Origin of the sequence: Methyloceanibacter stevinii (assembly GCF_001723355.1) — a bacterium.
Classification (GTDB): Bacteria; Pseudomonadota; Alphaproteobacteria; order Rhizobiales; family Methyloligellaceae; genus Methyloceanibacter; species Methyloceanibacter stevinii.
This window is the reverse complement of sequence record NZ_LPWE01000001.1, coordinates 56,396-111,999: the sequence shown is the minus strand read 5'-3', so window position 1 is coordinate 111,999 and position 55,604 is coordinate 56,396. Positions and strand designations below refer to the sequence as shown.

Below are 55,604 nucleotides of genomic sequence, written 5' to 3'. Positions count from 1 at the left end.
TCTTTCCCAGCAAAACTGGCAAACCATGCGGCTACTCGCCCAGTGCCTCGGACGGCCGGTCGGCTCGACCGGTTCGGGGCCTCTCCCGGCGCGCCCGTTTACCGGAAGGGTGCTTGAAATTTTGCACTGCGGTGCCTTCCTCACTACATTCCGGCGAAGGGTACGACACCAAAACACGGAAAATGACGGAAACACTCACAAAAGACCAAATCCTGGCCGCGCTGAAAGGCGTCAAAGGTCCTGATCTGTCTGACAATATTGTCGCACTCGGTCTTGTGTCCGAGGTCGTCATCAACAAGGGCAAGGTCTATTTCGCGATTTCGGTGGACCCGGCACGGGCGCCCGAACTCGAAGGCTTGCGGCAGGCCGCCGCGACCGTCGTCGAAGGGCTGCCAGGCGTCACGAGCGCCATGGTGACATTGACCGCCGATCGCGAGCCGGGCAGCGCGGATACGAGCCCGGTCTCGACGCCGCGCCGTGCGCCTCAAGCCGCACCAACCCCGAAATCCGAGCCGGCCCCGGCAGCTGCGAAAGCGCCCGGCGCCTCTCAGCCGCCGCGCCAAGGTGGAGGCGGCATTCCCGGCATTCGAAAGATCATCGCCGTTGCCTCCGGCAAGGGCGGTGTCGGCAAATCGACGACAGCCGTCAACATCGCGCTAGCGTTCAAGGACCAGGGACTGAAGGTCGGCATTCTCGATGCGGACATTTATGGCCCCTCGATGCCGCGCCTGTTGGGGCTTAGCGGTCAGCCGCAGCAATTGGCCGGCAACAAGCTCGACCCGATGCGGCGCCACGGCGTCAAGGTCATGTCCATGGGCTTCCTGGTCGACGAAGAGACGCCGATGATTTGGCGCGGCCCCATGGTGATTTCGGCCATTTCCCAGATGCTCAAGGACGTTGCCTGGGGCGAGCTCGATGTCCTTGTGGTCGACATGCCACCCGGCACGGGCGATGCCCAGCTCACCATGGCGCAGCAGGTTCCGCTCGCCGGCGCCGTTATCGTATCCACGCCGCAGGACCTGGCGCTGATCGATGCGCGCAAGGGCCTCAACATGTTCACGAAGGTCAACGTGCCCGTCCTCGGCATCGTCGAGAACATGTCCACCTTCATCTGCCCCCATTGCGGTGGCCGGTCCGACATTTTCGGCCATGGTGGCGCCAAAGAGGAAGCCGAAAAGCTTGGCGTCCCCTTCCTGGGCGAGGTCCCGCTGACTATGGCGGTGCGGGAAACATCCGACAGCGGAGAGCCGGTCGTCGCGAGCGATCCCGACAGCGAAGTTTCCAAGGCGTACCGGGACATCGCCCGGACGGCCTGGGCCGAGATTGAACGCGCGTCGAGCGATGCCCGGCCCGCACCGAAGATCGTAATGGAGACCTAGCCGCAACGGCTGCGCCGTAAGGTTCAACACGGGGGAAGCCGCTATTGGCGCGCTTGGCCCTATTTGGCGCGAGCGCACCGGAACAGGCGCCGCGCTGCAAAAGGAATAATTACGTATGTGCGGCATTGCGGGATCGATCGACCTAGCAGGCAAGCGACTACCCGACCGGGGCATGCTGCAACGGATGGCGGACGCTCTCGTCCATCGCGGGCCCGAGGATGAGGGATTCCTGTCCGTGCCTGGCGTGGGTCTGGCGCAGCGCCGTTTGAGCATCGTCGGTCTCGAGGACGGACGGCAGCCGATCTACAATGAAGACCGCACCGTCGCCGTGATCTGTAACGGCGAGTTCTTCGAATACCCGGAACGCCGCGCCGATCTCGAAGCGAAAGGGCACGTTTTTCGGACCCATAGCGACAGCGAGATCCTGGTCCATCTCTATGAGGAGCACGGCGAGGACCTGTTCCCCTACTTAAAGGGTCAGTTTGCCTTCGCGATCGTGGATCTCGCGCGCGGTGTTGTCCTGCTCGGCCGGGACCGTGTCGGCATCTGCCCGTTATTCTGGTCGCGTCAGGGCGACACGATCTATTTCGCTTCCGAGATCAAGGCGCTGATCGCCTCCGGCGCCGTCCGGCCGGAAGCCGATCCCCGCGGGCTGGACCATCTCTTCACTTTTTTTGCGATGGGTTCGAGCCGCACCGCGTTTAAGGGCGTTCAGTCGCTTGAGCCCGGGCATTATCTTCGGATCGACTTGCCGAATGGCGTGGGCGTGGCGAGCCCCGTCGAGCGCAAGTACTGGGACTTCGATTTCCCGGATTGGGGTGAGGAATTGGACGGAGACGTGGGCCAGCTCACCGATTCCTTCCAGTCGGTGTTCGAACGCGCGGTCGATATACGGCTGCGTGCCGATGTGCCCGTCGTCGGCTATCTGAGCGGCGGCGTGGATTCGGCCTTCGTCATGGCGACGGCCGCACGTGTTGCCGGCCGTCCCTTGCCGAGCTTCACACTTCGCATCCCCAAGAAAGGCCTCGACGAGGTCGATGAGGCGATGGAGGCCGCCGAGGCAATCGGCGCGCATCCGACCGTGGTGCATGCCTGCTCCAACCTCATCATGGACTCTTACGAGGCCTTGACCCGCGCGGCCGAGTGCCCCGTTCTCGACACGTCTTGCGCCGCGCTCTTGGCGTTGTCGCGCGAAGTCCGCTCCCAAGGCTATAAGGTCGTCTTGACGGGCGAGGGCGCCGACGAGGGCTTCGCCGGTTACATCTGGTTCAAGATGCGCGAGATGGCGCGCCTCCTCGACTATGGCGACGCCTTTACGCCGACCTCGGTGCTCAGCCGGGCGATCCGCAAGATCGGTGCGAAGCAGAATTCCGACGAACTCAAGCAGATCGACGCGCTCGTCGGCGGTCCGCACGCCCAGTCGGTCATGTACAGCCTCGTGTCCACGTCGCGGGACCGCTATTTCAGCACTGGTTTCAAGGAAGAACTCGGCGGTCACGTCGCGTACGAGGACTTTGATCTGGACCTGGAGCGCATGGCGCGCTGGCATCCGCTCAACCGCTCGCTCTATTTCGGCTACAAGGTCCATCTCGCGGGCCTGCTTCTCACCCAGAAGGGCGACCGTATCGCCATGGCCAACAGCGTGGAGACCCGCTACCCCTTCCTGGACGAGGACGTCATCGGCTTCATGTCGCAACTCAGCCCGCGTTGGAAACTGCGCCGGCGCATGCGCGATAAGTTCCTGCTGAGGCAGGCCGCGGAGCGAATCTTGCCGAAGAACATCGCGCAGCGTCGCAAGCACATGTTCCAGGCGCCGCTGGCGGACAGTTTTCTCGTGAACGCACCGGAATTCGTGCGCGAATTGATCAGCGAGGAAAGCCTGAAACGGACGGGCTATTTCGATGTCGATCAGGTGCGGCGGGATTGTGCCATGGTGGCCGAGGAGGGATCGAGCCGCAGTCTCGGCAGGTTCTACAGCCTCGGTCTCGGCGGCGTCGTCGCCACACAGCTCTGGCACCATGTCTATCTTGGCGGCGGCCTATGCAGCCTGCCTGCCTATACACCGGCCGAGCCGCAGGAAGAGGTGCCGCTCGAGGCGGCTGTCTCCGCGTAACAGCATCTTATCGCGATATTGGAATGGCCGCCGGTCTCTGACGTCCTGGCCGCTAGGTCGTGCCTACTAGGCAGCGCTGTGACGCTTTGGAAGCGGCGCAACCTTGGCGGTTGCCTTGAGAGCGCCCTGGGCATGAACCTCGGCGGTCTCGGGCCGGCCGTAGAGGAAGCCCTGAACTTGCGGGCAGCCGAAGCGACGCAGCATGCGGGCTTGCTCGGGCGTCTCGACGCCTTCTGCCGTGACGGCGATCCTGAGTGACTTGCCGAGAGCAACAACAGATTTCACGATGGCGCGCATGGCCGGATCGCGAGTCATGTTGCGGACGAACTGCTGGTCGATCTTGATTTTCGAGAACGGGAAGCGCGCGAGATAGCTCAGGCTCGAATAGCCGGTGCCGAAATCGTCCATGGCGATCCTGACGCCGATTGACCGGAGGCGGTTCAGCTTGGCTAGAACCTCTTCGGTGTCGTTGATCAGGAGGCTTTCCGTGATCTCCAGTTCCAGTCTGCTCGCAGGCAATCCTGTTTGATGGAGGACATCGGCCACCGTCTCGGTGATGTCACCGACGCGGAACTGCGCCGGAGAGAGATTTACCGCGACCGTGAGGTGCTCGGGCCATTTGGTTGCGTCGGCGCAGGCTTGCCGCAGCACCCACTCTCCGATCGGAACAATGAGTCCGGTTTCTTCGGCAATCGGAATGAAATGCCCTGGTGAAATGAGCCCATGGTCCGGGTGGCGCCAACGGATCAGCGCTTCCGAGCCGCATGGCATCTCGGTCTTCAGGTCGTACTGGGGCTGGTAGACGATCTCGAACTCGTTGCGTCTCAGCGCGTGCCGCAGATCCTGTTCGATCGTATGACGCCGCTGAAGGGCTTGGTCCATGCTCTCTTCGTAGAAGCAGACGCGCTGCCCGCCATCGGCCTTCGCCCGGGAGAGCGCGATTGCCGCATGCCGCAGCAGAACATCGGAGGTATCGCCATCGGCGGGCGCCAGCGCAATGCCGACGCTAGTCGCCAGGACGACCTCGCGATTGCTGACGTGGAACGGCTGAGCCAGAGCAGTGCCCAAGCGATGCATGAAGGCCATTACATCGCTGAGCGCCGCGATATCGGTCAGGACGATCGCGAACTCGTCACCGTCGACCCGCGCAACGATATCGGTGTCCCGCGCGAGATGCTGAATACGGCTTCCGAAGTCGTGGAGGACGCGGTCGCCGCCGTGGCCCTCCAAGGACTCGTTGAGTTCCTGGAAACGGTCGATATCGAGCTGATAAGCGCCAAGTGCCGATGACCGGATTTCGTCCGCTCCAGGGCATTGTCGAGAAGGTCCGTGAGCGTAGCCCTGTTCGCAAGACCGGTCAGCGTGTCGTGCTCTTGCAAGTACCGGACTTCTTCGCTGGCGCGCCGCTGCGCGCGGCCGCGGCTCCAAGCCACGATAAGCGGGATGGCGATGCCGGCGCTGACGAGGCCGAGAATGACGAGCGCGACGACGCCGAAATAGTTGGAGAGGACACCGGCCTGCTCGGTCTGGTCCAGATAGACCTCCAAGGAGCCATGCACCTTTCCGCGAAGGTTGATGGGAATGTGCAGGCGCGCAAAGTGCGACGGCTTGGAGAGTTCTTCTCCCCCGTATAGACCGATCGTGGCGCCATTCATTTTGGGGTTGATGGCCGCGGCAACCGCCGACCGGTCCAGCCGAAGGTCGGCAAGGCCGCTCGTGTAGAGCACGTCGCCTTTGGAGTTATACAACTCGTAGCGCAGGACGCGCCGTCCGTATCCGGCCTCCGAGAAGACTTCCGCCAACTGCGCGGCACCGCCAGGGACCGTCAGCGCCTGCAGCATGACCTGAGGATCGGACAAGACCGCCTCACGGATTCGGTCCTCGGCGGAGAAGGCCTCGCGTTCCAGTTCGAGCAGGCCAATGCGATTCGGCGCCACCAGCGCGGCCAGCGCAATCGCGACGGCGAACGAGGTCAACCCCAGCCAGTGCCAATATTCTTTTAGCAGTTCTTGTAGGCGCATGATGCCACTGCGACGGAAGCCGTTCGTTTTGCTGTGTTCAACTTACGGCAAAATTTGGCCTCAGGAGGTTAAGAAACGACGTAAGCGGAGGGAACTAAAGTCTTTTTGTCGCGCGAGTGACGAGATTCTGAGCAGAATCGGGGTGCCGCGGACGCAAAATCCGCAGTTTTCCGGGGATGAAAGGCCTTCTTAAGCGCGTTCGCGGTTAGCCGCCGGTCGCTGACATGAATCGAGGCAAAGAGGGGGCGGAGTCGCGATCGATGATAAAATCGTGCCCCTTCGGCTTGCGGGCGATGGCTTCCTCGATGGCCGCGTGCAGCAAATCGTCGTCACGGCTGACACGCATTGGCGACCTGAGATCGGCCGCATCCTCCTGGCCGAGGCACATATAGAGCGTGCCCGTGCACGTCAATCTGACCCTGTTGCAGGACTCGCAGAAATTGTGGGTCATCGGCGTGATGAAACCGAGACGGCCGCCCGTTTCACGAACGCGGACATAGCGGGCCGGGCCGCCTGTCCTGTCGGGAAGATCGTCCAGGGTGAAGTGCTGGGCCAAACGGGTCCGCACGAGGGACAGCGGCAAATATTGGTCTGTCCGGTCGGTGCCGATCTCTCCGAGGGGCATGGTCTCGATCAAGGTCAGGTCGAAGCCCCGGCCATGAGCCCACCGCACCATGTCTTCGATCTCGTCCTCGTTGACGTCACGCAAGGCCACGGCATTGATCTTGACCTTGATGCCGGCGCGCGCGGCGCGGTCGATGCCGCGCATGACCTGGTGGAAGTCGCCCCAGCGCGTCAGGAAGCGGAACTTGGCCGGGTCGAGCGTGTCGAGAGAAATATTGATCCGCTCGACGCCGTGTTCGGCCAATTGGTCGGCAAAACGGTAGAGTTGGCTGCCGTTCGTGGTGAGCGTCAGTTCGTCGAGCCCGCTACCCAGGCGCCGCGATAGAGATTCGATGAGGCTCATGACATTGCGCCGTACCAGCGGTTCTCCGCCGGTGAGCCGCAATTTCCGCACACCACGTGCGATGAATGCGCTGGCGAGCCGATCGATCTCTTCGAGCGTCAACAGATCCTTGCGCGGCAGAAAGGTCATGTCCTCCGCCATGCAATAGGTACACCTGAAATCGCAGCGATCGGTCACCGAGACGCGCAAGTAGCTGATGGCGCGGCCAAACGGGTCGACCAGGTTGGTCTCAACATCACTCATAAGGGCGTCTCTTCGAGCCTGTTCCTCGCAAGTCGGCACGTTGGTTCGTGCCTCGTGTTTCGTCAGGGCGTGTGCCATGAGACACGTTACGCCTTGCGGCCCCTAACTTCCGCCTCGATGGGGCAGGATCATCTAGAGTATATTGAATTCGCAGCCTTTCAATAGCGCCCAGGTCCGTCGGAGAGCGACCTTGACCGGGCACGTATCAGCAAGGGAGTCCGGCCATGGACGAGGATCGGTTCAACATGTCGATGCGACGTTTCTTGAAGGAAGTCGGCGTCACGTCGCAGCAGGCGATCGAGGCTCTTGTCCGCGACTCTGGGTTGCAAGGGGAAGGCAAACTCAAGATGAAGATGGTTCTGACGGCCGACAGCACGTCCCTCAACCACGTGGTCGAAGGTGAAATCGATCTTGGTTGAGATGATCTTGGCTGACGAAAACCGGCTGACATGAGTTGGGTGATGCGATGTATGCTCCGGATGGCGGCTCGGCAAACTGGCCGACCGAGTTGAAACTCGACAAAGACAAGTGCGTGCTCACCGTTTCCTTCGACGACGGGGCGCGGTTCGCGCTGCCTGCCGAACTCCTACGGGTGCTCAGTCCGAGCGCCGAGGTCCAGGGTCATAGCCCCGAGCAGCGGGTGACGGTGCCGGGCAAGCAGAATGTCCGTATCGTGCAGTTGGAGCCGGTCGGAACCTACGCCGTGCGGATCACCTTCGACGACGGCCACAACACCGGGCTCTATATGTGGGAGTATCTGCGCGACCTCGGCGAGAACCAGGAGGCGCGCTTTAGGGACTATCTGAACGAGCTCGCCGACAAGGGCCTCTCGCGCTGAGCCGACATCGCCACCATGGCGCCCCGGGTGCCGCCTCAGCTCTTCTCCTTGTCGAGCAGGGCGCGCTTGCGCTCCTGTCCCCAACGATAGCCCGATAGCGAGCCGTCACGGCGCAGGATGCGGTGGCACGGGATTGCCACGGCGAGCTTGTTGGCCGCGCAGGCGCCCGCCACGGCGCGAACCGCACCGGGAGATCCGATCGCGGCGGCGAGTTCGCTATAGGATCGCGTCTCGCCGGCCGGGATCTTGCGCAGCGTCTCCCACACGCGCCGCTGGAATGCGGTGCCGCGAATATCGAGCGGGATAGCGCTTTGGCTTTCGGGCCTATCGACCAGGGCGACAATTGACGCCGCCGTCGCGGCGAAGGACGCGTCCGCTTCGTTTAGGATCGCCTGAGGGAAGAGCGCGCGCAGCTCGCCGGCAAGGCCGTCGGCACTATCGCCCAGCAATATGGCGCACACACCCTTCGTACTTGCCGCGACGAGGACATGGCCGAGGGAACAAGGCATCGTTGCGAATGTCAGTTGTTCGGAGGCGCCGCCTTTACGGAACGAGTCCGGCGCCATGCCGAGGGCGGCGGAGGCGCCGGAGTAGAAGCGTCCCGACGAACTGAACCCGGCTTCATAAAGTGCCTCTGTCACCGTCGCGCCCCGGGACAAGGCATCCCGCACGCGATCGTTCCGCAACGCGGCCGCCGTAGCCTTCGGCGTGATCCCGAGCGCGGATCTGAACTGACGATGAAAATGGTGGGTGCTCGAGCCCACGGCGCGCGCGAGATCCGCAAGGGGGATCGGGACTTCGGACTCCTCCATGAGACGGCAGGCTTTTTCGACCCTTAGAGCCCAGGCAGGGGCCGCGGCCGCTTCGGCGGGCTTGCAGCGCATGCAGGGGCGGTAGCCGGCGCGCTCTGCCGCCGAGCAACTCACGAAAAAGGAGACATTGGCCCGGTTCGGCTTGCGAGCCGGACAGGACGGCAGGCAGTAGATCCCCGTGGTCTTGACCGCGTAGTAGACGGCGCCGTCCAACCGGCTGTTGCGCGTCTGGACTGCTTGCCACGCGCTGTCGTCGTCGAGGTGTCGGAAGTTGGTGGCTGGGTTGGGAGACATTGTTCCGAGGGTCGGTGTGCCGGGGGCGATCTGCCACGATTGGAGGACGTGATATCGTGGGGATTGTGCCACTTGGATTGCTCGTGCGCACTCCGATCCTTGCCGGCGAACTCGACAGCATCGCCCCGGGGCAAATTTTGGGGCACACAAACGGCACGCAAGAAGTCGTGGTGGCAATCCCGTGCAGTGTGACCAATATAGAATGCGAAGGGATCGATCGCGGCGCCGTATCGCCCGTCGCGATGGCGGAGGCGTCCAACGCAGCTTTTCTTGGGGTTGGAGCGGCAGAATGTCGCGAAAAAGTGATAATTCGGGCGCACACAGGCGAATCACGATGCGGCGTAGGCCGTCAGCATCGAGACGAACGCGTGCCACCAGGAGACCGCATTGACCGATCACGCCGAACATGACGCGCGGGTGCCCCGGCAGCGCCGCGTTTGGCGTGCGCGTCAGGTCGCCAAGCGCGGTCTTCACGCCCTGACGGCGAAGCTGTGGTCGTCCTTCTGGCTGATCGTCATTGTGGCCGTGATCATGGCGAGCCTCGTGGCGCTGGGCGATCTGTCTGTCGGATTGGCCCTGGCGTCCTTCGGCGGTTTCGTCGCGGCCGTGCTGCTGCTTCCTCATCAGAACACCGACCAGGAAGAAGAAGCCGGCTTTGCCCCGGCGCCCGTCGCCGACCGCAACCGCTCGCCCATGTCGGCGGTGGTCGATGCGCTGCCGGACCCGGGCATCCTTCTGAGCCCAACGGGCCAAGTCGTCTTCTTCAACGCCCCGGCGAAGGGGGTCTTCTCATCCTTGCGCGAAGGGAGCCATATTTCCTCACTGATCCGCGCACCCGAGTTCCTCGATGCCGTCAGCGCGGCGCCGCAGACCGGCCAGGCGGTTTCGGTCGTTTACGCCGAGCGCGTGCCGGTCGGCCGCCGCATGGAAGCCACGGTGGCGCCGCTGGGACGGAAGGCTGGACCGGAAAGCGATATCCTGGTTCTCCTGCGGGACTTCACCGAGGGCGACCGCATCAATCAGATGCGGACGGACTTTATCGCCAACGCCAGCCATGAAATGCGCACGCCGCTCGCCTCGTTGCGCGGGTTTATCGAGACGCTGCAGAGCACGGCCAAGGAAGACGAGGCGGCCCGCGAACGCTTCCTGCCGATCATGGCGGAGCAGGCTGCGCGTATGACCCGGCTAATCGACGCCCTGCTGTCGTTGAGCCGGCTCGAAATGAATGCGCACGTCCCGCCGAGCGACCTGGTCGATTTGAACGACGTTTTGGGCCATGCCCGCGATACGCTGGAGCCGATCGCGGCGGACAGTCATATGACGCTGGAGGTCGAGCGTTTTGCGAAGCCGGCGATCGTGCGTGGCGATCGCGACGAACTCCTCCAGGTGCTTCAGAACCTCGTGCAGAACGCGCTGAAATACGGCCGTCCAAACGGCAGTGTGCGGATCGAAGCCAAGCACATTCCCTCGCTCAGCCAGCATGCGAGAGGACGTTTTGCGATATCGGTGATCGACGATGGGCCGGGCATCTCGGCCGAACATCTGCCCCGCCTGACGGAACGCTTCTATCGGGTCGATGTCGATTCGAGTCGCGAGAAGGGCGGGACCGGCCTGGGTCTTGCTATCGTGAAGCATATCCTCAATAGGCATCGCGGCGAATTGGCGATCGCCTCAAAGCCGAAGCAAGGCTCGACCTTCACGGTCATGCTTAACGAGTCGCAACCGGCGGGCGACCGGGCGTCGTTGTCCACAGCCTCAAAATAGAAAATCTATTATAGAACAGCAAGTTATGCTGTCATAATAGAGAATCATCAGCGTCATAAAACAATGGTCGAGGGCCTTTAGCGTGCCCATGAGCTGGCGGCGTAGGGCACGCCGGCTGAGGCGCTTGTTCGAGCGCCGTTATCCAAGCCAAGGGAGTTCTATTGTGAACAGGTTTGCTATCGCAGCGTCGACGCTCGCCGTCGCCGCTCTCTGCACGGGCGGCCCCGCGCTGGCCCGTGATCAGGTTCAGATCGCAGGTTCCTCGACCGTTCTGCCGTATGCGCAGATCGTTGCCGAGGATTTCGGTAAGACCTACTCCAAGTTTAAGGCGCCGGTCGTCGAGTCCGGTGGTTCCTCTGCTGGCCTGAAGCAGTTCTGCAAGGGCGTCGGCGAGGGCACGATCGACATCGCGAATGCTTCGCGCCCGATCAAGGACAAGGAAATCGAGGCTTGTGCCGAAGCTGGTGTGAAGAACATCATGCCGGTTCGCTTCGGTTATGACGGCATCGTCTTCGCGACCGACGCCAAGTCGGGCGCTTGGGCTCTCGAGCCGAAGGACGTCTACCTCGCTCTGGCCGAGGAGATCCCGGTCGACGGCAAGATGACGGCCAACCCGAACAAGACCTGGAAGGACGTGAACGACAAGCTTCCGGATTGGAAGATCGTCGCGTACATCCCGGGCGAGAAGCACGGCACTCGTGAAGTCTTCGAAGAGAAGGTTCTCGCGATCGGTTGTGAGGCCGTTGGCGGCATGAAGGCGCTTGAAGAAGCCGGCATGGACGAGAAGGCCGCTGAAAAGGCTTGCGTGAAGGTCCGCAAGGACGGCGGCGCGATCGACATCGATGGCGACTACACCGAGACGCTGGCCCGCATTCAGTCCAATCCGGAAGGCGTCGGCGTCTTCGGTCTGTCGTTCTACGAGAACAACACCGACAAGCTGAACGTCGCCACCATGAGCGGCATTTCGCCGTCCGTGGAGACGATCTCCTCCGGCGAGTACCCGGTTTCCCGCCCGCTGTTCTTCTACGTCAAGAAGGACCACATCGGCGTGATCCCCGGTCTGAAGGAGTATGTCGAGTTCTTCACCAGCGAGAAGATGATCGGCCCGGACGGCCCGCTGGCCGACTATGGTCTCGTCCCGCTGCCTGAGAACGAGCTCGAGGCTCTTCAGGAAGAAGTCAAGGAGGGCAAGGTCCTCAGCATGTAATGCTGACGATCTCGTCTGATTAAAGCCAAGTTGGGGGAGCGGCGCGCGAAGAGTGCCGCTCCCCCGGCCGGCCCTCGAACCGGGGCCACCAAGACTGAGAATTGCCGACCGAGGGGGGTCGCCGGGTGTCCACTTTCACGATACTTGCCATACTGATAGGCGCAGGCGTCCTCGCCTATTTCATCGGCCGCATGCGCAGCATCCAGGTCTGCGGCGGTGAGCAGCATAAGCTCCACTCGCGTCCGTCCTATAACGGCTACTACCTCGCGATCCTGACTGCCCTTCCGGCGATTATCCTGTTCGCCGGCTGGAGTATCGCGGAACGACCCGTCACCCGATACATCGCCATGCAGGAGCTCGGGCCCAAAGTGCTGCAGGGCACCGATGCCGAGCAGGCTCTCACCATGAGCGTGGTCGATACGATCGCAGAGGGCCTGCCGCAGCTCACCTCAGAAGAGTTTGAGGTGCTGCGCAAGGCCCGGTACGGTTTCGTCACCACCTCCGATGCGCGGGACGTGTTGTCCCGGCACAGCGTCGTTCTGGGATCCGATCCTGAGCGTTCGGTGTTGGCCGCCGCCGATGAGCTGGCATCGGCGCGCGCGACCAGCCGGCTCATCATGCCAATCGCCTGTTTCGCTCTCGCGGCGCTTGGCTTTGCCTGGGGCTACTCGCGCATCCGTCCGGAATTGCGCGCCCGCAACATCACCGAGGCAGTGATGCGCTCAGGGCTATTCCTGGCATCGACCGTCGCGGTGCTCACGACCGTCGGCATCGTCCTGTCGGTGCTGTTCGAAACCATCCACTTCTTCCAGTTCGTCTCGCCGTTCGACTTCTTGTTCGGAACGGTCTGGGATCCGCGTTTCGCGACAGTCGGCAAGGCCGAAGGTCAGTTCGGCCTCCTCCCGCTTCTGTGGGGTACGCTGTTCATCTCGGCGGTCGCGCTCTTGGTCGCCGTGCCGGTCGGCCTCTTCGCCGCGATCTACATGTCCGAATATGCCGGATCCAAGGTGCGCGCCTTCGCCAAGCCCGTTCTTGAGATCCTCGCCGGCATCCCGACGATCGTGTACGGCTTTTTCGCTCTGTCGGTCTTCGGTCCGCTGCTTCGCGACCTTGGTTTCAACATCGGACTCGAAGTCTCCGCCTCCAGCGTGCTGACCGCCGGCATCGTCATGGGCGTCATGATCATTCCGTTCGTGTCGTCGCTTTCCGACGACATCATCACGCCGGTGCCGCAGTCGCTGCGCGAAGGCTCCTACGGCCTCGGCGCGACCCAGTCGGAGACGATCAAGAAGGTCATCTTGCCGGCGGCGCTCCCGGGTATTGTCGGCGCCGTGCTGCTCGCGGCCTCCCGCGCCATCGGCGAGACCATGATCGTGGTGTTGGCTGCCGGTATCGCCGCAAATCTCACGCTCAACCCGCTCGAGCCGGTCACGACGATCACCGTGAAGATCGTCAGCCAGCTCACCGGCGACCTTGAGTTCAACAGCCCGCAGACCCTCGTGGCGTTCGCCTTGGGCCTCACGCTGTTCATCATCACCTTGGCGCTCAACGTCTACGCCCTCTACATCGTGCGCAAATATCGGGAGCAGTACGAATAATGACCGACCAGACCGCCTCCCTCGCGTCCTTTACGGGCGACGAAGCTCGGAAGAAGCTGCGCAAGCGGCATCGGGCAGAGCGCCGCTTCCGGATGTACGGGGTTGCCGCGATCCTTTTCGCGCTTGCCTTCCTCGTCTTCCTGTTTACGTCGATCTTCAGCCAAGGCTGGTCCGCGTTCCTGCAGACCTCCATCAAGCTTCCGGTCGAGTTCAGCCAGGACGTGATCAATCCCTCTGGCAATCCCGATGCTGAAGAGGAAATCTTCCGCGCCAACTACGTGAAGCTCGCGCGCACGGCGCTCTATAAAGAGCTTGGTGTCGATCCCGAGGTTCGCAAGGAGCGCCGCGCCGCCAATGAGCTCTTGTCCCGCGGCGTCGACGTCCAACTCCGCGACATGGTCCTGCGCGATCCGTCGATTGTCGGCAAGACCGAGGATGTCTGGCTCCTTGCAAGCGACAATGCCGACGCTCTGCTGAAGGGCTCTATTGACCGCGAGACGCCGAGCGATCGCCGTGCGGTGAGCGATCAGCAGGTCGCCTGGATCGACCAGCTGGTCGACAACGGCGATATGAAGAAGCGCTTCAACACGGGCCTCTTCCTAAACGGCGCCTCGAGCAGCCCAGAGACCGCCGGTCTCGGTGTGGCGCTCATCGGCTCCTTCTTCATGATGCTTACGGTGGTCTTGCTGGCCGTACCCTTGGGCGTGTGCGCGGCGCTCTATCTCGAGGAGTATGCTCCCAAGGCAAGATCGCCGGACACGATCGAGGTGAACATCAACAACCTCGCGGCGGTGCCGTCCATCGTGTTCGGACTCCTTGGCCTCGCGGTCTTCATCAACTTCTTCGGACTGCCACGGTCGGCGTCCCTCGTCGGCGGTCTCGTGCTGACACTCATGACGCTCCCGACCATCATCATCACGACGCGAGCCGCCATCCGCGCGGTGCCGCCGTCGATCCGCGAGGCGGCTCTCGGCGTCGGAGCGTCCAAGATGCAGTTGATCGGACACCACGTCCTGCCGTTGTCCTTGCCGGGCATTCTGACCGGGACAATTATCGGTCTCGTGCAAGCGCTGGGTGAAACCGCCCCGCTCCTGATGATCGGCATGGTCGCCTTCGTGGTGGAATATCCGACGACTCCGCTCGAGCCCGCCACAGGCCTGCCGGTGCAGATCTATATGTGGGCATCGTCGGCGGAACGTGGTTTCGTGGAACGCACCGCCGGTGCGACCATGGTATTGCTGGCCTTCCTGATCGTGATGAACAGTTTGGCTGTGTATTTACGCAACAGGTTCGAACGCAAATGGTAAAGGGGACCGAAGCTATGGAGGCGAAGGTGGAAGACAGGCCTGCTACGACGGTCGAGCAGCCCGCCGAGCCGAAGGAGACGGGCGACGCCGCTTCTTCCGCACTTGGCGAGCTGAAGATGAAGGCGACGGACGTCAACCTGTGGTATGGCGACAAGCAGGCGCTGTTCGACGTCAACCTCGAGATCTTCAGTCAGTCGGTGACGGCCCTGATCGGTCCCTCCGGTTGCGGCAAATCCACGTTCCTGCGCTGCCTCAACCGCATGAACGATGTGATCGATATCTGTAAGGTAAAGGGTGATATTCGCCTCGACGGCGAAGACATCTATGCCCCCGAGGTCGATCCGGTGCAGCTTCGCGCCCGCGTCGGCATGGTGTTCCAGAAGCCGAACCCGTTCCCCAAGTCCATCTACGAGAACGTGGCCTACGCGCCGCGTTTGCACGGCCTTTGTGCCACCAAGGCTCAAATGGATGAGGTCGTCGAGACCAGCCTCATCAAGGCGGGCCTTTGGGAAGAAGTGAAGGATCGGCTCGATGCGCCGGGTACCGGCCTTTCGGGCGGTCAGCAGCAGCGTCTCTGCATCGCCCGGGCCATCTCGGTGAACCCGGAAGTCCTTTTGATGGACGAGCCTTGCTCTGCGCTCGATCCCATTGCGACGGCGACCATCGAAACACTCATGGATGAGCTCAAAGAGAATCTCTGCATCGCGATCGTGACCCACTCGATGCAGCAGGCCGCACGTGTGTCCCAGCGTACGGCGTTCTTCCATCTCGGCAAGCTCGTCGAGGTGAATGACACGTCGACGATCTTCACCAACCCGTCCGATCAGCGTACCCAAGACTACGTCACTGGTCGCTTCGGTTGATATCGGCGCTCAGGAGTCCCGCCCCCCATGGAACAACAGAACGAACATACAGTCCGGTCCTACGAGGAGGAACTATCGCTCCTCAACAACAAGATCGCCAAGATGGGCGGCCTTGCGGAGAAGGTTCTCGGACAATCCTTTGAGGCTCTGGATCGCCGCGATCCGGACCTTGCCGCCAACACGATCGGCGAGGACGAGGAGATCGATCAGCTTCAGCGCGAGATCGAAGAGCAGGCGGTCATCATGATCGCCCGGCGGCAGCCGATGGCCTACGATCTCCGCCAGATCATGGCAGCCTTGCGGATTTCAACGGATCTCGAGCGGATTGGCGACCTTGGCAAGAACATCGCCAAGCGCGCCGTCGCGGTCGTGACGGAGCAGCAGCCGAAGCAGTTGATGCTGGGCCTGAAGCACATGGGCGAGCTGTCGCTCAGCCAGCTCAAGGACGTGCTTGATGCTTTCATCGAGCGCGATGCCGAACGGGCGCTGAACGTCTGGTACAAGGACGAAGAGATCGACTCGATGTACAACTCGCTGTTCCGCGAGCTCCTCACCTACATGATGGAAGATCCGCGGAATATCGGCCTATGCACGCATCTGCTTTTCGGTGCGAAGAACATCGAACGGGTCGGCGACCATGCGACCAATATCGCCGAGACGGTATACTATCTCGTGCATGGCCGGCCGATCACGGATCAGCGTCCGAAAGGCGATACGACCAGTTCGACGGCCTATACGTCGTTGAGAAGCTCGTCCTTCTAACTGGGGGATGTCCGTGATGAACGCGGGAGCAAAGGTACTGGTTGTCGAGGATGAAGAGCCGCTGGCTCTTCTCCTTCGGTACAATCTGGAGGCCGAAGGCTTTGCCGTCGATGTGGTGCATCGCGGCGACGAGGCCGAAGTCGCAATTGCGGAAAATTCGCCGGACTTGATCGTGCTCGATTGGATGCTGCCGGGCCTGTCTGGGCTCGAGCTGTGCCGGCGGTTGCGTACGGGCAAGGAGTCGCGGACGATACCGATCATCCTGTTGACGGCGCGGAGCGAAGAGAACGACCGCATTCGGGGTTTGACGACGGGCGCGGACGACTACGTGGTGAAGCCCTTCTCCCTGCCCGAGCTGATGGCACGGGTGCGGGCAATTCTCCGCCGCACCAACCCGGAGCGCATCGCCTCCGTGCTGACGGTGGGAGATATCGAGCTCGATCGCGACTCCCATCGTGTCACGCGCAACGGCCGCCAGGTTCACCTCGGGCCGACGGAGTTCCGGCTCTTGGAGTTTCTGATGCAGAGCCCCGGCCGCGTCTTCAGCCGTGCACAGCTCCTCGATGGGGTCTGGGGGCGGAACGTCTATGTCGACGAACGCACGGTGGATGTGCATATCGGCCGTTTGCGCAAGGCCATGATGCGCGGCAGCGAACGCGACCCGGTTCGCACCGTGCGCGGCGCCGGCTACGCGTTTTCCGACAAGCTGGAAGAGACGGCCTAGGTCCGCTCGGGAAGTCAGCCAACCAAGAAAAAAGGCGCCGGTTCCCCGGCGCCTTCAATCGTATCTCAGACAGAGATTGCTCTCGGAAGAGTGATTCAGCCAGTGGCTGAGCGCTTCTCCCGCCGCCGCGCTTGAACCGGCTGAAACGCCATGCGGGCATGATGCTCGCAATAGGGCGAGGTGCCGGTCTTCTTGCGTCCACAAAAGTGAAACCCTTCTTCGGTCGGGTCGCCGATCGGCCATTTGCACATCGACTCCTTCAACGTGAGGATGGTGGCGCGCTCATGCAGCGGGATCACCAGTTCCTCGACGGGAGCCGGCGCCGGAGCCGCCTCGTATTCTTCTTCATAGGTCGGCTTCAGCGCGACGTTGCCGCGCGTGCCGAAAGTGATGGACGGCGCTCTGTTTTGCCGTGGCGCCTGGGTGCGTCTCGGCCGGGGAACGCTGGACCGGGAACTGGTCGCGCGTCCCGACAGTCCGAGCCGATGCACCTTGCCGATAACCGCGTTACGGGTCACTCCGCCTAAGCGTCCCGCAATCTGGCTCGCGCTCAGTCCTTCGGACCAAAGCTTCTTCAGCAGTTCAACTCTTTCGTCAGTCCAAGCCATAATTTCGGCCTCCTCAGTTTGGACTCAGATTCCACCCGTCGTTAGCGACGGCATTTTTTTTCGCAATACTCGGATTTACTGCTGAGAAATGATCGCTCGGGAGTCCACCATGCCTACGACATCTGGTAGCCGAACGATTATTACCCTACTAAGGCCGGTAGGAACCGACAAGCGTCCGCCACGCTTGTGTGCCTCGTTTTCCACCGGAACCATTGGATTCTGCCATCACTCCGCGCTGAGCACAAACCCGAGGCTGAATAGAAGCGTGGAGAACCGTTGGATAAGCGGGTCATAAGGACAGATTGACTCAAGTGTGGTGCAGACCTAACACTCTGACAAAGCTTGCTGCCGCCCGTTGGCGGCACTTTTGTTTCAAGAACACGGAAGTTTCATGTCGGCTCTCCTTCCGACCTATGCCCGCAGCGGATTGATCTTCGCGCGGGGCGAAGGTGCCTTTCTCTTTGACGAGAGCGGTGAGCGCTATCTCGACTTCTCGAGCGGGATCGCGGTGACCGCGCTCGGGCACGCGCACCCGCACCTGGTGGCCGCGCTGAACGAGCAGGCGCAGAAGGTCTGGCATGTCTCGAACCTGTACGGCATTCCCGGTCAGGAGAGGCTCGGCCAACGGCTTTGCGATGCAACTTTTGCCGACCGCGTGTTCTTCGCGAACTCCGGCGCCGAGGCCGTGGAGGCCTCGATCAAATGCGCCCGGCGCTATCATTTCGCCAACGGCGCGCCGGAACGCTACCGGTTGATCACCATCGAGGGCGCCTTTCATGGCCGGACGCTCGCGACCATCGCCGCCGGCGGCCAGGCCAAGCATTTGGAAGGCTTCGGGCCGCCCGTGGACGGGTTCGATCAGGTGGCGGGCTTCGACATCGACGTCATTGAGGACGCGATTTCGGAGGAGACCGCCGGCGTGCTTCTGGAGCCCATCATGGGCGAGGGCGGCATGCGCGACGTGCCGTATCGCTTCCTGCAGGACTTGCGCGCGCTGTGCGACGAGAAGGGGCTGCTGCTGATCCTCGACGAGGTGCAGTCGGGCGTCGGCCGCACCGGCCGCTTCTATGCGCATGAATGGGCGGAGATCACGCCGGACATCATGGCCTCCGCGAAAGGGCTCGGCGGCGGCTTCCCGGTCGGCGCCTGCCTCACCACGGAGGCTGTGGGCCAGGCCATGGTTCCCGGCACGCATGGGTCCACGTTCGGCGGCAATCCGCTGGCCATGGCCGTCGGCAACGCCGTGCTCGACGTCGTCCTGGAGCCGGGCTTTCTCGAACATGTCGCGCAAATGGGCTTAAGATTGAAGCAGCAGCTTGCCGGCCTTGCCGACGAGCACAGCGAGATCATCGCCGAAGTGCGGGGCCAGGGGCTCATGATGGGACTGCAATGCAAGCCCGAGAATACCAAGCTTGTCGCGGCCCTGCGCGAGCGGGGGATGCTGACCGTCCCGGCCGGTGACAATGTCGTGCGGTTGCTTCCGCCCCTGATCGTCGGCGAGGAGGAGATCGATCTCGCCAGCCGTACCATCGATGCCGCTTGCGTCGCCCTGAAAACGGGTGATGCGGTTTAGGCCCCTTCGTTTCAGCCTCCCCAATTTCAAGACAATCCATTCATGCCTTCGACGCCTTCCCATTTTCTCGATATCGACGCACTGGATACGCGGACTCTGCGCGCAATCCTCGATGCGGCCGCCGCCCTGAAGAAGGCGCGCAAAGTCCCGAAAGGCCTTGCCGTACCGGAAGGCGCCGTCCTGGCTATGATCTTCGAGAAGCCGTCCACGCGGACGCGCGTCTCGTTTGAGATGGCCATGCACCAGCTCGGCGGCGCAGCGGTCGTGCTGAACGCCCAGGACATGCAGCTCGGCCGCGGCGAGACGATCGGCGATACGGCGCGGGTGCTCTCGCGTTACGTGGATGCGATCATGCTGCGCACCGGTGCGCACCAGGGACTGCTGGACTTCGCCGAGTATTCCGACATTCCGGTCATCAATGCGCTCACGGCGAGGTCCCATCCCTGCCAGATCATGGCCGACGTCCTCACCTTCGAGGAGCACAAGGGGCCGATCAAGGGCCGCGTGGTTGCCTGGATCGGCGACGCGAACAACGTTGCGACCTCCTGGGTGCATGCTGCGGCGCGGTTCGGGTTCACCTTGCGTATCGCAGCCCCGGCGGATTTTGGCCCGGCCCCGGATCTTCTGGCTTGGGCCCGTGCCGAGGGCGCGCAGATCGAAGTTATCGAAGACGCGCGCGCGGCCGCCAAGGATGCTGACTGCATCGTGACCGACACCTGGGTCTCCATGGGCGACAAGGATGTCGAAGCACGCAAGAGCGCTCTCGAGCCCTTCCGGGTCGACGAGGCGCTGATGGCGCTCGCCAAGCCCGATGCGATCTTCATGCACTGCTTGCCCGCCCATCGGGGCGACGAGGTCACCGATGCGGTCATGGACGGACCGCAGTCGGTCGTTTGGGACGAAGCCGAAAACAGGCTGCATGCGCAAAAGGCCATCCTGGTCTGGTGCTTGAACAACGGCCGCCTGCCGGTGCGGGCGGCGGCAAAGAAGAGGTCCGCGCGCAAGGCCGCACCAGCCAAGCGAAAGGGTGCCAGCACAAAGAAAGCTGCGCCCAGGAAGGCTGCGTCCAAGAAAAGCGCTGCGAAGAAACTCGCCAAGAAACGGGCGGGTAAGCGCGGAGGCAAGCGGTGAGCGAAACCGCCTCCACCGAGGCCATCGAGTTCGCACTACCGGCGGACGACGTCTTGCTGCCGTTTCAGGCCGAGCAAGCGGACGTTCTTGGGCGTCTCGTCAAACTCGGATCTACCGTCGACACGATCCTGTCCCGGCACGACTATCCAGAACCCGTCTCGCGCCTGCTTGGCGAAGCCGTCGCGCTGACGGCGCTACTGGGAGCGTCGCTCAAGTCAGACGGCAAGCTGATCCTGCAGGCCTCCACCAACGGCGCCGTCGATCTGCTCGTCGCCGACTTCGTGGTTCCGGGCTCGATGCGAGCCTATGCCCGGTTCGACGAGAAGAAGCTCGCAGCTCTCGACCACAGCGACGACGCGGCTCTGCTGGGGACAGGCCACCTCGCCATGACCATCGATCGAGGTGTGGACGCCGAGCGCTATCAGGGTGTGGTGCCTCTCGAAGGCAGCAGCCTTGCCGAGGCCGCGGACACCTATTTCAAGCAATCCGAGCAACTGCCTAGCTTCCTGCGGCTGGCCGTTGCGCGACATTTCCAAGCCGGGGAGAACGGCGAGGGCGCCTGGACCTGGCGCGCCGGCGGACTGCTCGTCCAGAAGCTGACCCGCGAAGGCGGTATCATCAGCCCCAAGCGGTTCGAGGAAGATTGGACCCGGGCGAAATCGCTGGCCGAAACGGTCGAGGATCATGAGTTGCTCGATCCGACGCTGGCGCCCGAGCGGCTCCTGTTCCGTCTCTTCCACGAAGAACAGGTGCGCGTCTATCACGCCATCGAGCTGACGACCTATTGCAGCTGCTCGCGGGAGCGCGTCGGGGAAATGCTCCAGCGCTTCTCTGGTGAAGAGCTCTCGGACATGGTGGTCGACGGACAGCTATGGGTGAATTGCGAGTTCTGCAACGCGCACTACGATTTCGACCCGAAGGACTTCGCGCCGCTTAGGCGGCACGGCCCATCCCTTACGCGCTCATCCGCTCGGTCAACTTGGTGAGAAACGCGAGGCACGCCTCGATCTGCGACAGTGCGACGAACTCGTCCGCCGCGTGCGCCTGCTCGATACTTGCCGGGCCCGCACACGACCGCCGAACAGCCCGCGTCCTGGAAGAGCCCGGCCTCCGTGGCATAGGACACGCCGGAGGCCGGTTCGCGCCGGTCAGCATCATCGCCAAAGACACGGCCTCGGAATCTGGCCCCGCAGAGAAGGCCGGTACGGCCGTTTCGGTCTTGGTGTCGATGGAAGCATCCGGTGCGACGGCGCGCATGCCGGGCAGCAGCGTTTTCTCGGCGAAGTCCTCAAGCCGTGCGGGTGCGTCCTTGGCCTTGGTGCCGGGCAACCCGCGAAGCTGCCACAGGACATCGCAATTGCGCGGCACGATGTTCGGCGCCGTACCGCCGTCGACCATGGCCACCATTACCGTCGAGTAGGGCGGATCGAAATGCGGATCGTTCTCGGTACTCGCTACCTCGGCGGCCATGCGGTCGATTTCCTCGACGAGCTTGGAAGCAGCGGAGATCGCATTCACGCCGATTGCGGGCATGCTGGAATGCGCTTCCTTGCCAGTGACCGTCGTGCGGAAGACGTCGATGCATTTGTGTCCGTCGATGACCTGCATGCCGGAGGGTTCGCCAACGATCACGACACGCGGGCGCGGCAGATCCTGCTCCAGACGCGCGATCATCGGCCGGACCCCGACGCACCCCACCTCCTCGTCATAGGAGATGAGGATGTGGATGGGCTCCGTGAGCGGCGCCGCCTTGAACAGCGGCACGGAGGCGAGCACGCAGGCGATGAAGCCCTTCATGTCGCATGTGCCCCGGCCGTAGAGCTTGCCGCCGCGCTCGGTCAGTGTGAACGGGTCTGACGTCCAGGACTGCCCGGTCACCGGCACGCAGTCGCTATGGCCCGAGAGCCCGACGCCGCCATCGCCTTCGCCGATGGTGGCGAAGAGGCAAGCCTTCTTGCCGTCGCCGTCAGGCACCAAGGTCGAGGCGATGCCATGACCGTCCAGGTACTCCCGCACGAAGGCGATCAGATCGAGATTCGATTTCGCGCTCGTCGTATCGAAGGCGATGAGCTTTGCGAGAAGCCCTATTGCGTCCTGCGTGCTTGGCGGTGTTGGCATGCTGCTAAGTCAATGTTGCGAGAGCTTGATCGAGATCGGCTTCCAGATCGCCGGCGTCCTCGAGTCCGATGGAAATCCGGATCGTGTTGTCGAAGATGCCGAGGTCCGCGCGGGCCTCGGGGCTAAGGCGTTGATGCGTCGTGGTGGCCGGATGCGTGGCGAGGCTCTTGGCGTCACCGAGATTGTTGCTGATCTTGACGATATCGAGCGCGTTCAGCACGGCGAAAGCGTCTTCCTTCCGTGTTCCGACCTCAAGGGCTACGAGCGGCCCGCCGAACGCCATCTGCTTCTTGGCGATGTCGTGCTGCGGATGATCCGGGCGGCCAGGATAGTGAACCCGTGTGACACCGGGCCGGTCCGCCAGGAAATCGGCGATGCGGGCGGCGGACTCGCAGTGACGGGCCACGCGCAAGGGCAGCGTCTCCAGCCCCTTGAGCAGGACCCACGCCGTGAACGGGCTCAGCGAGGGGCCGGTGTGCTTGAGGAACGTATGCAAGGTCTCGTCGATGAACTCTTGGGGCCCCAAGACCACGCCGCCGAGGCACCGTCCTTGCCCGTCGATGTGCTTCGTCGCCGAGTAGACAACGATATCGGCACCGAGGGCCAGGGGCTTCTGGCCGAGCGGCGTCGCGAACACATTATCGACGATGGTCAGCGCACCGCACCCTTTGGCGATTTTGGCCACAGCCTCGATGTCGACCAGATCCAGGACCGGATTGGTTGGCGTCTCGAAGAAGAAGGCCTTGGTGTTGGGCCTGACAGCCGCCTCCCACGCGCCGAGATTGCCGCCGTCCACGAGGGTGGAGGCGATGCCGTAGCGCGGCAGCAGATCCTCGACGATGTAGAGGCAACTGCCGAATAGAGCGCGGCTGGCAACGACATGGTCGCCCGCCTTGAGTTGGCACAGGAGCGAGGCTGCGACCGCGGCCATGCCGCTCGATGTGCCGCGGGCGGCTTCCGCGCCTTCCAGAGCGCACATGCGCTCTTCGAACATGGAGACGGTCGGGTTCGCATAGCGGCTATAGACATAGCCGTCCGTGTCGCCCTTGAACCGGGACTCGGCCTCCTCGGCGCTTTCGTAGACATAGCCCGAGTTTAGAAAGATCGCTTCAGACGTCTCGCCGAATTGGCTGCGCAGCGTCCCCTCGTGCACCAACTGCGTGGCGGGGCTCCAACTCTCGCGGCTCTTGTTATTCCCGGCCATGACCAACACTCCTCATACGTTTTCGCAAGACGCGTTTCTGGCCGGCGGCATAAAAAAACCCGGATCTGGCAAGTGCCAAAAGCCGGGAAGCGTGTCGTCCGCGGCCCTTTTAGCGACTTGTTTTACGTGGCTGCAAGCCGGCCGGCCAAATCACCACAGGCAGATTAATGTCGCGTGGGGGGAGGGCCGTCAAGCAAAAGGGCGGCTTTACCCGTTGGTCGGCACCGAGACGCCGAGCCGGCGGGCCACCTCTCGCGCTGTCTGTTCCCGCCGCGCGGTCAGTTCGGCGGTCGCATTCCGGACGGCCGAAACGGCGGCTTCCGGTGCGGTATCGGGGCTGCCAGCATCGAAGGGCGGGTCCGGCGCATACTGCATGGCGAGCTGGATGGTTTTCGCGGCCTCGTCGCCCCGCAGCATCGCCGCCACGCGCAAGGCCCCGTCGATCCCCGACGTGACGCCGCCCGCGCAGACCAAACTGCCGTCCACGACGACACGGGCATCGACGGGCGTCGCGCCGAACAAAGGCAGCAGATGCTGGACGGTCCAATAGGTGGTGGCCTTCCGCCCCTTCAGTAGACCCGCGGCGCCGCAGATGGCGCCCGTGCAAACCGAGAACAGGATTCTCGCCCCTTCGGCCTGCCGGCGGATCCAATGGAGCAGGGCCTCATCCCGCATGAGAGCTTCCTGGCCCCCGCCGCCCGGAATGTGCAGCACGTCGAGCTGGGGCGCGTCCAGGACCGAGCCATCGGGCGTGAGCTGCAAGCCGCCCACATCCCTCACCGGCGCGTCTGTCAGGCCATAAAGGCGGGTGGTGGTGTTGGGCAGGCGGGCAAAGACCTCGAACGGGCCCGTGAGGTCGATCTGGTCCAGTCCCTCGAACAGCAACGAGCCGATCTCGAGGGACTGATCGTCTGGAATCCGGCCTTCCGGGATCATGGGATGCCCTCTGGTGTTCCGTGTGAATCCGGGGGAGAATCGTATTCGCAGGATGACCCGCCACGCGGCAAATGCAATGAAGATCGGTTATGAGCCAGCCTGACCCAGTTTTTGACGCAGCCTCCGGGGTTGCGGCCGCTACAGGCGCCGCGGACGGGGCGAGCCGCGCCCTGTCCCGGACCGGCGTCCTGCCCAGCCAGGCGCTCCGCGCGCTCATCGCCGCGGGCGAGCTCGGCGGCTCGGTTCCAATCGAAGAAGCCCAGATCCAGCCCGCGAGCCTCGATCTCCGTTTGGGTGAGGTCGCCTATCGCATCCGGGCGAGCTTCCTGCCCGGCACCAAGGCAACCGTGCGCGACAAGCTCGAAGGGCTCACCTTTCACGAGATCGATCTGACCAAGGGGGCCGTGCTCGAAGCGGGCTGCGTCTACCTCGTCCCGCTGATCGAGCAACTGAATCTGCGTCCGACGATCGCGGCCTTTGCGAACCCCAAGAGTTCCACGGGCAGGCTCGACGTGTTCACCCGGCTGATTGCCGACTATCAAGAGAGCTTCGACTACGTGGAAGAGGGCTATCGGGGTCCTCTCTTCGCGGAGATCTGCCCGCGGACTTTCTCCGTCAAGGTGCGCACGGGCACGCGCCTCAATCAAATTCGATTCCGCCGCCGCGTCAGTCAGCAGTCGGACGAAGCGCCGGGCCGGATCGGCGACAAGCATTTGCGCGCCATCCACTCGGACGTCGGGCTCGTGGAAGGCGAGGCCGCGATCCGCGACGGGCTCAACCTGCGCATCAGCCTGGCGCCGGTCGAAGCCGGTGGCATCGTGGGGTATCGCGCCCGGCGCTATGCGGGCGTGATCGATATGGACAATGTCGGCGGCTATGACGTCGGGCAGTACTGGGAGGCGGTGTATCTCGGGAGCGACCAGCGCCTCGTCCTGGACCCCCAGGAATTCTACATTCTCGCCTCGAAGGAGAGCGTCTCGGTGCCGCCGGAATACGTGGCGGAAATGGCGCCGTTCGACCCGATGATCGGCGAGTACCGGGTGCACTATGCCGGCTTCTTCGATCCGGGCTTCGGCTATTCGGCCGGCAAGGTGCCGGGCGCCAAGGCGGTTCTCGAGGTCCGCAGTCTCGACATCCCGTTCATCGTCGAGGACGGGCAGATCGTTGGCCGGCTCGTCTACGACAAGCTCACCGAGATTCCCGAAACCCTTTACGGCCAGGGCATCGGCTCGCATTATCAGGCGCAGGGGCTGAAGCTGTCGAAGCATTTTCGTCAGTCCTAAGCCTATCTTACATCTGGGGTAGGGCCCGCATCAGGGAAGCGGTGGCCCGTATTGGGGACACGGGGGAGCAACGGCATGGAGACGCTGACATCGGCCATTCAGTGGCTGAGCGGGGTCGTTTGGGGCGTGCCGATGCTGGTGCTCCTGCTCGGCGTCGGAATCTTCCTCACAATCGGATTGCATTTCCGCACCGTGCGCGATCTTCCGCTTGCGCTGGCCATGCTCTGGCACGGCCGGGTCGCCGAAGGCAAAGGCGAGATCACACCCTTCAGGGCCCTGATGACGGCGCTCGCCGCAACCATCGGGACGGGGAACATCGCCGGTGTCGCGACCGCGATTTTCATCGGCGGCCCGGGCGCGATCTTCTGGATGTGGATGACCGCCTTGGTGGGCATGGCCACGAAGTTCGCCGAGGCGGTGCTTGCGGTGCGCTATCGCGAAGTGGATGAGCGCGGCAAGTATGTCGGCGGCCCCATGTACTACATCAAGAACGGTCTCGGGCCGCGCTGGGCCTGGCTCGGGACGGCCTTTGCTCTTTTTGCGGGTTTTGCCGGGTTCGGCATCGGCAACACGGTCCAGGCCAACTCCGTCGCCGACGCGTTGGATGCGGCCTTCGGCATGCCGTTCTGGCTAACGGGTGTGATCCTGGCAGCCCTTGTCGGTCTCGTTTTGATCGGCGGCGTCCAGCGCATCGCCGCCGTCGCCGGCACGCTGGTGCCGGTGATGGCGATTGGATACCTCGCGGCGGGGTCCATCGTGCTCGTGCTCAATGCCGGTGCGATACCGGGGTCGTTCGGACTGATCTTCGAGCATGCTTTTTCGCCGGCAGCGGCCACGGGCGGCTTTGCCGGCGCCGCCGTCTGGGCGGCGATCCGCTTCGGCGTGGCCCGCGGCGTGTTCTCGAACGAAGCCGGGCTCGGTTCCGCGCCGATTGCCCACGCGGCCGCCGAATGCAAAGGGCCCGTCAGCCAGGGGCTCGTGGCCATGCTCGGCACGTTCATCGACACGATCCTCGTCTGCACCTTCACCGCTCTTGTGATTCTCAGCACGGGGTCTTGGACGAGCGGACTGAACGGCGCCGAACTCACCTCGAGCGCGTTCGAATCCGCGCTTCCGAATGTGGGCAGCGAGATCACCTCCATCGCGCTTGCGGTGTTCGCCTTCACCTCTCTCCTGGGCTGGAGCTATTACTGCGAACGGGCCTGGCAGTATCTTCTCGGCGTGAAGGTCATCGTGCCGTTCCGTGTGCTGTGGTCGCTGGCACCGATCCTCGGCGCGACCGTCAAACTCAGCTTCGTATGGCTGCTGGCCGATACGCTCAACGCGCTGATGGCGATCCCGAACTTGATTGCGCTGGCACTGCTGAGCCCGGTGGTGTTCGCCGCGGCGAAGGAGTTCTTCGCGACCCGTGGGAAGTCGGAGAACAATCCGTTCTAGGCTCTGTGCCTAGCCGCCAGTCTTTGTCACCGTCTCCGCCCACATCAGGAAGCCGAGGGCCGCTGCGTTGGCCACCATCCACAGCAGCGTGAGCAGGCCGACTCGGATCAGCATGGGCCGGTCGACAGTGCCCGCCTTGGCGCGCTGGCGGTACCACAGCCAGATCAGGACGAGCGGGAGGATCAGAAGGACCAGTGAGAACGCAAGATAGGCGCCTCGCAGGGCCGGATCGGAGAGTGCTTCGGCGAATGCATGCATGGCCGGACACTAGAATGGAGCTCCCTGGCGAGCAATCCTGCCCTGGTGACGCAGCCTTGGAGTAGCGCAAGGCCGGTCCATATGCGATTGTCACGAATTCCGAGCAGTAAGCGGCATTTCAGGGGTTCAGGGGGGACGATGAGACACGGTGCGATCGCATTTCTATTGGCTTTCGTCGCGAGTGTCGGTGCCGGAGGGCCAGGTCACGCCCAGAGCGTCCAGGAGCTTGCGAAGACTGCCGCAAGCGAAGCGAAGAAGGGCAACGACCTCGATGCCTACAATACGATCCGCAAAGCCGCGCTGAGCATCTGGGAGCAAGGCCCGCTGATGTTTCGCGAGGCCCTCTTCGTGAAGTCCGCGCCGACCGGCTACGGCATTTACGACCCCCGACCCAACACCGTCTTCAAGCCCGGCGAAAAGCTCTTCATTTATGTGGAGCCCGTGGGCTTCACCTGGAAGAAGCAGGGCGGTCTGAACCACGCGGAGCTCGTCTCCGACCTGATCCTGAAGGATAGCGAGGGCAAGGTCCTTGGCGAGCAGGCGGGCTTTGGGACCTTCACCTTCGACAGCCGCGACAACAATATGGAAGTGATGACGGCCCTCACGATCGATTTCACCGAGGCGCCGACCGGCAAGTACGTGGCGGAACTGAAATTCACCGACAAGCTCGGAAAGAAGTCCGCGTCCTTTGAACTTCCCTTTGAAATCAAGGGCGACGACAGCGAGCCCGACAAGGCCGAGGACAGCGAGTCCGGCTCGGACCAGTAAGTCAGTGTGCGGCTAATGCGCTGCAGGCTCCCATTTTTGGCCGAAAACGGGAGTGTCTTGTTGACTTGCAATTCTTAGATGCAACAATTGCACGTCGCACTTATTCGTATGGGGCTTGCACATTGGAGAGTTCGCCTTCGCCATATGCCCATCGGCCGCTCGACTTCGTCGAGAAGATCGAGGGTCTGAAGGACTACGACGCCATCTGTTCCGCGATCTCCGAGGAGCTGGCTTGGTACGGCTTCACCTGCGTCACCAGTTTCATCATGCCGGGCCCCGGCGAGCCTTTTAAGAAGGGCGTGCATCTCAACACCCGGCCCCAGGACTACATCGACCACTACGAAGAGAAGAATTACGTCCTGCGGGATCCCGTGGTCACGGAATTGCGCGATTCGGTGCGGCCCTTCTCGTGGAGCGATGTGGTCGAGCGCCGGGACCTCAACCGGGCCGACAAGCGCATTATCGAGGAGGCGCGGGAGTTCGACGTCAATGACGGCCTGATCATCCCGATCGTCACCCTGTCGGGAGCGCTGTCCGTCTTCAGCCCGTGCGGCCGGAACCCGGATCTTTCGCAGGACGCGCGCCGCGCGGTCGAGCTGATCTCGCTCTACAGCCATCAAGCGCTCAAGCGCGTCCTTCTGGAGCAGGTGCGCGGCAGCGAAGCGCATACGCCGCTGACGCCCCGGGAGAAAGAGGTGATGCGCTGGATCGCAGCCGGTAAATCCGACCAGGAAATCGCCGGCATCCTGGCGATCTCGCCGGCCACCGTGACCGTGCATGTGGAGCGCGCGAAACGGAAGCTCGATGCCTTCCGACGCACTTTTGCCGTCGTGAAGGCCATCCGGTTTGGTGAAATCACGCTGTAGAGCGTTGAATCACCAACAAAAATTCAGGCAATACAAAGAAACTAGGATAGTCGGAACCCACGTCTTTAGGGCCTGATTGCCCCCGCGATTCCAATCGGGGGGCTTAACGATGGTCCAAGTCATTGAGGGTAAGGACAGGGCGCGCCACGCCGGCCTGTTCGAGACGCTTTTCCGCGCACGGTACGAAACATTCGTGGTCAATCGCCGCTGGTCGCTGCCCGCCAGAAACGGGCTCGAGATCGACCAGTACGATACCGACCAGGCGGTGTACTTCTCGATATCGACGAGCAAGGACATTTGCAGGGTGCGGTTCGTCTGACGCCCACGACCGTCGCCTCGCTCACAGCAGACTACTACCCGCACCTATCGGACGGCGGTACCGCCTTGCGCGATCCGTTCGTGTACGAGGGGACGCGCTATATCGCGTCGCCGCGGGAGAAGACCGCCGAGAGCAATCGGGTCGTGAAGGCCCGCATCCTCGGTGCCATGACCGAATGGGCTTGGAGCTACGGCATCCGGCATATCCAAACGGTCATCGATGCGCCTCTTCTGAGAAGCTTCAAGAAGGTCAACTCGCAGACCTTCGCACTCGGATCCGCGCACCCCTATGGCGGCGGTAAGGGGGTGCCCGGCGGGGGCACCTGCATGGCCATTCGGCTGCCCGTCACCGAGCGCGCCATCACCGAGATCCGGAGCTACGGCGCGCTGGAATACTCGCCGGCGCCGGAAGCTTTCGCTTATCCGAATGCTGCTCCGCAGTTCAGAGACGTTGCTTAGCGCAGTTCTTGAGAGGGAGTTGATCAGATGTCACACCACATCACACGAGCGGTCACGCAAGACGAAATTGCAGCCTACAAGCAGGCCGGGGTGGTTCTGCTCAAGGGCATTCTCAGCCTCGAGTCGGTCAATAGCTTGAGACGGTCCATCGACCTCACCGTGAACAAGCTCGACGACAGCCCGAGCGGCTACGACTTCACCAAGGTCCTGAAGGCGACCGCCGCGAACGACGTCGACCAGCTTCGGGCCATGAGCGATGGTCAGTACGACCTCGAGGCGATCATGGACTACGTCAAGTCGACCGGGAAACCGCTCCTGGCCGACGAGGATTCCGAGGCGCGCCAGGGGGCGTACTTCATCGATACCGGCGTGGCAGCGCGGCTCGACAGCTATCGCCAGCTTTGCACGCACGGCGCGCTGCCGGAGATTGCCGGAGAGTTGCTGCAATCGGGCACGGTCCGGTTCTTCGGCGACCAGGTTTTCGTCAAGGAGCCCAACACGCCCGGCAAAACCGCCTTTCATCAGGATGCGACCTATTTCGAGATCGAAGGCGAGCAGTGCTGCGTCATGTGGGTCCCCGCCGATCCGGTCACTTTGGAGACGGGCGCCATGATGTATGTGCGCGGATCGCATCGCGACGGCACGCTCTACAAGCCCAATGTCTTTATCTCGCAGGCCCCGTTGCCGGGCTCGGAAGGTGTGGATCTGCCGGACATCGAGAACAATCTGGACGACTACGACATCGTTCACTTCGACGTGGAGCCGGGCGATGTCCTCGTCCATCACTACCGGACGATTCACGGCACGGGTGGAAACCAGAGCCGTTACCAGGTGCGCCGCGCCGCTTCGATCCGCTATTGCGGTGACGACATTCGCTTCAAGGAACGGCCCTGGGCGCCGGCGCAATTGCATCACACGGGCCGGCTGAACACCGGTGATCCGCTAAGCGGTACGGACTTCCCTGTCGTGTGGGAGAGGGCTCCCAGTGATGCGGTAGCTGCAAGCGCGGCGCCCGGTGCGGCCTTGGGTCAACTGGCCGGGAGCCAAGCGGCGTGAGGCGCCGTCCTCCCGGTGCCGGCTGGCCATCGCTTGAGAGCGAGCCCGTCGAGGCGACAGACGGTGGGATCGACGAAATCGCCGATCCCGATCCCACCGTGAATTTTCCACAATGGTCTCGGACCCTGCTCCTGCTGCTCGACTACGCCATTATCGAGGGTCTGCAGCACCGGCAGCACAATTTCGTGCACTATTTGAAACTCGCGGAAGCTGAACTGAGCAAGGTCATTTCTGACAGCGTCGACGGGGAGGACATAATAGATGCCGCCGAGGAAGCGCCCCCGTCCTCGAAGGCGCACTGAGGTCGGCTTGATCTACTTCGCGCCGTTCTCTTCGGGCTGGCTGCCCGCGATGCCTTCGACGAGGTTCACGACCGAACGGCGCAGCCCCGCGTCGTCGATATCGGCGAACGCGCGGACAAGGCGCAGAGCTTGCTGATCCCCGACGAACTTGATGGGCGATTCCGTCTCGTCCGTCTGCGGGCCGGCGCCGTCGAAGAAGGCGTGGATCGGCACATCGAGAGCTGTGGCGATCTGCATGAGCCGGCTGGCCCCCACGCGATTCGCGCCATTTTCGTACTTTTGAATCTGCTGGAAGGTCAGACCAAGACGGTTGGCCAGATCGGTCTGCGACATCTTCCGTTCCAACCGCCAAAAACGGATGTTGTGTCCAACTACCACATCTGTCTGTTGTGGCGATTTCTTTCCCATATTCGCTCCTGTGATGCGCTGAGTGTCGACAACCAATTACAGTTGTTTCTCTCGGTTGCAATAGTCCTATAGACGCAATGGGCCCCAAATTCAGAGTCATTATAGACTAGGGCGTAACGCTCTGATGTTGCTTGATAGGCGGGGTCTATCCAAGGGGCCCTGCCGAGCAGGAAGCCCCACCCAGGACGCAGAACCGCGCGCAATGCGGGTGGCAGAGTTTAACCGTACCCTGATCAAATAGATCGCCGTCGGCCGTTGCTGCCTGCGCGAGCGTGGCCCCCATGCCAAAACGTGGAAGGTCCGTGAGCAGCGTGCAAGGGAGGACGACAGGGACCCTGTCGCCGCGCCTTTTCGCGACCATGCGGCTCGACGCACACATCATTTTGGTTGGCGATAGATTCAGGATGTCCCAGCACTCCTCGGTGATCTCCGGCACATCTGTTTGCGCGTCCATTTCCGGAAAGAGCACGAGCGCATCCGGCCGTTCGGCAGCGATGGGCCAGGAGCGGGTCGCGATCAGTTCGGCATAGCCCGCCCTGGCGGCTTGCTCGGATTCGCCCCAGCATGTGCGTCCGGCAAGCGCGATCGAGAAGCCTTCCGCCGCGAGCCAGTCGATCCCTTCCAGCGTCTTGTCGAACGTTCCGTCGCCGCGTTCTTCGTCGTGACGCGCGGCCGTGTAGTGATCGAGACTTACGCGCAGAGTCAGCCGGTCGTCGTGAGCCTCCCGGAGGGCCAGCAAGGCCTCGCGCACGGGGCGCCGCATCATCGGCTGCATGGCGTTTGTTAGGACGAGTACGGAGAAATGCCGGTCGAGCGCGTCTTCAAGCATGCCGAGTATGTCCGGGTTCATGAACGGCTCGCCGCCCGTGAACCCGATCTCGCTCACCGGCCAGCTGTCGTTCGCGATCTCATCGAGAAAGGCGGCGGCTTCAGCCCGGCTGATATAGACGAAGGCGTCGTTTGTCGGGCTCGATTCGATATAGCAGTTGCGGCAGGCGATGTTGCACAGCGTGCCTGTATTGATCCACAGCGTACTCAGGCGCGTCAGCGGGACCCGCGCGCGGCGCTTGCCGTCGACGGTCAGGTCCGGATCGGAGAACTTTCGTGTCAGGGTGAAGAAGGCGGCGTCTGTCATCGGCGCGGTGGCTCAATCCTCAATGAATGCGCGCATTAACCAATGCGAACCTGCAAACGGCAAGCCCTCCGGCCTTCACCCTTGCGTGAGGGCCGCTTGCTTTTCTGTATTTCCAAGTCATTCTGCCCGGGCTACCCATGGTGGCCGCGGGCGGGTGTAGCTCAGTGGTAGAGCAGTAGCTTCCCAAGCTACGTGTCGAGGGTTCGATTCCCTCTACCCGCTCCAATCTCCTCACTTCCGTTTTCCGTCACGCACGTTTCGCCTCAACGCGGGGGCCGCGTTTGCGCTTGGCTGCCGTGCTCGGTCTTCTCCCATTTGAATGGGGCGACGATGAACTGCCACACGGCCCGATAGGCCGCGACGGAGATCAGGAGCCAGTAGAGCGGCATCAGCGGCACCTGCCACAGGAGCCGATCGAGGCCACGGTGTCGCAGGGCCAGCGCGCCAAGGCCCATGGCCGTCGCATAGCCGGCAACTAGACTGAAAAGAGAAACCGTCCAGAACGGAAAGCCGAGCACTGTCTGCGGCAGGGCGAGCAATCCGCCCCCAGCGAGCTCCAACGCCAGAAGACCGTAGAACCAGGGATGCACGAGTGCCGACAGGATGGTGCCGCCGATCATGATCTGGAAGGCTAAAAAGCCGCGCGGTCCTAGCTCGCGGAGGAGCGTGCGCGGCGCGCGCATATGCACGAGCCAGGTCTGAATGAAGCCCTTGAGCCAGCGGGTGCGCTGGCGGATCCAGCCGCCGAGCCGCACGGGCGCCTCCTCGTACGTCGTGGACCCGATCACGGTGCAGCGGTACCCGAGCCGGGACAAGCGCGCGCCGAGATCGGCGTCTTCCGTCACATTGTATGGGTCCCAAGCCTGGAGCCATTTGAGGGCCTCGACGCGGAAGTGGTTGGATGTCCCGCCCAGCGGTATGGGCAGGTGCATCGCGTCGAGAAGGGGCAAGAGCCCGTCGAACAGCGCCGAGTACTCGATCGTGAACTGGCGCGTCAGCCAGTTTGTCTCCGGATTGTAGATGTTGAGGCGCGCCTGCACCGTCGCGAGGTTGGGCGGGCCCGCGCAGAAGGCCTGATAGGCGCGCCGAGGCTGGTCGGGTTCCGGCCGGTCCTCCGCATCGTAGACGACGAGATAGTCGCCGCGCGCCATGGGCAGCGCGAAATTCAGCGCCTTCGGTTTGGTGCGCGGGCCGGTATCGGGCACGACCAAGAGCTCGACATTGGCGGGCAAGTGCAGCCCATGTGCGGCCGCGACCGTGTTGGTGTCCGCAGCTTCGAGGATCAGCTTGATGTCGAGCTTTGCCGCGGGCCAATCCAGCTGGGACAGCGCGTGCAGGAGCGGCCGCAACATGTGCGCCTCGCGATAGAGCGGCGCGAGGATCGTGTAGGTCGGCAGTTCCCGGTCAGCGACCCGCGCGGCATCTTCGGGAGCCTCATGAGGGCCGCGGCGGGTGAGCGCGAAAGCGGCGAGCAACCGGAACACGATCACGGGCACGAAGACGAACGCGAGCCCGATCGATACGGCATAGGCCGTCGCGAGCGGCGCGGTCAGACCCGCTGCCACAAGGGCAAGGCAGCCCAGGACGAGTGTCCGCGCTTGCCAAGTGCTGGCAGGACGGTACGCGCTCAAGTTTGGCCGACGCGATTTCAAAGCAGAGATAGCGCCCTGCGCCAGGCTCGAACCGAAGCACTCTGCAAGCGCGCGGCGGAGTTCGCGCGGGGGCACGAGTGCGACGGGACGCGGAGCGAGACGGGCAAGGAGCGCCCGCATGGCGAAAGGGCGCAAGCACGAAAATCCGAGGAGTAGGCGCCCCGCCGGACCTGTTTCCTGCAGAACGCCGGTGGTCAAACATTGACGCTGGTTCGCCTTGCCCGGCGCAGCGGCACCACCTTCGGGAAGGCGGGGCAAGAAAGCGACGCCGGCCGAGGATGCGAGCGCGGCCATATAGGCCTCTTCTGTGATGTGGCCGGAGGCGATCAGCACCTCGTGGGGCGGAACGCCCCACTGCTCAGAGACGCGGCAGGCATGGGCGAGGGCCGCGGGGTCAAGCTGCGCCTCAGCCAGGAAGCTGTATTCGACCAACGCCGACAACGGCGCACCGGCCGGAGCGGACGCCTCCAGCGGATCGACCGCCGGAGTCTCGTAGACAAGCGACACGGGTATTCCCCCAACAACGCACCCGTTGGTATTTTTCCGTATTTTCGTTGTGAGGCAACGATTGAATACAGGTACGGCAACGTATTGAGCTAATTTACACTTATAGATTGTACTTTAGCGTTCTGCAGCCGAAGGCATCCGCCGCTCTGGCGATGGCCATCAAGGCGCGCTAAGACGGAGGCGACGAAAGACGCGTGGTGATCTTCAATGATGCGATTTCTTGCGGGGCCGATCGGCGCCGTCCTAGTGGCTCTCGCGACGGTGGGCGCTGTGGCGTTCACCGCCCACGCGCAGTCCCCGGAGACCGAGACCAAACCGATCGTGCCGGACGCCTGGCAGGGCGATGCCTATCGGCCGAAGCCCGATTTGGCGGGGCTGAAGAAGATCCGCTTCATCACCGATTCCGACTACCCGCCGTTTCACTATTACGACGAGGTCGGCGCATTGACCGGCTTCAACATCGATCTTGCGCAGGCGATCTGCAACGTCCTTGCGGTCGAGTGTGAGATCACCGCGACGAACTGGAGCAGCCTGATGCCGGCGATCGAGACCGGCGAAGCGGATGCGGCGATCGCTTCGATCCGCATCACGGCGGAGGCTCTGAAATCGGCCGACTTCACCTTGCGCTACTACGCGACGCCCGCGCGGTTCGCGGCGCGGAAGGACAGCGAGATCACCGACATCGGTCCCGAGACCATCGAGGGCCTCAAGATCGGCGTGGCCAAGGACAGCGGACACGAGGCCTATCTGAAGACCTTCTTCCCAGGCGCGGCGGTTGCCGCGTTCGAGTCGAGTGAAGCGGCCCAGAAAGCGCTCAAGGAGGGAGCCATCGATCTCGTGTTCGCCGACGGGATCACGCTCGCCTTTTGGTTCAACGGTGTCGAGAGCGAGAACTGTTGCGAGTTTCGCGGCGGGCCGTATCTGGACTCGCGCTTCTTCGGTGAGGGCGTCGGCATCGCCGTTAAGAAAGGCAACCGCACGCTTGTTCAGGCGCTGAACTATGCGCTTGAGCAGGTTCATGCACGCGGCACTTACGAAGAGCTGTTCCTGCGCTACTTCCCGATGAACTTCTTCTAACCACTCGTTCTAGCGGCTTGTATCGGAAGCCCCGGCGGTGTCGTCGGCCGGGCCTTTCGGGGCGCTGTTCTCCTCGGCCGGGTAGCCTAGAAAAGGAAGCCACAAGCTCCAGCCGAGCCGTGTGGGAGAGGGCGTCTGGTACGGGGTGAGCCCGATGCGCATGCCCACATGGCCGTCCTTCGGTTGCGCGATATAGGTACGGAACAGCCGGTCCCAGATCGACAAGTTGAACCCGTAATTGGAATCGTGCTCGGACCTGTGCACCGAGTGATGCACCCGATGCATGTCCGGCGTGACGATCACGAGACGTAGGAGCCGGTCGAGCGGCCGTGGCAGGTCCATGTTGGCGTGGTTGAACATCGCGCAGCCGTTCAGAATGACCTCGAACAGAAAGACCGCCAGTGGTGAGGCGCCGAGCCCGATCACCACGACCATCTTCCACAGCATCGACAGCCCGATCTCGATGGGGTGGAAGCGGATCGCCGTCGTCACGTCGATGTCGCGGTCGGCGTGATGGACCTGATGGAGCCGCCACAGGACGGGGATCTGTGGGAGGCAAGGTGCTGGGCCCAGATAGCGAGATCCAGCACCAAGAGTGCGATGACGATCTTGAGCCAGTCGGGCCAGTCCACGGCATTGAGAAGCCCAAGCCCTTTTTGTTGCGCATAGAGCGCGGCCGCAATCGCCGTCAGCGGGACGGCGAGCGCCGCCATCAACCGCAACAACAGACCGGCGGTGACGCTGATGCCGAGATTGGTGAACCACCGCCGCCCCTTCGACGCGACGAGTTGGCGGCGGGGCAAAAAGAATTCGATCGCGGCGAACAGGATGAAGAGCCCGGCGAAAACACCGAACCGCACCAGCGTATCGTTGAAGTCAAACGCCTCTTGCATGGCCGGGAGTGTGCCGCGCTTCGCCGGCCAAACCAATGGGGCCGAGATCAAAACGCCGCGAGGCGGCAACGAGAAACGCGCATAAAAAAGGGGCGACGCGCGATGCGCCGCCCCATGAGCTTCGATGCCAAGCAGGTAAGGACCGGCTAGGCCTTGGTGGTGGCGTCCGCTGCCGGCGGGGCCTTGCCGGCGCCCTCGTCCTTCTTGCCCTTGAGCTTGAAGCCGAGGATCAGCAGCAGGATGCCGAAGGCGACGGCGTAGGCGATCCACCACGTCAGCACCACCGCGCCGAGGACCGGAGCGACGAACAGCAGAATGCCGAAAATGACGGACGAGATGCCTGCCAGCGCAAGCCACCAGCGGCCATGGTCCAGTTTGAGCTGAAGGCCGCGTAGACGAGTAGCGCGCCGGAAATGACGGCCCAGATTCCGACGATGAGCACGAAAACGACGGCAGCCATGCCCGGCCACGTGAAGGCGATGACACCGGCGGCGATGTCGACAATGCCTTCGAGGATCAACAGCCCCCAGCGCTTGCCGTTGCGCGCGCCTTGACGCCCGAGATGATGGCGAGAACGCCGTCGACGAGCATGTAGGCCGAGAAGAACAGGACGGCGGCGAGAATCGCGGCCGGTGTGAAGAAGAAACAGATCAGGCCGAATATGATGGCGATCACGCCGCGCAACAGCACGACCCACCATTGATCGGCCAGAACTTCGCTGAGAGCCTCTTGGTGTTCCGTGAGTTCTTTTGCGTCTTTCGTTTCCGCCATTGTTGCCCCCTTCGGCATAGGATCGAGTTCAGATCGGTGCGCCGGTCCACGTGTTCATGGTCCGCGCGCCGTTGGTCCGCTTGTCCATAGCATGTCCGTTGGTGGCGCGCGGCTGGATCATGCGGCGAGAATATAACGCGCTTGTTGCGGCTTGGGGAGTTGCGGCGACGTGTGCCGTCAAAGTTCGAGACTGTCTTCCGAAACCAGCGAGGCGATGGTCTGCCGCAGCCAGGTATGGCTCAAGTCCCGATTGAAACTGCCGTGCCAGAGCAGCGATATCGTGAAACGCGGCAGGTCGATTGGGACAGGGCTCGTCGCAAGTGAAAAGGCGTCGGCGAAGTAGTGCGCGAGCCGTGATGGCATGGTGATCAAGACCGGCGCGCGGCGCACCACGAACGGAACCGCGAGGAAGCCGGGCGTCGTCATGACGACTCGACGCCGGAGCTTCTGCTTGGCGAGCGCCTCATCGACGACACCGCGCGTATCGTCCGCAAGACTGGTCAGGATGTGCGGAAAGCGTAAGTAGTCCTCCAGCGACAACGGTGCCGACACGCCGAGCTGCTCCGGGCTGAACAGGCACAGAAAGTTGTCGGTGTAGAGCTGCCGGCGAAAGTGATGGACATGCCCCTGTTCGAACACCCCGATGCCGAGGTCCAGCTGGCCGGTGTCGAGCTCTTCGACGACGTCGATGCGGTTCGCGGGCCGCAGTCGTATGGAAACGCCCGGGGCGAGCGACAGGATCCGCTCGATGACGGCCGGCATGATCGCGACTTCGATCGAGTCCGCGATACCGATCCGGAACACGCGCTCGGCCGTGGCCGGATTGAACGTGCCGCTCTCCAAGACGGCCGACTGGACCGTCCGAAGTGCATTGCGGACCGGCTCGGCGAGCGCCAGCGCCCGCGGGGTCGGCCGCATGCCGTCCGAGCTGCGGGTCAGGAGTTCATCGTCGAAGAGGCGGCGGAGCCGGGCGAGATTGTGACTCATGGCCGATTGCCCGAGACCGATCCGGCTCGCCGCCCGCGTCACGCTCCGTTCGGACAGGAGCGCGTCGAATGCGACGAGAAGATTGAGGTCCAATCGGCTAAGATTAGTGTGATCGATATCCATCATCGATCCTATCAATTGGATTAATTCTACGAGAAGACGCATGCTGGTCGCAACAGGATCATCTAAAGAGCCTGATCACGCGCAGGCTTTTGGGATGTCCTCGCGCGAACGAGATTGCTCCCTAGCGGCGTGAAGTGCGAGGCCCCGGCCGTCCTTCTGCTGAGCCAGCGGTGAGGGCGGCCGGACTTCAGGCCCGGAAGAGCGGTAACCTTTTGTTATGGTTAACGCGCGGGCCTTCAAATCGCCACGAACCGCTTGAAAATACACACTTTCCGGATCGGGGAACGCCGTTGGGGGCGTTAACCATAGAGTTCGGTTCGTCAGCACTCTGGGGCGTGGGGGAGGAAGCTGATGAAATGCGTACCGCTTGTGTCATCGCGCTTGGCGCCTTGAGCCTGTTCGGCCTTGCCCAGTCCAATGCTGGGCATGCGGCCGATGCAGCCGTGCCCGCGTCGAACAGCAGCGCGTTTTCCAAGACACCGGCGTCTCAACCGTCGCGCCTTTCCCCGCCGCAACCGCAGCGCCCAACGGTGCACACTCCGGCCGCGCAACCCACAAGCACGCCGCAGCCCAACGCAACCGAGCCGACCCCAACCGAGCCAAGCACGGCCAAACCAGCGGCGCCTGAAGTAACGGCACGCGGCGCCGATGCCGACATCCCCTACCAGGGCGCGCCCGACACGTTCTCCGCCCGGCCGTCGCTTCAGCTGCAGGGTCCGGCGACGCCAGGCTACGACGCGGCGTCGACCCCTTCGGCGGGCCCGCCGGAATTCGCCTCCGGCGAGCGCCTGCTCGATTGGGTCTCGAACTACCGGGACAAGCCGGAATATTGGAAGGTCCCCGCCGCCGTCCACGCCATGCGCGACCATCGCCTCTTCACGGACGAGGAGCAGCGCTGGTTCTGCATCGGGTTCATTGCCGGCGTGCTCGGCACCAATCCCAACGACGGGCCCGGTCTGATCCCTCAGATGTTCCCCATGCCGCCGAAGGAGCAGGAGGTCATCATCCGCGCGATCGCCTACTCGGGGCGGCCAGACTGGCAGGATCTTCTGGTGAAGAACGCGGACCGCATGCCGCTGCGCAAGCCGTTGATCGATGATCTGCTGAACGAACGGCGCCCCACGCTGCAGGCGATGGAACTCGACACGGGCGGACCGACGGCAGTGTACGCTCTTTGGGGCTACTACGTCGCCTCGGGGCAGTACGAGCCGGTCATGCGCATCATGCAGGCGCTGCAATGGTCGAAGGGCGCCCAGAAGTCTGGCTTCCTCGAAAAACTAGCCTCGGGCTGGGGCAAGGACGCCAACAATGTCGAGAAGGTCACGACGGGCGGAACCGCGAAGTGGACTCTTGCCTCTTATGCGGAGCGCGACCGCGACTTGATCGACCTCTACCGCGCCGAGATCGTCAATCAGCCCGAAGAGATCGCCGGCCCTCTGAAAGACGTCATCGAGGCGGCGTCCTTGTTCGAGGCCGAGAAGATCAGGAAAGAGCAGTACGGAGCGATCGAGGACGCGGAGCGCCAGCAACTGACAGCCGATGCGGGCATGTCGAAGGGATGGACCGCGGGGTCGATCGCCATCGCGACGGGCTGCATGGCCGCGACCGCTCTGGGCCAGGCGCAGATCGCCGTGCCGTGCGTCATCGGTGGCGCGCTCTACTCGGGCGCGGGCAAGCTCGCCCGCTAACCTCGGAGAAATCGCGGGTGTCTTACAGGACTTTGTTGCGGGCCCGGATGCCGCGCTCGATCGCCGTCTTCGTCAGCATGTCGATCTCGAGCGCGTCCGCCAGAAGCTCCAGGAACCGGGTTCCTCCGGACGGACATCGAGATCCGCCGCGGCCACTTCCAGCGCGATCGCATAGGCCGTCTCGCGCAGGCGCATGGGCAGGTTGCTTCGGATCAGTTCGAGAACAAGATCGAGGCCGGATTCGCTGCCGAGGAGTTCGCCGCAAGCTTGAGAGGCATCGACCAGGCCGTCAGCGTCGTAGTCAGCGAAGATCGGCAAATACGAAACGATCTCCCCGATGCGGGCAAGCTCCGCGCCGGACATGGTTCGGTCGACCGCCGAGGTCGTGACCATCGTGTAGATCAGTGCTTCGTGATGGTCCAAGGACTTCGTCATCGGCTTTCAACCCTCTCTGGCCGTGGATATCCAAACGGGCGCGACGGTATGAAATTGAAGCGTGCCGGGCAAGCGCCCGTGTGAGAAGAAAGTTTGCGAAACACTGGCGCGGCAGGGGAATCTGTGAAATTTGTTGCCTCTTGAAGGCGCCTTTCGTCTTTGGCGCCGATGACCGCTTCTTCAGCACACCTAATTTCAGTCATGCCCGAGACCACGAGCGCTGGCCGCGACGCGGCCCCAATTGAGATCAATTCCGAACTCCTGGCCCATGCCCATGTGAGCAAGGCCTGGCCGTTCGAAGAGGCACGCAAAGTCCTGAGCCGGCTGAAGCGGATCCCACAGCCGACGGGTTCGATCATTTTCGAGACGGGCTACGGGCCCTCGGGGTTGCCGCATATCGGCACGTTCGGCGAGGTTGCGCGCACGACCATGGTTCGGCACGCCTTTCGGGTCCTGACCGAGGACAAGATCCCGACGCGGCTGATCTGCTTTTCCGACGACATGGATGGCCTGCGCAAGGTGCCGGACAACATCCCCAACAAGGAGATGGTCGCCGCGCATCTGGAAAAGCCGCTGACCCAGGTCCCGGACCCGTTCAACGAGTATCCGAGCTTCGGCCAGCACAACAATGCGCGGCTGCGGAACTTTCTGGATACGTTCGGCTTTTCATACGAGTTCCTCTCGGCGACCGAGTGCTACACGTCGGGCCGGTTCGACGCGACCCTGCTCAGGGTGCTCGAGCACTACGAGGAAATCCGCGATGTGATCCTGCCGACGCTGGGGCCCGAACGGCGCGCCACCTACAGCCCGTTCCTGCCGATCTCGCCGGCGACAGGCAAAGTGCTGCAGGTGCCGATCATCGACCGGGATCTGGCCGCCGGTTCCATTCTCTACAAGGACCCCGATACGGGGAAGCTGACGCAGGTCTCCGTGACCGGCGGCCACTGCAAGCTGCAATGGAAGGCAGACTGGGCCATGCGCTGGGCCGCGCTCGGCGTCGACTACGAGATGGCGGGCAAGGACCTGATCGACTCGGTGCGCCTGTCGGGCCGTATCTGCCGCATCCTGGGGCGCCAGCAGCCCGAAGGCTTCAATTACGAACTCTTCCTCGACGAGAACGGGGAGAAGATTTCAAAGTCCCGCGGAAATGGTCTGACCATCGAGGAATGGCTGTCCTACGCCTCGCCGGAGAGCCTGTCCCTCTACATGTATCAGAGCCCGAAAAAGGCGAAGCGGCTCTACTTCGATGTGATCCCGCGCGCCGTCGACGAATATGCCGGGCACCTCGCGGCCTTCCCGAAAGAGGATCAGGCGGCGAAGCTGACCAATCCCGTCTGGCACATTCACGAGGGCTCGCCGCCCGAGGCCGATCTGCCGATCAGCTTCGCGCTCCTGCTCAATCTCGCCTCTGCTTCGAACTCCGAGGACCGCTCGGTGCTATGGGGCTTCATCCAGCGCTATGCGCCGAGAGCGACCCCTGAGACCGAGCCTCTGCTGGATGAACTCGTGGGCTACGCGATCCGTTATTTCCATGACTTCGTGAAGCCGTCGAAGCAGTACCGCGCGCCGACCGATCAGGAGCGCGCAGCGCTTGCGGATCTCGACCAGCGGCTCATCGCGCTGCCGGACGATGTGCTGGCCGAGGAAATTCAGAACGAGGTCTATGCGGTGGGCAAGGAGCACGGATTCGAGCCGCTGCGGGACTGGTTCCAGGCGCTCTACCAAGTGCTGCTCGGCCAGTCGCAAGGCCCGCGCTTCGGGTCCTTCGTGCAGCTCTACGGGATCGACAACACGCGCTCCCTGATTGCGCGAGCCCTTTCGGGCGAGCTAGCCGCCGCACAAGTTGCAAATAACTGATCTGCGCTGCACCAGTAAAACAAGATATCTCTCCCATCCAAAGATAAAATTTGGAGAAAACGTGGCGCGCGCGGTGTAAGCCCTTCAAGTCCGGCGGCTTTATTTGCCGCCAAATTGTCACATAATATTTCGCAACAGTGCCTGCCTATTGCGTGTTCTTCACGTAACGGGGCCTGCGAAAGCCTGTTTTTCGCTGGTCTTGTTTTAAGTGACTAAGAAAACGCAAAGGAGGAATGTGATGAAACTCACGACCCTTACGACTGCGATCCTGATGTCGACGGCAGGCGTTGCGCTTGCCGGTGGTGGCGCTCCGGTGCCCGAGGGCGCCATGAAGGACGACCCGTCGGGCCGCCCGGGCAAGATCCTGAGCGAAGCCGAGTGCAATAAGGCCTGGCAGATGGCGGGTCCTGACGGCGATACGCTGTCGAAGGACAAGGCCACGCCGTTCGTTCTGAACTTCCAGATGGTCGACTCGTCCAACGACGCGGAGATCTCTGCCGAAGAGTGGCAGCAGGGCTGTGCCAAGGGCTGGGTGAGCGCGGATGCGTCCGCGGCCACTGATACCGGCGACACGCCGCCCCAGCCCGATTCCAAGAAGATGTAGTCTGACGACCGCAGTCGTCTAAGACGCCCAAGGTGCGCGGACACCTAAGGAGCGCGGCCCCGGTTTTCCGGGGCCGCGCTTTTTGTGTTGGGTCCTGCGGACGCTAGCGCCAGATACCGACCCGCCGTTCGCGGGCGGCTTCCGCGGCCTCCTTGAAGGCCGCTTGCGCCGGCTGCTTCGGCTTCGCCCAGCCTTGGGCGACCATCCAGAACGACAGGTCGTTGCCGCCGACCGAGCAGCGCGCCACGAGCGACTTGTGATCGCCCTTTGCCGGCACGTGGCACATCAGGGCGCGGCCGCGGATCAGCCGCGTGAGCGCGGAGCGGGCCGCGCGCCCGCACGGCCACGCCTGGCCGCGCGAATCCTTGCATTGGCCGGTGAGCCCCGCGACCTCGATCTCCGCGAGCGTGATGGTCGTGTCGCCGGCCGTAAGGGAGCCGCCGTCCTGCACCACCACACGGTAGAAGCGCTTCGGGCGCAGGACGGCCTTGGTCTGAGGCTGTTCGCGCGCGCCTTCGTCCGGTGACGCGGCGTCCTGGGGGGCGGCGGCATCCGTGGACAGCGGCTTGGTGAAGAGCTGGTCTTGTGCGGTGTTGGTCTGGTTCGTATCGGGCTGCGGCGGGGAGACGGGGACCGCGTCGTCGTACTTGCCGAACGGCCAGAAGAACCAAACGGCGCCGAGAACGGCCAGAGCGAGAATGATGCGTGAAACGCGGAACATGGAAATGGCTTTCGTGCGGCGTCTATTGGCTCGCCCAGATGATGCGTGCGATCCATTCGACCCGGTCGAGCGGGAAAACGAAATTGGGATGCTCGGGGTTCATGGACGCGAGTTCGATTGTTTTGGCGCTGCGGCGGACGAGGAGTTTCGCCATGACCTCGCCGTCGGTCGTGCGGACGACGACACGGTCGCCGTTGCGGGTCGGCGCGTTGGGCGAAACGATCAGGATGTCGCCCTGCCGGTACAGCGGTTCCATGCTTTCGCCCGTCACCTCCAGCGCGTAGGCATTTTCGTCCTCGACCCGCGGAAAGGGCACCTGCTCCCAGGCTCCGCCCACGGGATACCCACCATCGTCGAAAAACCCTCCGGCGCCGGCCTGGGTCATGCCGATCAGCGGTATCGGCAGATTCCGATTGGGCTGTCCGGGCTCCGACGAGGCGAGCGTGGTGAAATCCTCGAGCGTCGCGCCCGTCGCCTCCAGAACCTTGGCGATGCTTTCGGTGGTGGGCCAGCGCGGCCGCCCATCGCCCGTCGCCCGCTTCGACTTGTTGAAGGCCGTCGGGTCCAAGCCCGACCGCTTGGCAAGCCCCGACACGGAGAGTCCGTAGCGGTGCGCCAGGGCGTCTATGGCAGACCAGATTCGGTCGTGTGTGAGCCTTCTCAAGGAAACGGCTCCGGTCCTACGAAAGCGACAAGGAAATAATACCTATCCCCTTCTTTATGACGCAACTGCGCCCGCCGGTCCACCATGCCCGAATTGAAGAGGTCAGCCCGGTTCGCCCGCCACGTGTGAACCTTGTTGGTGCGCACCAGGGCCGCTAGTGTGGCACCGCACCATGGCCGAACCCATCTACAAAATCCTCGCCGACGCCGCCTACGATGCCGCCAAGAGCGAAGGGCGCTTCCTAGGGACGTCCGACGATCTGCGTGACGGATACATCCATTTCTCGGCCGGTTATCAGGTGGCCGAGACGCTGGCCAAGCACTATGCAGGACAGGAAGATCTCGTGCTGCTCGCCGTCGATCCGGATCGGCTGGGCGAGGCGCTGAAGTGGGAGGAATCGCGTGGCGGCGACCTCTTCCCGCACCTCTATGCACCGCTCGACCTCAAAGCGATCGTCGCGGAGGCGCCGCTCGCTCTCGACGACGACGATCGCCACGTCTTGCCTGAGGGTGTCGCGTGAACCCGCTGTTCGGCCTCGGCCAGGCCCTCATGCTCGCGCTCGACCCGGAGCGCGCCCACACGCTGACGATCAAGAGCTTGGAGATAGGGGTCTATCCCCGCTGCGTCACGCCGGACGACGCGCGGCTTCGCCAGACCCTCTGCGGGCTGGAGTTCCCCAACCCGATCGGCATCGCGCCGGGCTTCGACAAGAACGCACGCGTCGTGACGGCGCTGTTCAACATGGGCTTCGGCTTCGTCGAGGTGGGCACGCTCACGCCGCGCCCGCAAAGCGGAAATCCGTGCCCGCGCGTATTTCGCTCCGTCGAGGACCACGCCGTGGTGAACCGGCTCGGCTTCAACAACGAAGGGCAGGCTGCCGCGTTGGAGCGTCTGCAGAATGGCGTTCCTGGAATTATCGGCGTCAATTTGGGCGCGAACCGCGACAGTGACGACAGGATCGCCGACTATGTGGCGGGCGTGGCGCGGATGGCGCCGGTCGCCTCGTATCTCACCGTGAATATCTCCTCACCCAACACGCCGGGCTTGCGGGATCTGCAGGCGCCGAAGGAACTCGCGACGCTCCTGACCAAGGTCGAGCAAGCGCGCGCGGCGCTGCCCGGCCACAAGCCGCCATTGTTCGTAAAGCTCGCCCCGGACCTTGCGGGCGCAGACCTGCCGGAGATCGTTGGGATCATTCAGGGGAGCGGCGCCGACGGCATTATCGTCTCCAACACGACGCTCGCACGCGACGGTCTCACGGACGAGACTTTGACGGCGGAGCAGGGCGGTCTGTCGGGACGGCCATTGTTCGACCGTTCGACGCGCATGCTGGCGCGGGTCTACAAGATCACGGCCGGCACCATGCCGCTGATCGGCGTGGGCGGTATCGATTCCGCCGAAACGGCCCTCGCCAAGATCGAGGCCGGGGCGCACCTCATTCAGATGTACACGGGGCTGATCTTCGAAGGGCCGGACCTGATCGGCCGCATCAAGCGCCGCTTGGTTCAGGCGGTCTCGGACGCCCAAGCCAACACACTGTCGCCCCTCATCGGGCGGCGTGCGGAAGAATGGGCGCAAAAGACGCTCTAGGAGCGAGACTCCTCAGGAGAAAACGGAATGACCGTCACGATCTACCACAACCCGCGCTGTTCGAAGTCGCGCCAGACCTTGGCCTTGATCGAGGAACGGGGCGTTGAGCCGGTCATCGTTGAGTATCTGAAGACCCCGCCGAGCGCCGCCGACCTCAAGGCAATCCTGAAGAAGCTCGGGTTCAAGCCGCAAGACATCGTGCGAACGAAGGAAGCGCGCTACGCCGAACTCGGCTTGAAGGAGCGCAGTGTCACGGACGACGAACTGCTCGCGCTCCTGGCCGACAATCCTATTCTCATCGAACGGCCGATCGTGGTGACCGGCAACAAAGCGGCTATTGGCCGCCCGCCGGAGAAGGTTTTGGCGATTCTTTAGCGGGCGTGGCCACACGCGGCTCCCGTTCCGGCGGCACCAATTCGTCGGACGAGGCATCGCCGCCGCCGAACACTTTGACACCCGCATCAGGAACCAGATCGGGAAGACGATCACCGCGCCCAGAAGGAAGTAGCGGAAGCCCTTCTCGATCGCGGCAAAGCCATATCGTAGAGGCGCTGAATGAGGTCGCGCACAGTCTGGACGAGGTCGTAGGGGCTGAAGCCCAACGCCGCCAGGACGACGCCGACGATCAGCGATATGATCGCGAGTCGGGCGAGGACGAGAGCCGGATTGCCGCCAAAAAACCGTTCCATAAACACGCGTAGCCTCCGCATCGTGGGCGTTGCTTCAGGTCTGTAGCAAAAGTGGGGGGCAAAAGCCCGAAGATCAAGGCGAGAGCCCGCCGAGGGCGGGTGCGGCCCAGATGCGGGCAACCGAGGGATTCACGATAGTGAGCGCGCGAACGAGCAGACGGACAACGGAGGATGCATCGCATTCCTCGCCCGCGCTGCTGCCGAAACCGTTCGCGGACTGGTTCGCCTCGCGGGGCTGGCGTGCGCGTGCCCATCAGCTCGACTTGCTGGAAACGGTCGAGCGCGGGTCCGATGCGCTCCTGATTGCGCCGACCGGCGGCGGCAAGACGCTCGCGGGGTTTCTGCCGAGCCTGATCGATCTTGCGGGGCGCCCGCTCACCAAGCAGAGCCACGGCGTGCACACGCTCTATGTGTCGCCGCTCAAGGCGCTCGCGACTGACATTGCCCGTAACCTCGCAACGCCAATCGCCGAGATGGAACTGCCCATCCAGATCGAGACTCGGACCGGCGACACGCCGCAGTCCCGGCGCGCGCGGCAGCGCATCCTGCCGCCGGATATTCTGCTGACCACGCCGGAACAGATCGCGCTGATGCTCTCCCACAAGAGCGCGGCGCAGATCTTCGGTAACCTCAAATATCTCGTCCTCGACGAGTTGCATGCCTTGAGCGCCAGCAAGCGGGGCGATCTCCTCGCCCTCGATCTGGCGCGGCTCCGGTCGTTGTCGCCGGACTTGCGGGCAATCGGACTGTCGGCCACGGTCGCCCGCCCCTACGAGCTCTCCGCCTATCTCGTCCCCCAGCAGGACGGCGGTGCGCGCGCAACCCATTTCGCCGAGATTGTCACCGCCGCGGGCGGTGTGCAGGCGGACATCACGATCCTCAATTCCGAGGCGGATCTGCCCTGGGCCGGGCATTCAGCGCGCTATGCGCTGCCGGAAATCTACGAGGCCATCAAGGCGCATAAGATGTCCCTCATGTTCGTCAACACGCGCTCGCAGGCTGAGATGCTCTTCAACGAGCTGTGGCGCTGCAACGACGACAATCTGCCGATCGCGCTCCATCACGGCTCCCTCGACGTCGGCCAGCGGCGCAAAGTCGAAGCGGCCATGGTGGCGGGTAAGTTGCGGGCGGTGGTGTGCACCTCGACGCTCGATCTCGGCATCGACTGGGGCGATGTCGACCTTGTCGTCAATGTCGGCGCGCCGAAAGGCTCGAGCCGTCTGGCCCAGCGCATCGGCCGCGCCAATCATCGCCTCGACGAACCAAGCAAGGCGCTGCTGGTGCCGGCCAACCGTTTCGAGGTCATGGAGTGCCAGGCCGCGCTTGAGGCAGCACGAGAAGGTCAGCAGGATACGCCGCCCACGCGCCCCGGTGCGCTCGATGTGCTTGCTCAGCACATTCTCGGCACGGCCTGCGCGGAACCTTTTGACTCCGACTTGCTTTTTAAGGAGGTCACCAGCGCGGCGCCTTATCGCGATCTCTCTCGCGAGAGTTTCGATTCTGTCGTCTCTTTTGTGGCAACCGGAGGCTACGCGCTCGCGAATTACGACCGCTACGCCAAACTGAAACGCACCAAAGAAGGCGCCTACCGCGTGGCTCATCCGCGTATCGCGCAACAATACCGTCTGAACGTGGGCACAATCGTCGAGGCCCCCATGCTGCGTGTGCGGCTGGCGCGGCTCAAGGGCGGCGCACTCAAGCCGACAGGCGCGCTCGCGGGCGGACGTATCTTGGGCGAGGTCGAGGAACACTTTATCGAGCAACTCGCCCCGGGCGACACGTTCGTGTTCGCAGGCGAGGTGCTGCGTTTCCAGGGCTTGCGGGAGATGGATGCCATCGTGACCCGCGCGCACGCCACCGACGCCAAAGTGCCCGCCTATGAAGGGGGGAAGTTCCCGCTCTCCACCTATCTTGCCGAACGCGTGCGCCTCATGCTGGCGGACCGCCGTCACTGGACGAAACTGCCTGAGCAGGTGTCCTACTGGCTGAAGCTACAATCGGCCTTCTCGATCGTTCCTAACGCGCAGGAAATGCTGATCGAGACCTTCCCGCGCGGACAGCGCTACTATCTTGTCTGCTATCCCTTCGAGGGCAGGCTGGCACACCAGACGCTCGGCATGCTTCTCACGCGCCGTTTGGAACGGGCAGGCGCGGCGCCGCTCGGGTTCGTCGCCAACGAATATGCGCTCGCCGTCTGGGGCCTCAACGACATGAGCACGATGATCCGCACCGGGCGGCTCAATCTGAGAGAGCTGTTCGACGAAGACATGCTCGGCGACGACCTCGACGCGTGGCTTGCCGAGTCCAACCTGATGAAGCGATCTTTCAAAGTCTGCGCCATCATCTCCGGCCTGATCGAGCGCCGCCATCCGGGCCAGGAAAAGTCTGGCCGCCAAATGACCGCCTCGTCGGATCTCGTCTACGACGTGCTGCGTCAGCACGAGCCCGACCATGTGTTGCTGAAGGCGGCCTTTGCCGACGCTGCGACCGGGCTGATCGATTTGCGCCGGCTGGGCGAATTCTTGAAGCGTATCGGCGGACGAATCAGGCATAGTGAGGTGAGTCGCGTATCGCCGCTTGCTGTTCCTGTCATGCTCGAGATCGGGCGAGAAAGCGTTCCGGGTGATGCGGGCGACACCCTGTTGCGTGAGACCGCCGAAGAACTCGTTGCCGAGGCCCTGGGAGAGGAGGCTTCGATCAGCGGGAGGCAGAGCCTGGGGGGGAGCATGCTGCACGCTAGACTTGATCTCATGCCAGAGACCGCGCCGACATTGCGGTCGCGTCTCACCATCGGAAAACATTCATTTCAGCCGCTCGTGGCGGGGGCCCTTTATTGGCCGGAGCAGGATGCGCTGCTCGTCGCCGATCTTCACTTGGAGAAGGGCGCTGCCTTGGCCGCCCGCGGCATGCTGCTCCCGCCTTACGATACGCGGGCGACCCTGTCGCGACTCGGCAAGCTCATCGAGGCGCTCGATCCGCAACGCGTCGTCGCGCTTGGCGACAGCTTCCACCGCAGCGAATGCGCGGACAGGTTGGTTGACGACGATTTCGCGAGGCTGCGGTCGCTGCAGAAGGGCCGCGACTGGTTCTGGATTTGCGGCAATCACGATCCGCATCTGCCCGAGAGCGTTGGCGGGACGGTCTGCGGGTCGCTGACCATCGAAGGCGTCGTGTTGCGCCACGAGCCGTCGGAGGAGGCGACAGGGCCGGAGATCGTCGGCCACTTGCATCCCATCGCGCGTATTTCCCGGCGCGGCACAGTCGTTCGCCGCCGCTGCTTCGCGAGTGACGGCAGCCGCCTCGTCATGCCGGCGTTCGGCGCCTACACGGGAGGGCTTAACGTCATGAACGAGGCCTTTAAGCCACTATTTTTCTGGCACCAGCTCGAAGCCTGGATGATGGGGCGGCACGCGGTTTATCCGGTTCTCGGCAGCCTGCTTCTTCCCGACTAGACGCCCCCGGTGCCGGACACTTCTTAGTCTTTGCGGAAGGCGAACCAGCCCATGAGGCCCGCGAGCACCGCGATGGCGATTCCGAGAAGACCGTAAAGAAACGGCTGGTGAAGGGCGAGATTGTAGATCGTCGCCTCCATTCCGGCCTTGTTGACCTCCAGCGATCCCTTCGTCTTGCTCGCGAGGTTCCCGTCCCGAAAGAGATACACTTCCACCCGGTAGCGGCCCGTCGGGACGTTCGCCGGCAGGGCCACCGTCGCGCGAAAGAGGCTGCGGCCGATGAACACCACACCGGAATCATCTTCCGTATACAGATTCCTCTCTTCCATCAGCCGGATCAGGGCGGATTCGAAGCTCTGTTCCTGCGGGCTGCCGGCGGTCTCTCGTCCGAAATTGAGCTCCGATAGGCCAATATCAAGCTCCTTCAGGGTCTCGTTCGACGCGATGGCGCGGACCGGGCGCGATGACAGGACTGCGTAGAAGCTCGGCGCGTCCGAATAGGTCGCACTCGGACCGTTCACCCAAATACCGCCCACGCGTGTCTTCCGCCGGATTGTTATGGGATCCGTGGGGCCGCGCACCAGGGCGATCACATCGTACTTCCCGTAGGTCGGCATGCGGGCGTCGCTGAAATCGATACTGCCGAAGATCAGAATCTCGACACCGCTGAAGTTCGACTGGATCGCGACCTCGCGCGTAGAAATATCCGCAAGCACCCTTTCGTGGCTTGTTCCTGGTTTGAGGACCGGTGCAGGCGGCGCAGCGTCCTGGCCGTGCGCAGGACGGGCGAGAAATGCCAGAGTCAGAAGCGCGGGGATGAGCAAGGTCGTGCGCATCTCAACTCCCGACCATCGGAATGATGCTGTAGAGATCGGCCGGACGCACCACCAGATCGATCAGGATCCGCGCCGCAACGCCAAGCACCATGAGCGCCAGCAAGGCGCGGAGCTGCTCGCCGCGGAGCTTCTGTCCGGCCCGTACGCCGAACTGACCGCCAATGACGCCCCCCACGATCAACAAGACCGCCAGGAGGATATCCAGCGTGTGATTGAGCGTGGCATGGAGCAGCGTGACGAGAGCGGTCACGAAGATGATTTGGAAGATCGATGTGCCGACCACGATATTGGTCGGCATGCGCAGGATGTAGATCATGGCGGGGACCATGACGAAACCGCCGCCCACACCCAAGAACGCCGCGAGTAGCCCGACGAGCGCGCCGATCACGAGCGGCGGGATTGCGCTGATATAGAGCCGCGAGCGCGGAAAGCGCATCTTGAACGGCAGGCCGTGAATCCAGTTGTGCTGGCCCGACTTCCGTGCGGAGACGGTCTTCCCCGCCCGCTGACGCCGCATCACGTTGACGCTCTCCCAAAGCATCAATGCACCGATGGAGCCGAGGAAGACGACATAGGTGAGGGAGATGATAAGGCCGGCCTGACCGACGCCACGCAAATACCGCAGGAGGAGCACGCCGATGAGCGCTCCCGCGACACCGCCTGCGATGAGGATGGCCCCCATGTGCAGATCGACATTGCCGCGCCGCCATTGCGCGAGAGTGCCGGATACCGATGTGCCGACGATTTGATTGGCGCCGGTGGCCACGGCGATGGCCGGCGGAATGCCTGACAGCATCAAGAACGGGGTGAGAAGAAATCCGCCGCCGACGCCGAACATGCCCGATAGGAAGCCAACCGCCGCACCCAGACCCAGCATCACCAATAGGTTCACTGAAATCTCGGCAATCGGCAGATAAATTTGGAACATCGGTTGATCGGTCAGTGGGCGGGCGCTCGTGCACCGTGTTCGCCGCAGGTCGGCGAGTCAATGCGCCAAGCGGGAGAAGCCGCATTTCTCACCGAATTTCGGGCGGAAGTGTGGACAGGTCGTTGTATGACCAAGGGGCGTCCCCCTTAGCTTGCGAGCGCCTCGAGCTGCGTGACGAGCGGAATAGTGACCTCACCGGTCTGAGCGAGCCCGTTCCGCTCTTGGAAGCGCTTGACGCCGGTGCGGGTCTTCTCGCCGGCAAGGCCGTCGGGAACACCCACATCGTAGCCCAGCTTGTTGAGCAGGGTCTGGGCCCGGCTCACCAGCGTGGCCCCCTGGGGCGTCTTGGTTCCGGCGGCAGAGGTCGCCCCGCTGCCCCACGAGTCCGGCTCGGTCACGGAATTGGCTTCGGGCGCCGTCGCCTTCGCCTTCCGCGTGGCAACTCTGCCGTCGATGGTAAGGATCGTCTTCGGCGAAAGCTGAGCACTGACGATGTCGCGGCGCTTCTGCGCTCCATGTCACCCTGATTGCCCGCAAGGACATACCACTTGTAGGCTTCGGCGAGGTTCTTGGTCTGGCCCAGGCCGTGCTCGGCCAGGATGCCGAGATTGAACTGGCTGTCGGCAAGGCCGCGCAGCGCCGCTTCGCCGTACCATTTTGCTGCAAGAGCGTAGTTCGGCGTTGCGCCGCCGCCGCCGCTCACGCTGACGGCGAGATTGTGCATTGCTTTGACGTTGCCGCGTTCGGCAGCGGCGAGATACCAGCTGCGAGCGGTATCGATATCGGCGGTTACGCCGATGCCACGCTCGTACATGGTGCCGAGCCGGTATTGCGCCGGGGCGAGTCCGCTCCGCGCGGCGCGCTCCATCCACTCCGACCCCGTCTTCGGATTGGCCGCCACGCCGGTTCCGTCGATATACCGGGTGCCGATGACGTATTGCGCGATCGGGTTGCCGCTCGCAGCGGCTTCACGAATGGCCCTCGACCCGAGGGCTTCCGGCGGCACCGGACCTTTCACGGATGTTTTCGTCAACTGCTCGGCCAGCGCTACCTCTGTCGCGGACGCGGGCTCTTCAACGGAGAAGACCACGTCGCTCGGAAGCGAACCCGTATTGTCGGACCGCAGCGACGCGAGTTGGGGCGCCGGTGTGACGCCATTTGCGGGAGCCTTATGGCTCGGCGACTTGGGGATGTCCGTCACGCCAGGTTCTGCTTTGCCGACGCGATCCTCCATCGGCAAGAGCCCGGGCACGGAAGTGGTCTCAGGGACGGGCGCAAACCCGAACATTCCCGACTGCTGATCGCCGGGCAGTTCCTCCATAGGCGCATCCATGGGCGCTTCCATGGCGCCGCAGGGACCGTCTGGTTGGACGCTTCGGGTGAGGGTGCCTCGCCGCTCGGCAGCGCCGCTCCGCTTTGCGGAATCGCGCGCGTGTCGTCGGCGGATTTGGATCCCAGCCGTCCGTACAGGAGGAGCGCGCTGATCGTGAGAAGCACCGCGGCGGAAATGATGAGATAAGGCCGTTTCCGGTTGCGGCTCTGGTCGTCCGCTGCGAGGTCGACGCGCGGCTCGCGGCGCACCGGACGCTCCTCGCGGCTTTCGGCGAGGGCCGCAGCCTGAGCGGCCGCGGCCTGGGCCGTCGCCGCGCGCTGCGGCAACATATCCTCAGAGGCCCCGCTCTCGCGCGGATCGTCCGCGCCCAGGTCCTGAGCGGCCGCTTCCACATGCGGGGCCCGGGCGCGTTCGAAGGCGGCCAGAAGATTGCGCGGTTTCGCATTGGCGGAGGTCGCATCGAGCCGGTTCCGCAGCGTCTCCTTCACGCGCATCTCGGCCTCGTCGGCGCTTGAGCGCGGCGGGCGCGCCGCTGCTTGGGTATTGGGGCCGGCGTGGGTTGGCGCGGTTGTTGCGGCGCCGGTTGCGCCTGCGGTGCAGGCGCAGGAGCAGGAGCCGTTTCCTGCACAGGCGCGGCCGGCTGGGCCGCCCTGGCTACGGGTTCGGGCTGAGTGGGGACCGGCGATCCGCCGGGTATCGACCGCTTGCGTTCGGTCTTTGCAACGAATGGATTGGTCTGAGGCGATCGCGCCACGGGGCGTTCGACTTGCTGCACGAGCTGTCTCAGCGACTCGTGAACCGATTGCAGCGTGTTGTTGAGCTTGTCGTCGGCCTGGCGGGTGGTGTCGCCCACGGCGTTCAGCTCGCGCTGCATGGCCTCGAGCCGGTCGGTCGTCTTTTGCGAGTCGTCCGCGACGAGGCGGGCGGCCTCGACCGCAGCCTTGGCGGCAATCTCCTGAAGCTGCCCCGCGTCGATTTCGGCCGGTTTGGGGGGCGTGTCCTTGGTCTCCAGGCGCGAGAGAAGCTGGACCAGGCGCTCCTCGACACCGCCGAGGCGGCCGAGCTGTTCCTCGGCGCGGTTCAGTTGCCGTCCCATGTCGGCGATTTGCTGCTCGACATGCTCCAGGCTGCCCGGCTCGGCGCGGCATCGAGAGATTGTGCGATCTGGTTGCCGACTTCTTCGAGGCGCGCATTCAACGCTTCGATCGTGCTGCTCGGCATGGCCGCGCCGATCGATTGTTCCAGCCGGTTTGCCATCTCGGTCAGCCGGTTGTCGAAATCGGCAGAGGCAGAGACGGGCTTGGACTCCCAAGGCCATTCGACGGGCGGGGCAAGCTCGGGGGCAAGATGATTGGTGCTGCGGGCGTGCTGGATCGACTGGGCGAAGGGGCTGGGCGCCGGCTCCTCGTGGGTTATCCCGTAGGGCTTCTCGTCGAAATCGCCCCGCATGCCGCCGGTGATCGCGCGGCCCAGGCGTTCGAAGTCGTCGAGGTGCGTCCTGGGCTCGGTCTCCAGCCGCTTGGCCAGACTGCTCACCTGTTCGTGCAGCCTGTCGAACGTATCGGCGTTCTCCGGCGTGCTCGTGCTGCGCGCCGCATTCGTGGTCTGCGACAATTGATCGAGGCGGGAATGAAGTTCGTTGAGGGCCTGGCCGTAACGGCGTTCCGTCTCCTCGACCCGGTCCACCAGACGCAGCAGCAGTGACTCGACGGTGCGCTGATCCATCGGTTCGGCCAGAAGCGCATCCATTGAGGACTTCAGCGACGGGCTGCCCGGTGTCTCCCAATGACGCTCGGACCACCGATCGCCGGTGATGTCGTCTTGCCCCCCGCTGCTTGCGGATGTTTGCCAACCTGCGTTCGAAGCCATACCGTTCCCCATGAATTAGCGGCCGTTTCCGCTCCCCAAGCGGCTGTCGGCACGACCGCGGTGGCACTTCCGCAGCGGTCCATTGGACGGTGGCAAGTCAGGGTAAATTTTCTCTTAAGGATTGACCGATATTGGGACAGGCCGGTCGTTTAGTCGGAACAAGCGAGGGGAGCGTC

55 protein-coding genes, 1 tRNA gene, 4 pseudogenes and 1 riboswitch are annotated in these 55,604 nt (G+C 63.4%); of the genes and pseudogenes, 32 read left to right on the top strand and 28 right to left on the bottom strand.

Annotation, left to right across the window (positions count from 1 at the left end):
* Positions 1 to 182 precede the first annotated feature (182 nt).
* Complete coding sequence (gene apbC / locus AUC70_RS00575; protein WP_069443105.1) at positions 183 to 1,379, top strand: iron-sulfur cluster carrier protein ApbC; 1,197 nt, start codon at positions 183 to 185, stop codon at positions 1,377 to 1,379.
* Between the two features lie 115 nt (positions 1,380 to 1,494).
* On the top strand, positions 1,495 to 3,492 hold the full coding sequence (gene asnB, locus AUC70_RS00570; RefSeq protein WP_069443104.1) for an asparagine synthase (glutamine-hydrolyzing): 1,998 nt from the start codon (positions 1,495 to 1,497) through the stop codon (positions 3,490 to 3,492).
* Positions 3,493 to 3,558: 66 nt separating this feature from the next.
* On the opposite strand, the gene AUC70_RS00565 is transcribed toward asnB, so the two are convergent.
* The 3 genes from AUC70_RS00565 to moaA form a co-directional block, all read right to left on the bottom strand.
* Entirely contained in the window at positions 3,559 to 4,722 is a 1,164-nt protein-coding gene (locus tag AUC70_RS00565; protein ID WP_141701864.1) for a putative bifunctional diguanylate cyclase/phosphodiesterase, read from the bottom strand.
* Positions 4,605 to 5,513: a GGDEF domain-containing protein gene (locus AUC70_RS17665; RefSeq protein ID WP_141701863.1), complete on the bottom strand. Its 909-nt coding sequence runs from the start codon at positions 5,511 to 5,513 to the stop codon at positions 4,605 to 4,607. The genes AUC70_RS00565 and AUC70_RS17665 overlap by 118 nt, the downstream gene beginning before the upstream one ends.
* Before the next feature lie 205 nt (positions 5,514 to 5,718).
* Positions 5,719 to 6,723 (bottom strand): GTP 3',8-cyclase MoaA, encoded by a 1,005-nt coding sequence (moaA, locus tag AUC70_RS00555; protein WP_069443101.1) that lies wholly within the window; start codon positions 6,721 to 6,723, stop codon positions 5,719 to 5,721.
* A 224-nt stretch (positions 6,724 to 6,947) separates the two neighbouring features.
* Here moaA and AUC70_RS00550 point away from each other — a divergent pair, with 224 nt between their 5' ends.
* Complete coding sequence (locus AUC70_RS00550) at positions 6,948 to 7,142, top strand: DUF6494 family protein (protein WP_069443100.1); 195 nt, start codon at positions 6,948 to 6,950, stop codon at positions 7,140 to 7,142.
* A gap of 47 nt (positions 7,143 to 7,189) precedes the next feature.
* Positions 7,190 to 7,561, top strand: a complete 372-nt coding sequence (locus AUC70_RS00545; RefSeq protein WP_069443099.1) for a gamma-butyrobetaine hydroxylase family protein — start codon at positions 7,190 to 7,192, stop codon at positions 7,559 to 7,561.
* Between the two features lie 35 nt (positions 7,562 to 7,596).
* On the opposite strand, the gene ada is transcribed toward AUC70_RS00545, so the two are convergent.
* Positions 7,597 to 8,667 carry a bifunctional DNA-binding transcriptional regulator/O6-methylguanine-DNA methyltransferase Ada gene (gene ada / locus AUC70_RS00540; protein ID WP_069443098.1) on the bottom strand — a complete coding sequence of 357 codons (1,071 nt, stop codon included), beginning with the start codon at positions 8,665 to 8,667 and terminating at the stop codon, positions 7,597 to 7,599.
* 387 nt (positions 8,668 to 9,054) lie between these two features.
* Between ada and AUC70_RS00535 the strand changes: the two genes are divergently transcribed.
* The 7 genes from AUC70_RS00535 (at position 9,055) to phoB (ending at position 16,892) form a co-directional block, all read left to right on the top strand.
* A complete protein-coding gene (locus tag AUC70_RS00535) occupies positions 9,055 to 10,431 on the top strand; it encodes an ATP-binding protein (protein WP_083241110.1) in 1,377 nt (458 codons plus the stop codon).
* Between the two features lie 163 nt (positions 10,432 to 10,594).
* Entirely contained in the window at positions 10,595 to 11,638 is a 1,044-nt protein-coding gene (locus AUC70_RS00530; protein WP_069443097.1) for a PstS family phosphate ABC transporter substrate-binding protein, read from the top strand.
* Between the two features lie 125 nt (positions 11,639 to 11,763).
* Entirely contained in the window at positions 11,764 to 13,236 is a 1,473-nt protein-coding gene (pstC, locus tag AUC70_RS00525) for a phosphate ABC transporter permease subunit PstC (RefSeq protein WP_069443096.1), read from the top strand.
* Positions 13,236 to 14,543: a phosphate ABC transporter permease PstA gene (gene pstA / locus AUC70_RS00520; RefSeq protein WP_069443095.1), complete on the top strand. Its 1,308-nt coding sequence runs from the start codon at positions 13,236 to 13,238 to the stop codon at positions 14,541 to 14,543. Before pstC ends, pstA begins: the two co-directional genes overlap by 1 nt.
* Positions 14,544 to 14,659: 116 nt before the next feature.
* Positions 14,660 to 15,406, top strand: a complete 747-nt coding sequence (gene pstB, locus AUC70_RS00515; RefSeq protein WP_244505433.1) for a phosphate ABC transporter ATP-binding protein PstB — start codon at positions 14,660 to 14,662, stop codon at positions 15,404 to 15,406.
* 27 nt (positions 15,407 to 15,433) lie between these two features.
* Positions 15,434 to 16,168 carry a phosphate signaling complex protein PhoU gene (gene phoU, locus AUC70_RS00510; protein WP_069443093.1) on the top strand — a complete coding sequence of 245 codons (735 nt, stop codon included), beginning with the start codon at positions 15,434 to 15,436 and terminating at the stop codon, positions 16,166 to 16,168.
* Positions 16,169 to 16,184: 16 nt separating this feature from the next.
* Entirely contained in the window at positions 16,185 to 16,892 is a 708-nt protein-coding gene (gene phoB / locus AUC70_RS00505) for a phosphate regulon transcriptional regulator PhoB (RefSeq protein WP_069443124.1), read from the top strand.
* A 95-nt stretch (positions 16,893 to 16,987) separates the two neighbouring features.
* Here phoB and AUC70_RS00500 read toward each other — a convergent pair whose 3' ends face one another.
* Positions 16,988 to 17,500, bottom strand: coding sequence for a GcrA family cell cycle regulator (locus AUC70_RS00500; RefSeq protein ID WP_069443092.1), 513 nt, complete (start codon positions 17,498 to 17,500; stop codon positions 16,988 to 16,990).
* 391 nt (positions 17,501 to 17,891) lie between these two features.
* Between AUC70_RS00500 and AUC70_RS00495 the strand changes: the two genes are divergently transcribed.
* The 3 genes and pseudogenes from AUC70_RS00495 (at position 17,892) to AUC70_RS00485 (ending at position 21,190) form a co-directional block, all read left to right on the top strand.
* The gene (locus AUC70_RS00495; protein ID WP_069443091.1) at positions 17,892 to 19,073 is read left to right on the top strand and encodes an aspartate aminotransferase family protein; all 1,182 of its coding nucleotides are present in this window, start codon (positions 17,892 to 17,894) and stop codon (positions 19,071 to 19,073) included.
* Between the two features lie 42 nt (positions 19,074 to 19,115).
* Positions 19,116 to 20,027, top strand: a pseudogene (gene argF, locus AUC70_RS00490) (ornithine carbamoyltransferase); the annotation flags it as partial.
* Between the two features lie 173 nt (positions 20,028 to 20,200).
* A complete protein-coding gene (locus AUC70_RS00485) occupies positions 20,201 to 21,190 on the top strand; it encodes an Hsp33 family molecular chaperone (protein ID WP_069443089.1) in 990 nt (329 codons plus the stop codon).
* Here AUC70_RS00485 and argE read toward each other — a convergent pair.
* From argE to AUC70_RS00470, 3 genes are all read right to left on the bottom strand, one after another.
* Positions 21,159 to 22,322 (bottom strand): acetylornithine deacetylase, encoded by a 1,164-nt coding sequence (gene argE / locus AUC70_RS00480; RefSeq protein ID WP_069443088.1) that lies wholly within the window; start codon positions 22,320 to 22,322, stop codon positions 21,159 to 21,161. The two genes, AUC70_RS00485 and argE, sit on opposite strands and share 32 nt — an antisense overlap.
* Before the next feature lie 4 nt (positions 22,323 to 22,326).
* The gene (gene metZ / locus AUC70_RS00475; protein ID WP_069443087.1) at positions 22,327 to 23,526 is read right to left on the bottom strand and encodes an O-succinylhomoserine sulfhydrylase; all 1,200 of its coding nucleotides are present in this window, start codon (positions 23,524 to 23,526) and stop codon (positions 22,327 to 22,329) included.
* Between the two features lie 88 nt (positions 23,527 to 23,614).
* Positions 23,615 to 23,693, bottom strand: a riboswitch (SAM riboswitch).
* Positions 23,694 to 23,733: 40 nt separating this feature from the next.
* Positions 23,734 to 24,462, bottom strand: a complete 729-nt coding sequence (locus AUC70_RS00470; RefSeq protein WP_069443086.1) for a DJ-1/PfpI family protein — start codon at positions 24,460 to 24,462, stop codon at positions 23,734 to 23,736.
* Positions 24,463 to 24,551: 89 nt separating this feature from the next.
* Here AUC70_RS00470 and AUC70_RS00465 point away from each other — a divergent pair, with 89 nt between their 5' ends.
* Entirely contained in the window at positions 24,552 to 25,745 is a 1,194-nt protein-coding gene (locus AUC70_RS00465; protein WP_083241109.1) for a 2'-deoxycytidine 5'-triphosphate deaminase, read from the top strand.
* 75 nt (positions 25,746 to 25,820) lie between these two features.
* Entirely contained in the window at positions 25,821 to 27,182 is a 1,362-nt protein-coding gene (locus AUC70_RS00460; RefSeq protein ID WP_069443085.1) for an alanine/glycine:cation symporter family protein, read from the top strand.
* 9 nt (positions 27,183 to 27,191) lie between these two features.
* Here the strand turns inward: AUC70_RS00460 and AUC70_RS00455 are convergent, their stop codons facing one another.
* Positions 27,192 to 27,440, bottom strand: coding sequence for a hypothetical protein (locus tag AUC70_RS00455; protein WP_069443084.1), 249 nt, complete (start codon positions 27,438 to 27,440; stop codon positions 27,192 to 27,194).
* A gap of 138 nt (positions 27,441 to 27,578) precedes the next feature.
* Between AUC70_RS00455 and AUC70_RS00450 the strand changes: the two genes are divergently transcribed.
* The 6 genes from AUC70_RS00450 (at position 27,579) to AUC70_RS00425 (ending at position 31,209) form a co-directional block, all read left to right on the top strand.
* Positions 27,579 to 28,208 (top strand): hypothetical protein, encoded by a 630-nt coding sequence (locus AUC70_RS00450; RefSeq protein WP_069443083.1) that lies wholly within the window; start codon positions 27,579 to 27,581, stop codon positions 28,206 to 28,208.
* Positions 28,209 to 28,330: 122 nt separating this feature from the next.
* Complete coding sequence (locus tag AUC70_RS00445) at positions 28,331 to 29,074, top strand: LuxR family transcriptional regulator (RefSeq protein ID WP_069443082.1); 744 nt, start codon at positions 28,331 to 28,333, stop codon at positions 29,072 to 29,074.
* Between the two features lie 109 nt (positions 29,075 to 29,183).
* Positions 29,184 to 29,393 (top strand): acyl-homoserine-lactone synthase, encoded by a 210-nt coding sequence (locus AUC70_RS16935; RefSeq protein WP_069443081.1) that lies wholly within the window; start codon positions 29,184 to 29,186, stop codon positions 29,391 to 29,393.
* Complete coding sequence (locus AUC70_RS00435; protein ID WP_069443080.1) at positions 29,372 to 29,851, top strand: acyl-homoserine-lactone synthase; 480 nt, start codon at positions 29,372 to 29,374, stop codon at positions 29,849 to 29,851. The genes AUC70_RS16935 and AUC70_RS00435 overlap by 22 nt, the downstream gene beginning before the upstream one ends.
* Positions 29,852 to 29,878: 27 nt before the next feature.
* Entirely contained in the window at positions 29,879 to 30,907 is a 1,029-nt protein-coding gene (locus tag AUC70_RS00430; protein ID WP_069443079.1) for a phytanoyl-CoA dioxygenase family protein, read from the top strand.
* Positions 30,904 to 31,209 (top strand): hypothetical protein, encoded by a 306-nt coding sequence (locus AUC70_RS00425; protein ID WP_069443078.1) that lies wholly within the window; start codon positions 30,904 to 30,906, stop codon positions 31,207 to 31,209. Before AUC70_RS00430 ends, AUC70_RS00425 begins: the two co-directional genes overlap by 4 nt.
* A 12-nt stretch (positions 31,210 to 31,221) precedes the next feature.
* On the opposite strand, the gene AUC70_RS00420 is transcribed toward AUC70_RS00425, so the two are convergent.
* Both AUC70_RS00420 and AUC70_RS00415 read right to left on the bottom strand, forming a co-directional pair.
* The gene (locus AUC70_RS00420; RefSeq protein WP_069443077.1) at positions 31,222 to 31,617 is read right to left on the bottom strand and encodes a helix-turn-helix domain-containing protein; all 396 of its coding nucleotides are present in this window, start codon (positions 31,615 to 31,617) and stop codon (positions 31,222 to 31,224) included.
* A gap of 145 nt (positions 31,618 to 31,762) precedes the next feature.
* Positions 31,763 to 32,752 (bottom strand): radical SAM protein, encoded by a 990-nt coding sequence (locus AUC70_RS00415; protein WP_069443076.1) that lies wholly within the window; start codon positions 32,750 to 32,752, stop codon positions 31,763 to 31,765.
* Positions 32,753 to 32,902: 150 nt separating this feature from the next.
* Between AUC70_RS00415 and AUC70_RS00410 the strand changes: the two genes are divergently transcribed.
* A tRNA-Gly gene (locus AUC70_RS00410) sits at positions 32,903 to 32,977 on the top strand.
* Between the two features lie 38 nt (positions 32,978 to 33,015).
* Here the strand turns inward: AUC70_RS00410 and AUC70_RS00405 are convergent.
* Positions 33,016 to 34,911, bottom strand: coding sequence for a glycosyltransferase family 2 protein (locus tag AUC70_RS00405; RefSeq protein ID WP_069443075.1), 1,896 nt, complete (start codon positions 34,909 to 34,911; stop codon positions 33,016 to 33,018).
* Positions 34,912 to 35,118: 207 nt separating this feature from the next.
* On the opposite strand from AUC70_RS00405, the gene AUC70_RS00400 reads away from it, so the two are divergent.
* Positions 35,119 to 35,988, top strand: a complete 870-nt coding sequence (locus tag AUC70_RS00400) for a transporter substrate-binding domain-containing protein (RefSeq protein ID WP_069443074.1) — start codon at positions 35,119 to 35,121, stop codon at positions 35,986 to 35,988.
* Between the two features lie 9 nt (positions 35,989 to 35,997).
* Here the strand turns inward: AUC70_RS00400 and AUC70_RS18700 are convergent.
* The 5 genes and pseudogenes from AUC70_RS18700 to AUC70_RS00380 all read right to left on the bottom strand — a co-directional run bounded on the left by AUC70_RS18700 (position 35,998) and on the right by AUC70_RS00380 (position 38,765).
* Positions 35,998 to 36,881, bottom strand: a pseudogene (locus AUC70_RS18700) (sterol desaturase family protein).
* Between the two features lie 146 nt (positions 36,882 to 37,027).
* Positions 37,028 to 37,162 carry a hypothetical protein gene (locus AUC70_RS18480; protein WP_342021932.1) on the bottom strand — a complete coding sequence of 45 codons (135 nt, stop codon included), beginning with the start codon at positions 37,160 to 37,162 and terminating at the stop codon, positions 37,028 to 37,030.
* A complete protein-coding gene (locus AUC70_RS18475) occupies positions 37,156 to 37,341 on the bottom strand; it encodes a hypothetical protein (protein WP_342021935.1) in 186 nt (61 codons plus the stop codon). The genes AUC70_RS18480 and AUC70_RS18475 overlap by 7 nt, the downstream gene beginning before the upstream one ends.
* A 56-nt stretch (positions 37,342 to 37,397) precedes the next feature.
* Entirely contained in the window at positions 37,398 to 37,652 is a 255-nt protein-coding gene (locus tag AUC70_RS18470) for a DUF308 domain-containing protein (RefSeq protein WP_342021931.1), read from the bottom strand.
* Between the two features lie 177 nt (positions 37,653 to 37,829).
* Positions 37,830 to 38,765, bottom strand: a complete 936-nt coding sequence (locus AUC70_RS00380; protein ID WP_342021930.1) for a LysR family transcriptional regulator — start codon at positions 38,763 to 38,765, stop codon at positions 37,830 to 37,832.
* A gap of 353 nt (positions 38,766 to 39,118) precedes the next feature.
* On the opposite strand from AUC70_RS00380, the gene AUC70_RS00375 reads away from it, so the two are divergent.
* Complete coding sequence (locus tag AUC70_RS00375) at positions 39,119 to 40,450, top strand: hypothetical protein (protein ID WP_069443070.1); 1,332 nt, start codon at positions 39,119 to 39,121, stop codon at positions 40,448 to 40,450.
* 72 nt (positions 40,451 to 40,522) lie between these two features.
* Here the strand turns inward: AUC70_RS00375 and AUC70_RS00370 are convergent, their stop codons facing one another.
* Positions 40,523 to 40,885 (bottom strand): tellurite resistance TerB family protein, encoded by a 363-nt coding sequence (locus AUC70_RS00370; RefSeq protein WP_425283569.1) that lies wholly within the window; start codon positions 40,883 to 40,885, stop codon positions 40,523 to 40,525.
* A gap of 201 nt (positions 40,886 to 41,086) precedes the next feature.
* Between AUC70_RS00370 and AUC70_RS00365 the strand changes: the two genes are divergently transcribed.
* Together AUC70_RS00365 and AUC70_RS00360 are read left to right on the top strand one after the other, a co-directional pair.
* Positions 41,087 to 42,742 (top strand): lysine--tRNA ligase, encoded by a 1,656-nt coding sequence (locus AUC70_RS00365; RefSeq protein WP_069443069.1) that lies wholly within the window; start codon positions 41,087 to 41,089, stop codon positions 42,740 to 42,742.
* Positions 42,743 to 42,980: 238 nt separating this feature from the next.
* Positions 42,981 to 43,346 carry a hypothetical protein gene (locus AUC70_RS00360; protein WP_069443068.1) on the top strand — a complete coding sequence of 122 codons (366 nt, stop codon included), beginning with the start codon at positions 42,981 to 42,983 and terminating at the stop codon, positions 43,344 to 43,346.
* A 103-nt stretch (positions 43,347 to 43,449) separates the two neighbouring features.
* On the opposite strand, the gene AUC70_RS00355 is transcribed toward AUC70_RS00360, so the two are convergent.
* Positions 43,450 to 44,067, bottom strand: a complete 618-nt coding sequence (locus AUC70_RS00355) for a thermonuclease family protein (RefSeq protein WP_069443067.1) — start codon at positions 44,065 to 44,067, stop codon at positions 43,450 to 43,452.
* A gap of 22 nt (positions 44,068 to 44,089) precedes the next feature.
* Positions 44,090 to 44,731 carry a S24 family peptidase gene (locus AUC70_RS00350; protein WP_069443066.1) on the bottom strand — a complete coding sequence of 214 codons (642 nt, stop codon included), beginning with the start codon at positions 44,729 to 44,731 and terminating at the stop codon, positions 44,090 to 44,092.
* 172 nt (positions 44,732 to 44,903) lie between these two features.
* Between AUC70_RS00350 and AUC70_RS00345 the strand changes: the two genes are divergently transcribed.
* Genes AUC70_RS00345 through arsC form a run of 3 tightly spaced genes read left to right on the top strand, consistent with a single transcriptional unit; the run spans position 44,904 to position 46,696 of the window.
* Positions 44,904 to 45,251, top strand: a complete 348-nt coding sequence (locus tag AUC70_RS00345; protein WP_069443065.1) for a DUF952 domain-containing protein — start codon at positions 44,904 to 44,906, stop codon at positions 45,249 to 45,251.
* Positions 45,248 to 46,321 (top strand): quinone-dependent dihydroorotate dehydrogenase, encoded by a 1,074-nt coding sequence (locus AUC70_RS00340; protein WP_083241106.1) that lies wholly within the window; start codon positions 45,248 to 45,250, stop codon positions 46,319 to 46,321. The genes AUC70_RS00345 and AUC70_RS00340 overlap by 4 nt, the downstream gene beginning before the upstream one ends.
* A 27-nt stretch (positions 46,322 to 46,348) precedes the next feature.
* Complete coding sequence (gene arsC / locus AUC70_RS00335) at positions 46,349 to 46,696, top strand: arsenate reductase (glutaredoxin) (protein WP_069443064.1); 348 nt, start codon at positions 46,349 to 46,351, stop codon at positions 46,694 to 46,696.
* Between the two features lie 78 nt (positions 46,697 to 46,774).
* On the opposite strand, the pseudogene AUC70_RS00330 reads toward arsC, so the two are convergent.
* Positions 46,775 to 47,031: pseudogene (locus AUC70_RS00330) on the bottom strand (DUF6460 domain-containing protein); the annotation flags it as partial.
* Between the two features lie 89 nt (positions 47,032 to 47,120).
* Between AUC70_RS00330 and AUC70_RS00325 the strand changes: the two are divergent.
* Positions 47,121 to 49,691: pseudogene (locus AUC70_RS00325) on the top strand (ligase-associated DNA damage response DEXH box helicase); the annotation flags it as partial.
* A 45-nt stretch (positions 49,692 to 49,736) separates the two neighbouring features.
* A complete protein-coding gene (gene pdeM, locus AUC70_RS17650) occupies positions 49,737 to 50,462 on the top strand; it encodes a ligase-associated DNA damage response endonuclease PdeM (protein ID WP_342021934.1) in 726 nt (241 codons plus the stop codon).
* A gap of 23 nt (positions 50,463 to 50,485) precedes the next feature.
* Here pdeM and AUC70_RS00320 read toward each other — a convergent pair whose 3' ends face one another.
* From AUC70_RS00320 to AUC70_RS00290, 7 genes are all read right to left on the bottom strand, one after another.
* Complete coding sequence (locus tag AUC70_RS00320; RefSeq protein ID WP_083241104.1) at positions 50,486 to 51,298, bottom strand: TIGR02186 family protein; 813 nt, start codon at positions 51,296 to 51,298, stop codon at positions 50,486 to 50,488.
* 1 nt (position 51,299) lies between these two features.
* Positions 51,300 to 52,226 (bottom strand): sulfite exporter TauE/SafE family protein, encoded by a 927-nt coding sequence (locus AUC70_RS00315; protein ID WP_069443061.1) that lies wholly within the window; start codon positions 52,224 to 52,226, stop codon positions 51,300 to 51,302.
* 146 nt (positions 52,227 to 52,372) lie between these two features.
* Positions 52,373 to 52,624, bottom strand: coding sequence for a peptidoglycan-binding domain-containing protein (locus AUC70_RS00310; protein WP_069443060.1), 252 nt, complete (start codon positions 52,622 to 52,624; stop codon positions 52,373 to 52,375).
* Positions 52,621 to 53,427, bottom strand: a complete 807-nt coding sequence (locus tag AUC70_RS00305) for a tetratricopeptide repeat protein (protein ID WP_158007310.1) — start codon at positions 53,425 to 53,427, stop codon at positions 52,621 to 52,623. Before AUC70_RS00305 ends, AUC70_RS00310 begins: the two co-directional genes overlap by 4 nt.
* Positions 53,424 to 54,047 (bottom strand): hypothetical protein, encoded by a 624-nt coding sequence (locus AUC70_RS16930; protein WP_206599281.1) that lies wholly within the window; start codon positions 54,045 to 54,047, stop codon positions 53,424 to 53,426. The genes AUC70_RS00305 and AUC70_RS16930 overlap by 4 nt, the downstream gene beginning before the upstream one ends.
* Positions 54,044 to 54,655, bottom strand: coding sequence for a hypothetical protein (locus AUC70_RS00295; RefSeq protein WP_069443057.1), 612 nt, complete (start codon positions 54,653 to 54,655; stop codon positions 54,044 to 54,046). The genes AUC70_RS16930 and AUC70_RS00295 overlap by 4 nt, the downstream gene beginning before the upstream one ends.
* Complete coding sequence (locus AUC70_RS00290; protein ID WP_141701860.1) at positions 54,640 to 55,428, bottom strand: hypothetical protein; 789 nt, start codon at positions 55,426 to 55,428, stop codon at positions 54,640 to 54,642. The genes AUC70_RS00295 and AUC70_RS00290 overlap by 16 nt, the downstream gene beginning before the upstream one ends.
* Between the last annotated feature and the right edge of the window lie 176 nt (positions 55,429 to 55,604).

Excerpts from the sequence above, each read along its gene's own strand:
- AUC70_RS18470 (WP_342021931.1), bottom strand. The coding sequence starts at position 37,652 with ATGGCGGAAACGAAAGACGCAAAAGAACTCACGGAACACCAAGAGGCT.
- apbC (WP_069443105.1), top strand. The coding sequence starts at position 183 with ATGACGGAAACACTCACAAAAGACCAAATCCTGGCCGCGCTGAAAGGC.
- pstB (WP_244505433.1), top strand. The coding sequence starts at position 14,660 with ATGAAGGCGACGGACGTCAACCTGTGGTATGGCGACAAGCAGGCGCTG.
- AUC70_RS00320 (WP_083241104.1), bottom strand. The coding sequence starts at position 51,298 with ATGCGCACGACCTTGCTCATCCCCGCGCTTCTGACTCTGGCATTTCTC.
- moaA (WP_069443101.1), bottom strand. The coding sequence starts at position 6,723 with ATGAGTGATGTTGAGACCAACCTGGTCGACCCGTTTGGCCGCGCCATC.
- arsC (WP_069443064.1), top strand. The coding sequence starts at position 46,349 with ATGACCGTCACGATCTACCACAACCCGCGCTGTTCGAAGTCGCGCCAG.
- AUC70_RS00365 (WP_069443069.1), top strand. The coding sequence starts at position 41,087 with ATGCCCGAGACCACGAGCGCTGGCCGCGACGCGGCCCCAATTGAGATC.
- pstA (WP_069443095.1), top strand. The coding sequence starts at position 13,236 with ATGACCGACCAGACCGCCTCCCTCGCGTCCTTTACGGGCGACGAAGCT.
- AUC70_RS00290 (WP_141701860.1), bottom strand. The coding sequence starts at position 55,428 with ATGGCTTCGAACGCAGGTTGGCAAACATCCGCAAGCAGCGGGGGGCAA.
- pdeM (WP_342021934.1), top strand. The coding sequence starts at position 49,737 with ATGCTGCACGCTAGACTTGATCTCATGCCAGAGACCGCGCCGACATTG.
- AUC70_RS00360 (WP_069443068.1), top strand. The coding sequence starts at position 42,981 with ATGAAACTCACGACCCTTACGACTGCGATCCTGATGTCGACGGCAGGC.
- AUC70_RS00455 (WP_069443084.1), bottom strand. The coding sequence starts at position 27,440 with ATGCATGCATTCGCCGAAGCACTCTCCGATCCGGCCCTGCGAGGCGCC.
- AUC70_RS18475 (WP_342021935.1), bottom strand. The coding sequence starts at position 37,341 with ATGGCTGCCGTCGTTTTCGTGCTCATCGTCGGAATCTGGGCCGTCATT.
- phoB (WP_069443124.1), top strand. The coding sequence starts at position 16,185 with ATGAACGCGGGAGCAAAGGTACTGGTTGTCGAGGATGAAGAGCCGCTG.
- AUC70_RS00420 (WP_069443077.1), bottom strand. The coding sequence starts at position 31,617 with ATGGGAAAGAAATCGCCACAACAGACAGATGTGGTAGTTGGACACAAC.
- AUC70_RS00380 (WP_342021930.1), bottom strand. The coding sequence starts at position 38,765 with ATGATGGATATCGATCACACTAATCTTAGCCGATTGGACCTCAATCTT.
- AUC70_RS00370 (WP_425283569.1), bottom strand. The coding sequence starts at position 40,885 with ATGACGAAGTCCTTGGACCATCACGAAGCACTGATCTACACGATGGTC.
- metZ (WP_069443087.1), bottom strand. The coding sequence starts at position 23,526 with ATGGCCGGGAATAACAAGAGCCGCGAGAGTTGGAGCCCCGCCACGCAG.
- AUC70_RS00355 (WP_069443067.1), bottom strand. The coding sequence starts at position 44,067 with ATGTTCCGCGTTTCACGCATCATTCTCGCTCTGGCCGTTCTCGGCGCC.
- AUC70_RS00450 (WP_069443083.1), top strand. The coding sequence starts at position 27,579 with ATGAGACACGGTGCGATCGCATTTCTATTGGCTTTCGTCGCGAGTGTC.
- AUC70_RS00550 (WP_069443100.1), top strand. The coding sequence starts at position 6,948 with ATGGACGAGGATCGGTTCAACATGTCGATGCGACGTTTCTTGAAGGAA.
- AUC70_RS16935 (WP_069443081.1), top strand. The coding sequence starts at position 29,184 with ATGGTCCAAGTCATTGAGGGTAAGGACAGGGCGCGCCACGCCGGCCTG.
- AUC70_RS00465 (WP_083241109.1), top strand. The coding sequence starts at position 24,552 with ATGAGCCAGCCTGACCCAGTTTTTGACGCAGCCTCCGGGGTTGCGGCC.
- AUC70_RS00430 (WP_069443079.1), top strand. The coding sequence starts at position 29,879 with ATGTCACACCACATCACACGAGCGGTCACGCAAGACGAAATTGCAGCC.
- AUC70_RS00470 (WP_069443086.1), bottom strand. The coding sequence starts at position 24,462 with ATGATCCCGGAAGGCCGGATTCCAGACGATCAGTCCCTCGAGATCGGC.
- AUC70_RS00460 (WP_069443085.1), top strand. The coding sequence starts at position 25,821 with ATGGAGACGCTGACATCGGCCATTCAGTGGCTGAGCGGGGTCGTTTGG.
- ada (WP_069443098.1), bottom strand. The coding sequence starts at position 8,667 with ATGTCTCCCAACCCAGCCACCAACTTCCGACACCTCGACGACGACAGC.
- AUC70_RS00415 (WP_069443076.1), bottom strand. The coding sequence starts at position 32,752 with ATGACAGACGCCGCCTTCTTCACCCTGACACGAAAGTTCTCCGATCCG.
- AUC70_RS00375 (WP_069443070.1), top strand. The coding sequence starts at position 39,119 with ATGCGTACCGCTTGTGTCATCGCGCTTGGCGCCTTGAGCCTGTTCGGC.
- phoU (WP_069443093.1), top strand. The coding sequence starts at position 15,434 with ATGGAACAACAGAACGAACATACAGTCCGGTCCTACGAGGAGGAACTA.
- AUC70_RS00400 (WP_069443074.1), top strand. The coding sequence starts at position 35,119 with ATGATGCGATTTCTTGCGGGGCCGATCGGCGCCGTCCTAGTGGCTCTC.
- AUC70_RS00500 (WP_069443092.1), bottom strand. The coding sequence starts at position 17,500 with ATGGCTTGGACTGACGAAAGAGTTGAACTGCTGAAGAAGCTTTGGTCC.
- AUC70_RS00315 (WP_069443061.1), bottom strand. The coding sequence starts at position 52,226 with ATGTTCCAAATTTATCTGCCGATTGCCGAGATTTCAGTGAACCTATTG.
- argE (WP_069443088.1), bottom strand. The coding sequence starts at position 22,322 with ATGCCAACACCGCCAAGCACGCAGGACGCAATAGGGCTTCTCGCAAAG.
- AUC70_RS00495 (WP_069443091.1), top strand. The coding sequence starts at position 17,892 with ATGTCGGCTCTCCTTCCGACCTATGCCCGCAGCGGATTGATCTTCGCG.
- AUC70_RS00545 (WP_069443099.1), top strand. The coding sequence starts at position 7,190 with ATGTATGCTCCGGATGGCGGCTCGGCAAACTGGCCGACCGAGTTGAAA.
- AUC70_RS00345 (WP_069443065.1), top strand. The coding sequence starts at position 44,904 with ATGGCCGAACCCATCTACAAAATCCTCGCCGACGCCGCCTACGATGCC.
- AUC70_RS17665 (WP_141701863.1), bottom strand. The coding sequence starts at position 5,513 with ATGCGCCTACAAGAACTGCTAAAAGAATATTGGCACTGGCTGGGGTTG.
- AUC70_RS00295 (WP_069443057.1), bottom strand. The coding sequence starts at position 54,655 with ATGGGACGGCAACTGAACCGCGCCGAGGAACAGCTCGGCCGCCTCGGC.
- asnB (WP_069443104.1), top strand. The coding sequence starts at position 1,495 with ATGTGCGGCATTGCGGGATCGATCGACCTAGCAGGCAAGCGACTACCC.